The sequence below is a fragment of the Pseudomonas sp. CFBP13508 genome, assembly GCF_005233515.1.
In the GTDB taxonomy this organism is placed as follows: Bacteria; Pseudomonadota; Gammaproteobacteria; order Pseudomonadales; family Pseudomonadaceae; genus Aquipseudomonas; species Aquipseudomonas mercuritolerans.
Genome location: NZ_QFZZ01000008.1, coordinates 1 through 56,437 on the forward strand (window position 1 = coordinate 1; position 56,437 = coordinate 56,437).

52 protein-coding genes and 4 tRNA genes (1 of these 56 cut by a window edge) are annotated in these 56,437 nt (G+C 60.3%); 29 read left to right on the forward strand and 27 right to left on the reverse strand.

The genetic code is table 11. The features are described from left to right. Positions 1-69: 69 nt before the first annotated feature. The 6 genes from msrQ to PspCFBP13508_RS20870 form a co-directional block, all read right to left on the reverse strand. Positions 70-693 (reverse strand): protein-methionine-sulfoxide reductase heme-binding subunit MsrQ, encoded by a 624-nt coding sequence (gene msrQ, locus PspCFBP13508_RS20845; protein ID WP_137215579.1) that lies wholly within the window; start codon positions 691-693, stop codon positions 70-72. Continuing rightward, positions 693-1,706: a protein-methionine-sulfoxide reductase catalytic subunit MsrP gene (gene msrP / locus PspCFBP13508_RS20850; RefSeq protein WP_137215580.1), complete on the reverse strand. Its 1,014-nt coding sequence runs from the start codon at positions 1,704-1,706 to the stop codon at positions 693-695. The genes msrQ and msrP overlap by 1 nt, the downstream gene beginning before the upstream one ends. 63 nt (positions 1,707-1,769) lie before the next feature. After that, positions 1,770-2,627 carry a CDP-diacylglycerol--serine O-phosphatidyltransferase gene (gene pssA, locus PspCFBP13508_RS20855; RefSeq protein WP_016773182.1) on the reverse strand — a complete coding sequence of 286 codons (858 nt, stop codon included), beginning with the start codon at positions 2,625-2,627 and terminating at the stop codon, positions 1,770-1,772. A 148-nt stretch (positions 2,628-2,775) separates the two neighbouring features. Continuing rightward, positions 2,776-3,792, reverse strand: a complete 1,017-nt coding sequence (gene ilvC / locus PspCFBP13508_RS20860) for a ketol-acid reductoisomerase (RefSeq protein ID WP_003228216.1) — start codon at positions 3,790-3,792, stop codon at positions 2,776-2,778. Positions 3,793-3,838: 46 nt separating this feature from the next. Next, positions 3,839-4,330 carry an acetolactate synthase small subunit gene (gene ilvN / locus PspCFBP13508_RS20865; RefSeq protein ID WP_003176102.1) on the reverse strand — a complete coding sequence of 164 codons (492 nt, stop codon included), beginning with the start codon at positions 4,328-4,330 and terminating at the stop codon, positions 3,839-3,841. A gap of 2 nt (positions 4,331-4,332) precedes the next feature. Further along, complete coding sequence (locus PspCFBP13508_RS20870) at positions 4,333-6,057, reverse strand: acetolactate synthase 3 large subunit (RefSeq protein ID WP_065616944.1); 1,725 nt, start codon at positions 6,055-6,057, stop codon at positions 4,333-4,335. A gap of 399 nt (positions 6,058-6,456) precedes the next feature. Between PspCFBP13508_RS20870 and PspCFBP13508_RS20875 the strand changes: the two genes are divergently transcribed. Then, the gene (locus PspCFBP13508_RS20875; protein WP_137215581.1) at positions 6,457-6,873 is read left to right on the forward strand and encodes a DUF4124 domain-containing protein; all 417 of its coding nucleotides are present in this window, start codon (positions 6,457-6,459) and stop codon (positions 6,871-6,873) included. Between the two features lie 129 nt (positions 6,874-7,002). Here PspCFBP13508_RS20875 and PspCFBP13508_RS20880 read toward each other — a convergent pair whose 3' ends face one another. From PspCFBP13508_RS20880 to mrcB, 3 genes are read right to left on the reverse strand one after another with little or no spacing between them, the layout of a single operon-like run. Then, positions 7,003-7,338, reverse strand: coding sequence for a YqcC family protein (locus PspCFBP13508_RS20880; protein WP_016773180.1), 336 nt, complete (start codon positions 7,336-7,338; stop codon positions 7,003-7,005). Further along, complete coding sequence (locus PspCFBP13508_RS20885) at positions 7,338-8,087, reverse strand: hypothetical protein (protein WP_137215582.1); 750 nt, start codon at positions 8,085-8,087, stop codon at positions 7,338-7,340. Before PspCFBP13508_RS20885 ends, PspCFBP13508_RS20880 begins: the two co-directional genes overlap by 1 nt. A 16-nt stretch (positions 8,088-8,103) precedes the next feature. Next, positions 8,104-10,428: a penicillin-binding protein 1B gene (mrcB, locus tag PspCFBP13508_RS20890; protein WP_137215583.1), complete on the reverse strand. Its 2,325-nt coding sequence runs from the start codon at positions 10,426-10,428 to the stop codon at positions 8,104-8,106. Positions 10,429-10,544: 116 nt separating this feature from the next. Here mrcB and PspCFBP13508_RS20895 point away from each other — a divergent pair, with 116 nt between their 5' ends. The 4 genes from PspCFBP13508_RS20895 to PspCFBP13508_RS20910 all read left to right on the forward strand — a co-directional run bounded on the left by PspCFBP13508_RS20895 (position 10,545) and on the right by PspCFBP13508_RS20910 (position 13,908). Next, positions 10,545-12,101, forward strand: a complete 1,557-nt coding sequence (locus tag PspCFBP13508_RS20895; protein WP_137215584.1) for a bifunctional aminoglycoside phosphotransferase/ATP-binding protein — start codon at positions 10,545-10,547, stop codon at positions 12,099-12,101. A gap of 91 nt (positions 12,102-12,192) precedes the next feature. Then, entirely contained in the window at positions 12,193-12,537 is a 345-nt protein-coding gene (locus PspCFBP13508_RS20900) for a pentapeptide repeat-containing protein (protein ID WP_137215585.1), read from the forward strand. Between the two features lie 288 nt (positions 12,538-12,825). Beyond that, positions 12,826-13,098, forward strand: a complete 273-nt coding sequence (locus PspCFBP13508_RS20905) for a TfoX/Sxy family protein (protein WP_016773175.1) — start codon at positions 12,826-12,828, stop codon at positions 13,096-13,098. Between the two features lie 15 nt (positions 13,099-13,113). Then, complete coding sequence (locus PspCFBP13508_RS20910; protein ID WP_137215586.1) at positions 13,114-13,908, forward strand: Crp/Fnr family transcriptional regulator; 795 nt, start codon at positions 13,114-13,116, stop codon at positions 13,906-13,908. A 234-nt stretch (positions 13,909-14,142) separates the two neighbouring features. Here PspCFBP13508_RS20910 and PspCFBP13508_RS20915 read toward each other — a convergent pair whose 3' ends face one another. The 4 genes from PspCFBP13508_RS20915 to PspCFBP13508_RS20930 are packed head-to-tail and all read right to left on the reverse strand — an operon-like array spanning position 14,143 to position 17,684. After that, positions 14,143-14,991: a ChaN family lipoprotein gene (locus tag PspCFBP13508_RS20915; RefSeq protein ID WP_137215587.1), complete on the reverse strand. Its 849-nt coding sequence runs from the start codon at positions 14,989-14,991 to the stop codon at positions 14,143-14,145. Between the two features lie 19 nt (positions 14,992-15,010). Beyond that, positions 15,011-15,778, reverse strand: coding sequence for a heme ABC transporter ATP-binding protein (locus tag PspCFBP13508_RS20920; protein ID WP_137215588.1), 768 nt, complete (start codon positions 15,776-15,778; stop codon positions 15,011-15,013). Next, entirely contained in the window at positions 15,778-16,761 is a 984-nt protein-coding gene (locus PspCFBP13508_RS20925) for an iron ABC transporter permease (protein ID WP_178084504.1), read from the reverse strand. Before PspCFBP13508_RS20925 ends, PspCFBP13508_RS20920 begins: the two co-directional genes overlap by 1 nt. Before the next feature lie 50 nt (positions 16,762-16,811). Further along, positions 16,812-17,684, reverse strand: a complete 873-nt coding sequence (locus PspCFBP13508_RS20930; protein WP_137215590.1) for an ABC transporter substrate-binding protein — start codon at positions 17,682-17,684, stop codon at positions 16,812-16,814. A 164-nt stretch (positions 17,685-17,848) separates the two neighbouring features. Between PspCFBP13508_RS20930 and PspCFBP13508_RS20935 the strand changes: the two genes are divergently transcribed. Further along, entirely contained in the window at positions 17,849-18,166 is a 318-nt protein-coding gene (locus PspCFBP13508_RS20935) for a Rieske (2Fe-2S) protein (RefSeq protein WP_122506697.1), read from the forward strand. Here PspCFBP13508_RS20935 and sfsA read toward each other — a convergent pair. Both sfsA and PspCFBP13508_RS20945 read right to left on the reverse strand, forming a co-directional pair. Further along, complete coding sequence (gene sfsA, locus PspCFBP13508_RS20940) at positions 18,163-18,876, reverse strand: DNA/RNA nuclease SfsA (protein WP_122706084.1); 714 nt, start codon at positions 18,874-18,876, stop codon at positions 18,163-18,165. The genes PspCFBP13508_RS20935 and sfsA overlap by 4 nt on opposite strands. After that, positions 18,876-20,045, reverse strand: coding sequence for a pyridoxal phosphate-dependent aminotransferase (locus PspCFBP13508_RS20945; RefSeq protein WP_137215591.1), 1,170 nt, complete (start codon positions 20,043-20,045; stop codon positions 18,876-18,878). Before PspCFBP13508_RS20945 ends, sfsA begins: the two co-directional genes overlap by 1 nt. A 332-nt stretch (positions 20,046-20,377) precedes the next feature. Here PspCFBP13508_RS20945 and dksA point away from each other — a divergent pair, with 332 nt between their 5' ends. From dksA to PspCFBP13508_RS21015, 14 genes are all read left to right on the forward strand, one after another. Further along, positions 20,378-20,821: an RNA polymerase-binding protein DksA gene (gene dksA, locus PspCFBP13508_RS20950; protein ID WP_101157646.1), complete on the forward strand. Its 444-nt coding sequence runs from the start codon at positions 20,378-20,380 to the stop codon at positions 20,819-20,821. Positions 20,822-21,032: 211 nt separating this feature from the next. Next, on the forward strand, positions 21,033-21,926 hold the full coding sequence (gene gluQRS / locus PspCFBP13508_RS20955) for a tRNA glutamyl-Q(34) synthetase GluQRS (RefSeq protein WP_137215592.1): 894 nt from the start codon (positions 21,033-21,035) through the stop codon (positions 21,924-21,926). A 77-nt stretch (positions 21,927-22,003) separates the two neighbouring features. Next, positions 22,004-22,180 (forward strand): hypothetical protein, encoded by a 177-nt coding sequence (locus PspCFBP13508_RS20960; RefSeq protein ID WP_003176118.1) that lies wholly within the window; start codon positions 22,004-22,006, stop codon positions 22,178-22,180. Next, positions 22,164-25,118, forward strand: coding sequence for a sensor histidine kinase (locus PspCFBP13508_RS20965; protein WP_161984088.1), 2,955 nt, complete (start codon positions 22,164-22,166; stop codon positions 25,116-25,118). Before PspCFBP13508_RS20960 ends, PspCFBP13508_RS20965 begins: the two co-directional genes overlap by 17 nt. A gap of 22 nt (positions 25,119-25,140) precedes the next feature. After that, positions 25,141-26,577 carry a sigma-54 dependent transcriptional regulator gene (locus PspCFBP13508_RS20970; protein ID WP_039761623.1) on the forward strand — a complete coding sequence of 479 codons (1,437 nt, stop codon included), beginning with the start codon at positions 25,141-25,143 and terminating at the stop codon, positions 26,575-26,577. A 736-nt stretch (positions 26,578-27,313) separates the two neighbouring features. Next, positions 27,314-28,714 (forward strand): polynucleotide adenylyltransferase PcnB, encoded by a 1,401-nt coding sequence (locus PspCFBP13508_RS20975; protein WP_016773164.1) that lies wholly within the window; start codon positions 27,314-27,316, stop codon positions 28,712-28,714. A gap of 3 nt (positions 28,715-28,717) precedes the next feature. Beyond that, the gene (folK, locus tag PspCFBP13508_RS20980; RefSeq protein ID WP_137215594.1) at positions 28,718-29,203 is read left to right on the forward strand and encodes a 2-amino-4-hydroxy-6-hydroxymethyldihydropteridine diphosphokinase; all 486 of its coding nucleotides are present in this window, start codon (positions 28,718-28,720) and stop codon (positions 29,201-29,203) included. Between the two features lie 399 nt (positions 29,204-29,602). Then, a complete protein-coding gene (gene panB / locus PspCFBP13508_RS20985) occupies positions 29,603-30,403 on the forward strand; it encodes a 3-methyl-2-oxobutanoate hydroxymethyltransferase (RefSeq protein ID WP_122698553.1) in 801 nt (266 codons plus the stop codon). Further along, complete coding sequence (gene panC, locus PspCFBP13508_RS20990; protein WP_130909974.1) at positions 30,400-31,260, forward strand: pantoate--beta-alanine ligase; 861 nt, start codon at positions 30,400-30,402, stop codon at positions 31,258-31,260. The genes panB and panC overlap by 4 nt, the downstream gene beginning before the upstream one ends. A gap of 358 nt (positions 31,261-31,618) precedes the next feature. Continuing rightward, positions 31,619-33,283 (forward strand): glucose-6-phosphate isomerase, encoded by a 1,665-nt coding sequence (gene pgi / locus PspCFBP13508_RS20995; RefSeq protein WP_130909975.1) that lies wholly within the window; start codon positions 31,619-31,621, stop codon positions 33,281-33,283. A gap of 200 nt (positions 33,284-33,483) precedes the next feature. Next, positions 33,484-35,421 (forward strand): acetate--CoA ligase, encoded by a 1,938-nt coding sequence (gene acs / locus PspCFBP13508_RS21000; RefSeq protein ID WP_137215595.1) that lies wholly within the window; start codon positions 33,484-33,486, stop codon positions 35,419-35,421. Positions 35,422-35,556: 135 nt separating this feature from the next. After that, positions 35,557-36,573 (forward strand): class I SAM-dependent methyltransferase, encoded by a 1,017-nt coding sequence (locus PspCFBP13508_RS21005; protein WP_137215596.1) that lies wholly within the window; start codon positions 35,557-35,559, stop codon positions 36,571-36,573. Positions 36,574-36,795: 222 nt separating this feature from the next. Then, positions 36,796-39,747 carry a DUF748 domain-containing protein gene (locus tag PspCFBP13508_RS21010; protein ID WP_137215597.1) on the forward strand — a complete coding sequence of 984 codons (2,952 nt, stop codon included), beginning with the start codon at positions 36,796-36,798 and terminating at the stop codon, positions 39,745-39,747. Continuing rightward, positions 39,744-40,043, forward strand: coding sequence for a DUF2845 domain-containing protein (locus PspCFBP13508_RS21015; protein WP_039761633.1), 300 nt, complete (start codon positions 39,744-39,746; stop codon positions 40,041-40,043). The genes PspCFBP13508_RS21010 and PspCFBP13508_RS21015 overlap by 4 nt, the downstream gene beginning before the upstream one ends. Before the next feature lie 271 nt (positions 40,044-40,314). Here the strand turns inward: PspCFBP13508_RS21015 and PspCFBP13508_RS21020 are convergent, their stop codons facing one another. Further along, positions 40,315-40,668: a BON domain-containing protein gene (locus PspCFBP13508_RS21020; RefSeq protein WP_016773155.1), complete on the reverse strand. Its 354-nt coding sequence runs from the start codon at positions 40,666-40,668 to the stop codon at positions 40,315-40,317. 295 nt (positions 40,669-40,963) lie between these two features. Then, a complete protein-coding gene (locus PspCFBP13508_RS21025; protein WP_137215598.1) occupies positions 40,964-41,386 on the reverse strand; it encodes a pilin in 423 nt (140 codons plus the stop codon). 226 nt (positions 41,387-41,612) lie between these two features. On the opposite strand from PspCFBP13508_RS21025, the gene pilB reads away from it, so the two are divergent. From pilB to yacG, 5 genes are read left to right on the forward strand one after another with little or no spacing between them, the layout of a single operon-like run. Then, positions 41,613-43,313, forward strand: a complete 1,701-nt coding sequence (gene pilB, locus PspCFBP13508_RS21030) for a type IV-A pilus assembly ATPase PilB (protein ID WP_137215599.1) — start codon at positions 41,613-41,615, stop codon at positions 43,311-43,313. A 2-nt stretch (positions 43,314-43,315) separates the two neighbouring features. Then, positions 43,316-44,533, forward strand: coding sequence for a type II secretion system F family protein (locus PspCFBP13508_RS21035; RefSeq protein ID WP_137215600.1), 1,218 nt, complete (start codon positions 43,316-43,318; stop codon positions 44,531-44,533). A gap of 1 nt (position 44,534) precedes the next feature. Beyond that, positions 44,535-45,407 carry an A24 family peptidase gene (locus tag PspCFBP13508_RS21040; protein ID WP_137215601.1) on the forward strand — a complete coding sequence of 291 codons (873 nt, stop codon included), beginning with the start codon at positions 44,535-44,537 and terminating at the stop codon, positions 45,405-45,407. Next, positions 45,404-46,027 carry a dephospho-CoA kinase gene (gene coaE / locus PspCFBP13508_RS21045; protein ID WP_130887103.1) on the forward strand — a complete coding sequence of 208 codons (624 nt, stop codon included), beginning with the start codon at positions 45,404-45,406 and terminating at the stop codon, positions 46,025-46,027. The genes PspCFBP13508_RS21040 and coaE overlap by 4 nt, the downstream gene beginning before the upstream one ends. Beyond that, entirely contained in the window at positions 46,024-46,224 is a 201-nt protein-coding gene (gene yacG / locus PspCFBP13508_RS21050) for a DNA gyrase inhibitor YacG (RefSeq protein ID WP_016773149.1), read from the forward strand. Before coaE ends, yacG begins: the two co-directional genes overlap by 4 nt. Before the next feature lie 7 nt (positions 46,225-46,231). On the opposite strand, the gene PspCFBP13508_RS21055 is transcribed toward yacG, so the two are convergent. Both PspCFBP13508_RS21055 and PspCFBP13508_RS21060 read right to left on the reverse strand, forming a co-directional pair. Then, on the reverse strand, positions 46,232-46,447 hold the full coding sequence (locus tag PspCFBP13508_RS21055; protein WP_016773148.1) for a hypothetical protein: 216 nt from the start codon (positions 46,445-46,447) through the stop codon (positions 46,232-46,234). Positions 46,448-46,512: 65 nt separating this feature from the next. Further along, entirely contained in the window at positions 46,513-47,202 is a 690-nt protein-coding gene (locus PspCFBP13508_RS21060) for an energy-coupling factor ABC transporter permease (RefSeq protein ID WP_130911375.1), read from the reverse strand. Positions 47,203-47,392: 190 nt separating this feature from the next. Between PspCFBP13508_RS21060 and PspCFBP13508_RS21065 the strand changes: the two genes are divergently transcribed. The 4 genes from PspCFBP13508_RS21065 (at position 47,393) to PspCFBP13508_RS21080 (ending at position 50,130) form a co-directional block, all read left to right on the forward strand. Next, positions 47,393-48,019 carry a DUF1780 domain-containing protein gene (locus PspCFBP13508_RS21065; RefSeq protein ID WP_137215602.1) on the forward strand — a complete coding sequence of 209 codons (627 nt, stop codon included), beginning with the start codon at positions 47,393-47,395 and terminating at the stop codon, positions 48,017-48,019. Further along, complete coding sequence (locus PspCFBP13508_RS21070; RefSeq protein WP_137215603.1) at positions 48,016-48,543, forward strand: MOSC domain-containing protein; 528 nt, start codon at positions 48,016-48,018, stop codon at positions 48,541-48,543. Before PspCFBP13508_RS21065 ends, PspCFBP13508_RS21070 begins: the two co-directional genes overlap by 4 nt. A 51-nt stretch (positions 48,544-48,594) precedes the next feature. Continuing rightward, on the forward strand, positions 48,595-48,768 hold the full coding sequence (locus tag PspCFBP13508_RS21075; protein WP_007909875.1) for a DUF3094 domain-containing protein: 174 nt from the start codon (positions 48,595-48,597) through the stop codon (positions 48,766-48,768). 63 nt (positions 48,769-48,831) lie between these two features. Next, positions 48,832-50,130, forward strand: a complete 1,299-nt coding sequence (locus PspCFBP13508_RS21080) for an NAD(P)/FAD-dependent oxidoreductase (protein WP_016773144.1) — start codon at positions 48,832-48,834, stop codon at positions 50,128-50,130. Between the two features lie 156 nt (positions 50,131-50,286). Here the strand turns inward: PspCFBP13508_RS21080 and PspCFBP13508_RS21090 are convergent, their stop codons facing one another. The 8 genes from PspCFBP13508_RS21090 to rluD form a co-directional block, all read right to left on the reverse strand. After that, positions 50,287-51,912, reverse strand: a complete 1,626-nt coding sequence (locus PspCFBP13508_RS21090; protein ID WP_137215604.1) for a methyl-accepting chemotaxis protein — start codon at positions 51,910-51,912, stop codon at positions 50,287-50,289. Between the two features lie 162 nt (positions 51,913-52,074). After that, positions 52,075-52,151 (reverse strand) — tRNA-Pro (locus PspCFBP13508_RS21095). Positions 52,152-52,248: 97 nt separating this feature from the next. After that, a tRNA-Lys gene (locus tag PspCFBP13508_RS21100) sits at positions 52,249-52,324 on the reverse strand. Positions 52,325-52,329: 5 nt separating this feature from the next. Further along, positions 52,330-52,406 (reverse strand) — tRNA-Pro (locus PspCFBP13508_RS21105). A 9-nt stretch (positions 52,407-52,415) separates the two neighbouring features. Continuing rightward, positions 52,416-52,491, reverse strand: a tRNA-Asn gene (locus tag PspCFBP13508_RS21110). Between the two features lie 297 nt (positions 52,492-52,788). Further along, entirely contained in the window at positions 52,789-55,353 is a 2,565-nt protein-coding gene (gene clpB / locus PspCFBP13508_RS21115; protein ID WP_137215605.1) for an ATP-dependent chaperone ClpB, read from the reverse strand. A gap of 131 nt (positions 55,354-55,484) precedes the next feature. Beyond that, on the reverse strand, positions 55,485-56,207 hold the full coding sequence (pgeF, locus tag PspCFBP13508_RS21120) for a peptidoglycan editing factor PgeF (RefSeq protein WP_137215606.1): 723 nt from the start codon (positions 56,205-56,207) through the stop codon (positions 55,485-55,487). Then, positions 56,204-56,437: the 3' portion of a 23S rRNA pseudouridine(1911/1915/1917) synthase RluD gene (gene rluD / locus PspCFBP13508_RS21125; protein ID WP_016773140.1), read on the reverse strand. The gene runs 729 nt beyond the window's last position; the window shows 234 of its 963 coding nt (coding positions 730-963); its start codon lies beyond the right edge, outside the window; its stop codon occupies positions 56,204-56,206. The genes pgeF and rluD overlap by 4 nt, the downstream gene beginning before the upstream one ends.

Consider the following 56,437-nt stretch of genomic DNA (forward strand, 5'->3'; position numbering starts at 1 on the left):
AGGAGTTTTCCGTTTCGACTGCGCCGGAAGTGGGGCGAATTATAGACCTCTGGAATCTGCCGTCAACCGTTAATTTCGCTTTTCTTGCAGATTCTGCTTTTTACCCAGCAAACGCGGGATTCGCCTCGTCACCGGCGGTAGACGAAGCAACAAAAGCACGCCACCTATAAAGGCATAAATCGTCCACTCCTCCAGATCGGCTCGCACAATCCACAGCATATGCAGCAACCCCAGTCCCAGGATCACGTACACCAGCCGATGCAGCTTCTTCCAGCGAGTACCCAAACGACGCTGACTATAACGATTGGACGTTAACGCCAATATCAGCAATCCGAGGAAGCCCAGCGCACCGACAATAATGTACGGCCGCTTGCGCAGCTCAACGCCCAACTGTGACCAGTCGAACCCGAGGATAAACGCCATATAGCTGAACAGATGCAGCGTCACATAAGCAAAACACCAAAGCCCTAACTGTCGGCGCACTGCAATCCACCCCGCCCAGCCGCTCAGCTTTTGCAACGGCGTCATGCTCAGCGTAATCAACAGCAACACCAGCGTGCCAAGCCCGAGACGATCAACCAGCACCTTGCCCGGATCAGGCCCGAGCAGATCGGCGAACGCTTGATAGAACCACAGCAATGGCCACACCGCCGCAGCAATGAAAACGCCCACTCGCCAGAACGGATAGCGCATCAGTAGTTCTTCCGCAGATCGAGCCCTGTATATAAAGAAGCGACTTCATCCGAGTAGCCGTTGAACATCTGCGTATCGCGCACATTCGGCTTGAACAGACTGTTTGGCAGGCGCCGCTCGCGCGCCTGGGTCCAGCGCGGATGATCGACGGTAGGATTCACATTCGCATAGAAGCCATACTCGTCGGCAGCAATGCTTTGCCAGGTAGTCTTCGGCTGCTCGCTGACCAGACTGATGCGCACAATGGACTTCACGCTTTTAAAGCCGTACTTCCACGGCACCACCAGACGCAAAGGTGCGCCGTTCTGGTTCGGCAGTTCGCGGCCATACATGCCCACCGCCAAGATCGCCAAAGGATTCATCGCCTCATCGAGACGCAAGCCTTCGACATACGGCCAGTCGATCAAGGCAAAACCGGAACGCTGGCCGGACATGCTCTTGGGATCTTGCAGGGTTTCGAAGCGGATGTACTTGGCCTTGGAAGTCGGCTCGACCTGCTTGAGCAAGGCCGAGATGGGAAAGCCGATCCAGGGAATGACCATCGACCACGCCTCGACGCAACGCAGACGATAGATACGTTCCTCCAATTGATACGGTTTCATGAAGTCTTCCAGCGCATAACGCCCCGGCTTACCCACCTCCCCGTCAATCACCACGCTCCAGGGTTCGGTTTTCAGGTCGCCAGCGTTCCTCGCCGGATCGCCCTTGCCGGTACCGAACTCATAAAAGTTGTTGTAGTTCGTCGCGTCTTTATAAGGCGTGATCGCCTCGTCCTTGACGTTGACCGCCCCCCATTGAGTAAAAGGAAGCTTTTCGGCAAACCAGGCCGGAGCCTTGCCGGATTCGACATCAGAGTAGCGAGGGGCATCAGTTGCACTGGCCCAGCGCGGCAGGCTGCTCACGGCAATACCGGCAGCAGTGGCGCCGAGCAATTGGCGGCGGGAGAGATAAATGGCTTCAGGCGTGACATCCGACTCATGGCAGTCGGATGCTTTGGGGATCTTGATCAACATGACAACTCCGCAGCTTTGGAGGACAGGTGCACCCATAGACTGCGGAGTATGCGGGAAATTACATCACTCGGCGTTTTTGTGACGACGAAGACGCAACAGATATTGCACCGGACCGGACGCCGCATAGGCGAGGAATACCAGCAGCAGAATGCGCGGCGGATCACTGAACACGACAGCGAATACCAACACCACCGCAAGGATCGCCACGAACGGCACGCGCCCTTTCAGATCCAGCTCCTTGAAGCTGTTGTACTTGATGTTGCTGACCATCAGCATGCCGGCCGCCGCCACCATCAGCGCCACGAGGAACGACATTTTCGAACCCTGAATGCCGTAATCACTGAACGCCCAGACAATGCCGGCCACTACACCTGCCGCCGCCGGGCTGGCCAGACCAATGAAGTAGCGTTTGTCCGCCGTGCCGACCTGGGTGTTGAAACGCGCCAGACGCAATGCCGCACCCGCGACATAAATGAAGGCGACCATCCAGCCGACCTTGCCCATGTCGCCCAATGCCCAACCGAAGGCCAACAACGCCGGCGCGACACCGAACGCGACCATGTCCGACAGCGAGTCGTACTCGGCGCCGAAGGCACTTTGCGTATTGGTCATGCGCGCCACGCGACCATCGAGGCCGTCGAGCACCATCGCGACGAAGATCGCGATCGCGGCGAAGGCGAAGTACTTGCTCGCATTCACCGAGTCGCCGGCGCTCAATGCGGCCTGGGCGCTCATCGAGTTGATGATGGAATAAAAGCCTGCGAACAGGTTGGCAGTGGTGAACAGGTTCGGCAGCAGATAGATACCACGATGCCGGACTTTACGACCTTCAGCGTCGTGCCCTTCTTCGATATGTTCATCGATGGGCAGCAGGCTTTCGGCGTCGGAAGCCTTGTTCGGCTCTTCGGGACGTTCGCTCATGGACATTACCTTGCAACGGTTTGGAAAAAATTCGACAGAAGCTTGAGGACGACAGTTCGGCCACAAACGATGCAGCTTTATACCAGAAGCACCGGCCCAAACGAAAAAACGCGGCCGAGGCCGCGTTTTTCGTACAAGGGACGACGACTCAGTTCTTGGCTTTGTCGACGATCTTGTTGGCACCGATCCACGGCATCATGGAGCGCAGTTGCTCGCCGATGATTTCGATACCGTGAGCGGCGTTGTTACGACGCTTGGCGGTCATCGAAGGGTAGCCGGTTGCGCCTTCGCTGATGAACATTTTGGCGTATTCGCCGTCCTGAATACGTTTCAGGGCGTTGCGCATGGCCTGACGGGATTCGGCGTTGATCACTTCCGGGCCAGTCACGTACTCGCCGTACTCGGCGTTGTTGGAGATCGAGTAGTTCATGTTGGCGATACCGCCTTCGTACATGAGGTCAACGATCAGCTTCAGTTCGTGCAGGCACTCGAAGTAGGCCATTTCCGGCGCGTAGCCAGCTTCAACCAGAGTTTCGAAACCGGCTTTTACCAGTTCAACGGTACCGCCGCACAGAACGGCTTGTTCGCCGAACAGGTCGGTTTCGGTCTCGTCCTTGAAGGTGGTTTCGATGATGCCGGTACGACCGCCACCGACGCCAGCGGCGTAGGACAGCGCAACGTTCTTGGCGTTGCCCGAGGCGTCCTGGTAGATCGCGATCAGGTCAGGGATACCGCCGCCTTTGACGAACTCGGAACGCACGGTGTGGCCCGGGGCTTTCGGCGCGATCATGATCACGTCGAGGTCGGCACGCGGAACAACCTGGTTGTAGTGAATCGCAAAGCCGTGGGAGAAGGCCAGGGTGGCGCCTTTCTTGATGTTCGGCTCGATTTCGTTCTTGTACAGCGAGGACTGGAACTCGTCCGGGGTCAGGATCATGACCAGGTCGGCAGCGGCAACAGCGGAAGCAACGTCGGTCACTTTCAGGCCGTGAGCTTCGGCTTTGGCAACGGTGGCCGAACCTTTACGCAGACCGACGGTAACGTCGACACCGGAGTCTTTCAGGTTGCACGCTTGAGCGTGGCCCTGGGAGCCGTAACCGATGATGGCAACTTTCTTGCCCTGGATGATCGACAGGTCGCAGTCTTTATCGTAGAAAACTTTCATGAATTTCCCCTTATATCCGGCCGTTCAGGCCATGCGCTAATTTGGTTTAGATGCTGAGTACTTTGTCGCCGCGAGCAATACCGGTCACGCCGCTGCGGACGGTTTCCAGAATCGATGCGGTGCCGATGGACTGAATGAAGCTGTCGAGCTTGTCGCTGGTACCGGTCAACTGAACGGTATACACGCTGGCGCTGACATCCACGATCTGTCCACGGTAGATATCGGTGGTGCGTTTGATCTCGGCGCGCTGGGCGCCAGTGGCCTTGACCTTGACCAGCATCAGTTCACGCTCGATGTGAGCGCTTTCCGACAGGTCCACCAGCTTGACCACTTCGATCAGCTTGTTCAGGTTTTTGGTGATCTGCTCGATCACTTCGTCGTGGCCCACGGTGGTCAGCGTCAGACGCGACAGGGTCGGGTCTTCGGTCGGGGCCACGGTCAGGCTTTCGATGTTGTAGTTGCGCTGCGAGAACAGGCCGACTACGCGAGACAGAGCGCCGGGTTCGTTTTCCAGAAGCAGGGAAATAATGTGCCGCATGATTAAGTACGCTCCGTCTTGCTCAGCCACATATCGCGCATGGAGCCGTCTTTGATCTGCATCGGGTAGACGTGCTCGCTGGTGTCGACCGCAACATCGATGATCACCAGGCGATCCTTCATGGCAAACGCTTCGGCCATCTTCGACTTCAAATCTTTCGATTCGGTGATGCGTACGCCAACGTGGCCGTAGGCTTCAGCCAGCTTGATGAAGTCGGGCAGCGATTCCATGTAGGAGTGCGAGTGACGGCTGCCGTAGCTCATGTCCTGCCACTGTCGAACCATGCCCAGCACACCGTTGTTGAGGATGACGATCTTCACCGGCAAGCCGTATTGCAGGCAGGTCGACAGCTCCTGGATGTTCATCTGGATACTGCCTTCGCCGGTGACGCAGGCAACGTCGTCGTCCGGGAAGCTCAGTTTGATGCCCATCGCGGCTGGCAGACCGAAGCCCATCGTGCCCAGGCCACCGGAGTTGATCCAGCGGTTCGGCTTGTTGAACGTGTAGTACTGCGCGGCAAACATCTGGTGCTGACCCACGTCGGAGGTCACAAAGGCGTCGCCCTTGGTCACTTCGCAGAGGGTTTCGATCACGGTCTGCGGCTTGATCTGGCTGCCGTCGCCCTTTTCATAAGGGAACAGGCCGCGATCACCGCGCCATTCATCCACCTGCTTCCACCAGCTGGCTACGGACTCCTTGTTCGGGGTCTCGCCGATTTCCTTGAGAATCGCGACCATTTCGGTCAGGACGCTCTCGACCGGACCCACGATCGGCACGTCGGCCTTGATGGTCTTGGAAATCGACGCCGGGTCGATGTCGATATGGATGATCTTGGCGTTCGGGCAGAATTTCGCCGGGCCGTTGATCACGCGATCGTCGAAGCGTGCGCCCACTGCGAGGATCACGTCGGCATGGTGCATCGCCAGGTTGGCGGTGTAGCTGCCGTGCATACCCAGCATGCCGATGAACTGACGGTCAGTGCCTGGGAAAGCGCCCAGACCCATCAACGTGTTGGTCACCGGCAGGTTGAGCATTTTCGCCAGTTCGGTCAGTTGCGCGGAGCCATTGCCGAGAATCACGCCGCCGCCGGAGTACAGCACCGGGCGCTTGGCCGCCAACAACATTTCGGCTGCTTTGCGGATCTGCCCGGAGTGACCGCGAACGGCCGGGCTGTAGGAGCGCAGCTTGGCTTTTTTCGGAAAAACGTATTCGAACTTTTCGGCCGGGTTGGTCATGTCTTTCGGGATGTCGACAACGACCGGGCCCGGACGACCGGATTGCGCCAGGTAGAAGGCCTTCTTCATGACTTCCGGGATTTCCGAAGCGTGCTTGATCATGAAGCTGTGCTTCACGATCGGCCGGGAGATACCGATCATGTCGGTTTCCTGGAACGCGTCGGTGCCGACCATGGTGCTTGGCACCTGACCGGAAATGATCACCATCGGAATCGAGTCCATATAGGCGGTGGCGATACCGGTGATGGCGTTTGTGGCGCCTGGACCGGAAGTCACCAATACCACGCCGGCTTTACCGGTGGCACGGGCGTAGCCGTCAGCCATATGGGTCGCCGCTTGTTCGTGACGAACCAGGATGTGGGTCACTTCCGGTTCTTTGAACAGGGCATCGTAAACATGCAGGAGAGCACCACCCGGGTACCCGTAGATATATTTGACGCCTTCGTCACGCAAAAAGCGGACGAGCATCTCACCGCCAGATAAAAGCTCCACGTTGTTCACCTCTAAAACGCCAGAATACCGTCCACAAAAAAGGGGCGGGTCTTAATAGGTTTACTTCTCGGCAGAGCATGAGCGACGGTGGTCGCCGACTACGTCAGCACTGACTGAGCAAGTATTGGGATCGTCCCAAGTGTTGCGGGCCTTTCCCACCCAGCGCGAGGTAACGCGTTGCGGGTGTAACAGGTCGGCGCGGATGTGCGCCTCATGATCTACCGAGTGGGTCTGCTTCTGGCAGTCCCTCTACAGCGGACTTTGGATTCTTCTGTTTCGCCCTCTGCAAGTCAAGTCGTCTGTGTGGTTAATTGTGGGTAAGCACATGAGAACGCAAGAAAAAACCTGAAAAGCGCTACTCTGTTAGCGTCAATTGCGCATTTTTGCCAAGGAATCAGCATGCGAACGCTCCTCCTCACTCTACTGATTGGCCTCAGCCCATGGTGCTCGGCCGCTCAAATCTACAAATGGGTCGATGCCCAAGGTGTCACGCATTTCGATGCACAGCCGCCGCAGGGCCAACCGTCCACGACCCTGCAGAGGCCCTCCTCGCCCACTCCGAAAGCGGCGCCGATGCCGGGCGGCGGCGTACTTGGCGATCAGAAAGCCATTGATGCCAAGGTGAAGAAACAGGTCGCCGAGCAGCAGGCGCAGCTCAAGGCGTTTTGCGAGCAGGCGCGCACAAACCTGGCGCAACTGCAGAACAATCCGCGTTTGCGTGAGGAGGTCGAGGGGGATGTGCGCAGGCTCGACGATACACAGCGTCAGGAACGCATCGTCGAAGCGCAGAAGCAGATTGCCGAGAACTGCTCGTAGGCACGCTGCCGGATCTGTGTGAGAGCTGTTTAGGAGCTGACGAGTGCAACGAGGCTGCGACTTTTGATCTTGCTCTTCAACAGCAAAATCAAAAGATCGCAGCCTTCGGCAGCTCCTACACAACCGCGCTCAGCGGGATGCAGTGATCAGCAGGTCGAACTCTTTGAGCAGTACCTGCAACTGACGATCCTTGCCGCCAAGGTTGCGCTGGGCGAAGACCATTTCCGCCATTTCCTGAATACCCGAGGCGTTCGGCAAGGGCAGATCCTGTTCGAGGATCATCTTCATGCGCGGCAGGAAGATCCATTGCAGCCATTGCTCGAAGTCCAGCGTGTCGACCGAAAACGGCTCGACACTGCTTAGCGCTTCGGCGGACGGCTCAACCTCATCCCACCAGCCCTGTGTGCGCAGCTCGCGTTCGATCAACAACAGCTGATCGGCGATTTTCGGGAAACGCACGTCCATCACAGGGAAACCTTGGCCTTCTGACGGGCCAGCGCAGCACCGGCGGAATCGCCTTGTTTCTCACGGGACTGAGCGATGATTTCCCACAGGCTGGCTTGCAGGTCCGGACGACCGTTGGCCATGGTCAGCGCACGACGGGCAAATTGCTCGGCTTGCGGCGCATCGCCCTGGGCCATGCGCACCTGCGCCAGACGGTAAAGCACTTGTGGCTCACGGGGGGCGACACGTTGCGCCCGCTCCAGGCTGGAAGAGGCACCGTTGAGGTCGCCGCCGGCCTGCTGCTGTTGCGCAGTGGTCAGCAAGGCGAGTACCGGGCCGTCCAGTTGCTCATCCGCCGAAAGACCGCCGCCACTGCTGGCCGAAGGAATGCCACTCGGCGTCGATGGCATGCTGTAGCTGCCGGAGTTGATCGGTGCCGACTCAACCGACGATGGGTTGTAAGGCCCCGACGTGATGCCGCCGGATGCCGGGCCCGGGACGATTGGCGAAGAGCTGATCGGTGTCGACACCGCCGCACCGCCGCCCGGCACCATCACCACTACGCCGGTATCGCCTTGCGGAATCGCCTGAGTCTGGCCCTGCGCCGGGCGCTTGACCGTGGTCTGGCGGAAACCGCCATTGGCGCCGATGCGTTCGCTGTTGGACACGGCCGTGCCCGAATCCACCACGGGAATCGAACCACGCTGTACGGTGGAGCAGCCGCTGAGCAAAGCCACGGCGGTCACCGCTGGAATCAACCACTTGTTCACTTGAAACCCTCTTTGCTTAATTCATCCAGCCCTTGACCCAGTCCATCACCGATTCCGGCGAGGCAGGTGTTTCGCTTGCACACGCGGCGCCGGGTGGCGGTTCGCTGCCGCGAATATACGGCATCTGTACCGCGCCGGGGCAGTTGGCATCCGAACCCTGGCCGGTGCGCGAATCGACCCAGGCCTGCACGACGTTGTCCGGCTGCGGCATGTCCAGCGGCAGCGGATCGGCCTTGCGCATGAAACTGGTCCAGACCTGCAACGCACCGGTGGCGCCGGTGAACGGCGTCTTGCCGTTGTCGTCGCGGCCGAGCCAGACCACCGCCAGCAGATCCTGACTGAAACCGGCAAACCAGCTGTCGCGCGAATCGTTACTGGTACCGGTCTTGCCCGCCAGTGTCAGGGTCTTGGGCAGCACGTTATAAACCGAACTGCCGGTACCTTCACGCATCACCCGCTGCATGGCGTTCTGGATCAGGTAGATCGAGGCCGGGTCGAAACGCTGTTCGATCTGGAACGGATAGCGCTTGAGCGGCTCGCCCTCGGCGGTCAATACGCTGCGAATGCCGCGCATCGGCGTATTGAAGCCGCCGTTGGCCAGCGTCTGGTACATGGTCGCCACTTCGATCGGCGTCATGCCGCCAGCGCCCAGCAGCATCGACGGGAACGCCGGGAATTCGCGGGTAACGCCCAGGCGCCCCACGGTCTTGAGCACATTCGGCACACCGACTTCCAGGCCCAGACGCGAGGTCGACAGGTTGTAGGAATGCGCCAGGCCCTGGTAGAGGAAAACCGTACCGTGGGAGCGACGATCGTAGTTCTGCGGCTTCCACACCTGACCGTTGGCGCCCTTGACCGACAGCGGATCGTCCGACAGCCAACTGGTCAGCGTGTACTGGCTCGGCTTCTCGAGCGCGGTCAGGTACACCGCCGGTTTGATCAAAGAACCAATCGGGCGCACCGCATCCAGGGCACGGTTGAACCCGGCGTAGCTGGCCTGACGACTGCCAATCATCGCCTGGACTTCGCCGGTTTCCGGGTTGGTCACGACCATCGCCGCTTCGACGTCATCCGCGCCCTTGCGCCCGGCCAGACGCTTGAACGTGTCGTTGACCGAGGCTTCGGCTTTCATCTGCAGAATCGGGTCGAAACTGGTGAAGATGCGCAGGCCTTCTTCGGTCAAGTCTTCGTCGCGGTAATCTTCGCGCAACTGACGTTTGACCAGGTCGATAAAGCCCGGGAACGAGCTGTCGGCGAGCTTGCCGCGAGTCGTCACACCGAGCGGCATTTTCTTCGCTGCTTCGACCTGTTCGGCGGTGGCCACGCCTTGCTGCTCAAGCACATCGAGCACCAGGTTGCGCCGCTCCAGCGCGCGCTCGGGGTTGCGGCGCGGGTTGTAGTAGGACGGCCCCTTGACCATGCCGACCAGCATCGCCACCTGATGCAGTTTCAGCTCGGACAATGGCTGGCCGAAGAAGAACTGGCTGGCCAGACCGAAACCGTGCACCGCACGCTGACCGTCCTGGCCGACAAAGACTTCGTTGAGGTAGGCCTCAAGGATTTCCTTCTTGTCGTAGTGCAGCTCGAGCAGCAACGCCATCATCGCTTCGGTGAGCTTGCGGGTCAGGCTGCGTTCGCTGGTCAGGTAGAAGTTCTTCACCAACTGCTGGGTCAGCGTACTGCCGCCCTGGGTCATCTTGCCGCCGGAGGTGTTGATCCACACGGCGCGGGCGATCGATTTCGGCGACACGCCCCAGTGGCTGTAGAAGTCGCGGTCTTCCACAGCGATCAGGGTTTCGAGCAGGTAAGGCGGCACCTGATCAAGTTTGATCAGGATGCGGTCTTCAAGATTTTTCGGGTAAATGCCGCCGATCATCAGCGGCTCGAGGCGCACCACCGACAGCTTCGAGCCGTTGGTCGCGGAGAGTTCGGCGACGTAATCGCCGGAGAAGCGCACGCGCACTGGCTGCGGCTTTTCCAGACCTTCATAGAACTGGAAGCCACGGGTGTTCAGGTCAACCGTATTGCCGCTGACGGCTGCGGCGCCGGGGCCGTTGCTCACGGCTTCGCGGCGATAGCCGAGGGCATCGAGTTCGGTGAGGAAATCGTCCTTGCTGAGCTTCTGTCCGACGAACAGCTCGAGCGGGCGCGCGTACACCTTGGCCGGGATGGTCCAGCGCTTGCCGGAGAACTTCTCCTGCACCACGGCATCGAGGTAAACGGCGAAGCCGGCCAGCACTACAAGGCCGACCAGGCTGAGTTTAATGGCCCAGCTCAACCATGGGCTGAGGCCCTTGGCTGGTGGTTTTTTCTTGGTACGGGGGGATCGGGATCGAGTCATGGCGGCGGATTATACGCACTTTATCGATCGTCAACAGGCACGCGCGGAGGTTTGCGTCAGGCGGGCAAGCAGCCATAATGGCCGCCTCGAATTCCCCCGTCTCTGAAGGATCGCCCGTGAGCCAGTCCCTGATCGCTGCCCTGCAAAACCCGGCCCTCTACCCGCATCCCGTCGAAGGGTTTCAGGTCATCGAAACCCACATTTCGTGGGTGATTCTCACCGGCCCCTTTGCCTATAAAGTGAAGAAGCCGGTGAATTTCGGCTTCCTCGACTTCACCAGCCTCGACGCACGTGCGCATTTCTGCGCTGAAGAGCTGCGTCTGAACCAGCGTCTGACCGCTGATTTGTATCTGGACGTGTTGCCAATCACCGGCAGCATCGAGGCACCGCAATTGGGCGGCGACGGCCCGGCTATCGAATACGTGCTGAAAATGCGCCAGTTCCCGCAGAGCGGCTTGCTCAGCACGCTGCAAGCCAATGGCGAGCTGACCACTCAGCACATCGATGCGCTGGCCGAGCAGATCGCGCATTTCCATATCAATGCACCGAAAGTCCCGGCCGAACACGACGCTGGCACTCCGGACAGCGTGATGGCGCCAGTTTCGCAAAACTTCGAGCAGATTCTGCCATTCCTCAGCGACAAGAACGATTTGCTGCAACTCGAGGCACTCAAAGCCTGGGCCGAGAGCAGCTTCGAACGCCTCAAGCCGTTGTTCGCCGCGCGCAAGGCCCAAGGCTTCACCCGCGAGTGCCACGGCGACATCCATCTGGGCAACGCCACGGTCATCGACGGCAATGTGGTGATCTTCGACTGCATCGAGTTCAACGAGCCGTTCCGTTTCACTGACGTCTGGGCCGACACCGGTTTCCTCGCCATGGACCTGGAAGACCGTGGCCTGAAATCGCTCGCGCGTCGCCTCATCAGCCAGTACTTGGAACTGACCGGCGACTATCAGGGCCTGGAAGTGCTGAACTTCTATAAAGCCTACCGCGCGCTGGTGCGGGCCAAAGTTGCGCTGTTCAGCATGCCGGCAGATGCGACTGCAGTGCAGCGCGCCACCACCCTGCGCCAGTACCGCAACTACGCCAACCTGGCGGAAAGCTACAGCACCATTCCTTCGCGCTTCATGGCCATTACCCACGGTGTTTCCGCCGTCGGCAAGAGTCATGTGGCCATGCGCCTGGTCGAAGCGCTGGGCGCGATTCGCCTGCGTTCCGATGTCGAGCGCAAGCGCCTGTTCGGTGAGCAGACCGTTGCCAACGATGTGCAGGCCGGCATTTACAGCGCCGATGCCAACACCGCGACCTACGCGCGCCTGCATGAAATCGCCGAGGTGATCCTGCACGCCGGCTTCCCGGTGGTGATCGACGCGACTTACCTCAAACGCGAGCAGCGCGACAACGCGGCGAAGATTGCCGAAGCCACCGGCACGCCGTTCCTGATCCTCGACTGCAACGCCCCGCAAGCCGTGATCGAGAGCTGGCTGGCGATACGTCAGGCCGATCAGAAGGATCCTTCCGATGCCACCCTCGCCGTGATCGAAGCGCAGCAGGCGAATCGCGAAGCGCTGACGCCGGAAGAAATCCTCCGTAGCAAACGCGTGCAGACCAATGAATCCGGCACGCTGGACACCGTGGTCGCGCAGATCCGTCAGCGCCTGCCGGGTCTGTAAAAAACTATTTCGGCCGTGAAGCCCTCGCTCGCTTCACGGCCGGCAAATAGTGGCACTATACTGGCGTCATAAAACCAACAGGTGATCTGACATGAGCCAGCCAAAACTGCTCGACACTCCGCTTTACGCCCTGCTGCACAAAGATGACATCGCAGGCTTCAACAAGGAACGCCCACAGGATGGCCCGATCGACATGGTCGGCGGCGATTTCCGTGGTCTCGATCTGCGTGAACTGAATGCCGATAACGTGGATTTCCGCGATGCGTACTTCCGCTCCGCCGATCTGCGCGGCATCGACTTCCGCAAGGCATCGCTCGAAGGCGCCAGCCTGGCCCATGCGCAGATTTCCGGGGCGTACTTTCCGCCGGAGCTGAGTGCTGACGAGATTCTGATGTCGATGAATTTCGGCACGCGGCTGCGCTATCGCACCCGCTGAAACCTGGAGATCTTCCTGACACCACGCCTTTCCCCTGTGGGAGCGAGCCTGCTCGCGAAGGCGTAGTGTCAGTGGGTATCGATTGTGTCTGATACGCCCTCTTCGCGAGCAGGCTCGCTCCCACATTGTTAACCGCCTAACTCGCTTCCTTCTGCGTTCGCAGGCCTTTTCCCCCCTTTCTTAGAAGCTTTTGCGTCGAATCCGACCAAACAATCACGCTTTTCCTACTGATGGCTACACTGCTGAGAAGCTCGCCCACGCACCATTCGGCCGTCGCAAGGAGGCTTGATGAATGATGAACTGCAACACCTGAAAAATCTTGGCAAGACATCGGCGCAATGGCTGCATGCCGTGGGCATCCACAGCGCCTCGGACTTGCGTCGCCTCGGTGCAGTGGACGCCTACCGGGCCGTGCGTACTCGGGGGTTTCGCGCATCGAAGGTGTTGTTGTATGCGATCGAGGGCGCGTTGATGGACGTGCACTGGAACGATATCCCCGCCGAGCGCAAGGACGCCTTGAACAAACAGCTCGAGGCCATTTCCGCGCGTCACAAGAACTGAACAGGCGCTGACGCCATGTATTTACTGGGGGAACAATCGGCCCACGCCGACGCATTGATCAATCGCTTGCAGAATCTTCCCGGGCAATGGCTGCAGGATTTGTCGCCATGCGCGTCGGTCATCGAGCTGGAGGCAACGGACGATCTGTTTGCACAGGTGCCGAGCGATCAGTTGTTTCTGCTGAGCGAGGGCGTGGTACATGGCTGCATCGCGGGCCGTGCGCTGTTCTACTGGCAGGAAGGTGATCTGCTCGGCCTGCAACGTGGCGAGCAATGGAGCGACTGCCGCATTTGCAGCGACAGCGCTGTGCGCCTGGTGCCCTATGGGCGCGCTGAGGTTTTGCAGCATTTGTATGCCGATCCTGATCGATCGGAGCAGTTGCTGAGCTATCTGCTCGGGCAAATGGCGCTGCTCGCCCATGCCGTGGCCGAGTTGAAACCCCGGGAGTTTCGCAGCACCAACGGCTTCAAACGCGTTGAGGCGGGCGCCGTGCTGATTCAACAGGGCGATGCAGCGGATCATGTCTTCGTGATTATCGATGGGCATGCCGAGGCTTTTGTTGATGGGCACAAGGTCGGCGACGTGCCGAGGGACGAGATTTTCGGCGCCCTGGCGTTGTTCACCGGCGAGCCGCGCAACGCCACGGTAGTCACGTCAGAGCCGAGCACGGTGATGTTGATTCCCGGTGATCAGTTTTTGAGCATGACCCGCAGCAATCCGAAGATCGCCCACAGCCTGATTGAGGGCATGGCTCGACGCATCGGCCAGTTGAATCGGCAGATTACGCATTTGACGACGCATCGTATCTAGCGCAAACCCCTTAGTTTGCGTGGCCTCGAGATCATTCGAAAAACTAAATTACAGATTTGCAAAATCAGCGGTTGACGCGGTAATGAGAATCGCTATGATTATCACAACTGGTCGCGAGATCAGTCGATATTCTGAAAAGCCCTTGGTTCGGACTCTCAGATTATCTCCTCATCAGGCTAATCACGGTTATTTGACCCGGTTTTTTACCGGGTCTTTTTTTTGCCTGTGGAAAAGTCATTTGGCGAACTGTTGTCGCATCTGTTCGCAGTAATCCGGCTTCGGCGTGGCAGGCGTGTACCAGACGTAATCGGCCATCGCCGCCGTTACCACATCGCCCTGCTCGGCCAGCATCAATACGGTCGGCGCCCTGGTTGCGCCCAGATCGAGCAGATGCAGCGGCACGCCGACATCCTTTCGCGCATGCCAGGCACCGGCCAGCAGAATCGAAGGCATCGGCGCCGCCAGCATGCGTTCGGCCATTCGCCGATCACGCTGTTGCTGAATCGCCAGCATTGCCGGCATCTGTGATTCGGGCAGCAGGCCGCAGTGGGATTCACTGACTTGCCCAAGCAAAGTTTTTTTAACCGAAAGCGCATTGCTGCGCGCACCGTTCAGAGCCGGTGGATTGCGGTAAAACGCGCGGATTTCGCTGTCATCGAGATTGGCCGCCAGCAACGGATACGGTTGCGTCAGGGCGAAGCGCACGATCGGCCCGTAAAGATTCCAGTCCCAGCCCTCTTGCCAGGCCAATGCCGCGGGCAGGTCTGCCGGAACGGATTTCGACTGGCGCGCCGCATCGACTTTCGCTTGTTGATCCGGCGTGAGCATTTCCAGCAGCAGACTGCCTTGAGCCCGTTGCTCGCCGAGCGCCTGCAACAGCCACAACTGTGCGGCATGGTGATCGGCATTGTCGTGCTGCTCACCGATGATCAAACGCTCAGGCTCAGCCAGACGCGTCAGCAATTGCTGCGCCGTAAGTACCTCGCCGCTGCGCAGATCGCGGATATCAGCGCCCACCGGCGGAACCGCCACGTGCTGACACCCCGCGAGCAACACCAGCGCCAACAACCACAATCCACGCATGCGACACCTCGATGATTGATCAGCGGGCGATGATCAGCGGATGCCCACGCTCCGGGTGCGGCTGCACCAATACCTCCAGGCCGAACACTGCTTTGAGCGTATCCGGGCGCAGCACCTGCTGCGGAGTATCCAGCGCAACCGGGCGCCCCTCCTCCAGCAACAGCACGCGATCGCAATAACGCGCCGCCAGATTCAGATCATGCAGGATCACCAGTACCGCCGCGCCGCGATCGGCGAACTCGCGCACCGCCTGCAAGGTGGTGTGCTGATGCAGCGGATCGAGCATCGATGTCGGTTCGTCGAGCAACAAGGTTTGCCCGGCCTGACCCGGCCAGAGTTGCGCCAGCACCCGCGCCAGATGCACGCGCTGACGCTCGCCACCTGACAACGCCAGATAGCTGCGCCCACTCAGGTGCCCGGCATCGGCGGCGACCAGCGCTGCCGCGACGATTTCGTCATCACGTACGCGCCCGGTCTGGTACGGCAAACGGCCCATGCCGACGACCTCTTCCACGGCGAAGGCAAAGTCCAGCGTCGAAACCTGCGGCAACACCGCCAGTCGTTGTGCCCGCTGCGTTCCGCTCCAGTGGCTCAACGCCTGACCTTCGAGCGAGACATTGCCGTCACTGGCGGGCAACTCACCACACAATGCGCCAAGCAAAGTGCTTTTGCCGGCGCCGTTCGGTCCCAGCACGCCAAGCACTTGACCGGGTTCGAGCCTGAGCGTGACTCCACTAAGCACAGCTTTGCGGCCACGGCGGACATGCAGATCGCGCGCAGACAGCATCAGGCACGCCCTCGCAGCAGCAGATAAAGAAAGAACGGCGCGCCGATAAACGCAGTAACAATGCCGATCGGCAACTCCGCCGGCACCAGCGCCAGACGCGCCACCAGATCGGCGAGCAATAACAGGCTCGCACCGGCCAGCACCGAGGCTGGCAACAGAACTTTGTGATCCGGGCCGGCCAGCAGGCGCACCAGATGCGGCACCACCAGCCCGACAAAACCGATCATGCCCGCCGCCGCAACCGCCGCGCCAACGCCCAGCGCGGTGCAGAACACCAGTTCGCGCTTGAGCCGTTCGACATCGATGCCCAGATGACCGGCCTCGGATTCACCGAGCAACAAGGCATTCAATGCCTTGGCCCGACGCGGCAGCCACAGCGCCACGCCGATGGTGATGATCAGCAGTGGCCAAAGCCGCGCGTAACTGGCGCCGTTGAGGCTGCCCAGGTTCCAGAAGGTCAGGGTGCGCAGCGTGGCGTCATCGGCCAGGTAAGTGAACAGACCGACCGCCGAACTGGCCAGCGCCGTCAGCGCGATACCGGCCAGCAACATGGTCGCCACATGCGTCTGACCGTTGCGCCGGCCCAGCCGGTAGACCAACGCCGTCACCCCGAGCCCGCCAAGAAACGCACACACCGACAACAGATACGGCCCGAACCACTCCGGCAGGCCGCCGAATAACGAACCGCCGACAATCGCAATCGCCGCGCCAAGCGCCGCGCCACTGGACACCCCGACCAGCCCCGGATCGGCCAGCGGATTACGAAACAAGCCCTGCATTGCCACCCCCGACAGCGCCAGCACGCCGCCGACCGCCAAGCCGAGCAAGGTTCGCGGCAGGCGGATCTGGCCGAGAATCAGCTCGGCCTGCTCCAATCCTTGCGGCGCCAGCGGCACGCCGATCAGACGCAGCGCCGCGCGCAGGGTATCGAACAACGGCAGGCTCACCGGCCCCAATGCCAGCGACAGCCAGATCGCCAGCAGACACAGCAATGTCAGGCCGATAAACAAGCCGCGGGGTTTGACCAGTGTGGTCATTGGCCGCCCTTGGCCGGGTAGAAGCCGTCCGTCAGGGTTTGCAAAGCAGCCGGCAACCGTGGCCCGAGGCCGCCAACCAGCAGCGTCGGATCCAGCTCCATCACCCGCCCGCTCTTGGCCGCGCGGCTGGAATTGAGGATCGGATTTTCCTTGAACAACGCGGCTTTTGCCGCCTCGCCCGTCAACGCTCGGTCAGCGAACACCAGCACTTCGGGATCGAGGCTGGCGAGGGATTCGACAGAAAACGGTTTGTAGCCGGTATGCGTCGCAAGGTTGTGCCCGCCGGCTTGTTGCAGCAACCAATCGGCGGCGGTGTCCTTGCCGGCGATCAACGGCTTGCCGCCGGCATGCCCGAGCAACAGCAACACGCCGGGGGCTTTCTGCGTGGTCTGCACTTGGGCAACGCGCACTGTCTGAGCCTGGAGTTGCTGTTGATAACTCTGCAGTAGCTGCGCCGCCTGGTTTTGTGCGCCGAGCAAATGGCCCAGATGGGTGACATTCTTTTCCAGCGTCGGCAGATCCGGCTGCGCCGAGAACAACTCGACCTTGACCTTGGCCGCTTTGACTTGCGCCAGAACCGGCGGCGGTCCCATTTCTTCAGTACCTATCAGAATGTCCGGGCGCAGGCTCAAGATGCCTTCGGCCGACAGGCTGCGCTGATAACCGATACTCGGCAGCGCCTGCAACGATTCGGGATGTTGGCTGGTGGTGTCGACCCCGACCAGCTTCGACTCGCCGCCCAACGCGCTGACCCATTCCGACAGCGCACCGCCGGCGCTGACCCAGCGTTGCGGTAAATCCGCCGCGATCGTCTGATGGCTGAGAAAAAGACCGACGCACAGCACGACAACGCGGGTTTTCAGACGCATACAAAGCTTCCTTGAACAAGGTTTCCCGGGCATCGGCGCAGCGAGCCAAGTATCCTCGGCAACGGCCAGACTCCCAGTGGGAGAAGGTCGCCATTTGATAATTGTTTGCATTTGAACGTCAAGCTCGGACATATCCCGACACGAGCGGACATTAGAGGATAGCCATGAAGTTTCTCTGCGCCGGCAGCGATCTGGCCGAAGCCGGCAGTCGCGGTTTCGAAATCGAAGGCAAAAAGCTGTTTGCCGTGCGTCGAGGTGGCCAAGTCTTTGTCTATTTCAATCGCTGCCCGCACCGGGGTGTCGGGCTGGAATGGCAGCCCGACCAGTTTCTCGACCCGAGCAACAGCCTGATCCAGTGCGCCACCCATGGCGCACTGTTTCTGATCGAGAACGGCGAATGCGTCGCCGGCCCCTGCGCCGGGCAGTCGCTCACGGCAATTGAATGCCGGGAAGATACACAAGGCGTTTGGATCGACGTTTAACCGTTTAGCCGCACATCGAGTCGGCGATCAATGACCATTTCTTCGTGGTCCAGGCGCACTCCGTAGGCCAACACCTCAACACCACAGGCGACCGCTTCACGCAGCGCCTCGGCGTAAGCCCAATCGATTTCCTCGGCCGGGCGCACGGCATCGATGCCGGTAAGGTTCACGCAGTACAACTGCACCGCCCGAATGCCGTCGCGCGCCAGATGCGCAAGCTCACGCAGGTGTTTGGCGCCACGCTGGGTCACCGCATCGGGAAACGCCGCCACCGCCGTGCCGTCGAAGCCCAAGGTGACGCTTTTGACTTCGACATACGCCGGGCCGCTGGGGTATTCGAGGCGGAAGTCGATGCGGCTTTTTTCCTGTCCGTAGGCAACCTCACGCTTCAACGCGGTAAAGCCGTTCAACTCGGTGATCACGCCGGCCTGCAAGGCTTCTTCGACCAATCCGTTGGCGCGTGCGGTGTTGACGCAAAATAGCCGGCCCTGCGGGGTTTCGCCAATTTCCCAAGTGCCGGGCAATTTGCGTTTCGGGTCATTTGAGCGACTGAACCAGACCTGCCCGCCCTCGACCTGGCAATTGAGCATCGAACCGGTGTTAGGGCAGTGAATGGTCAGCAACTCCCCGCTAACGGTCTCGATATCGGCGAGAAAACGCTTATATCGGCGAATCAGCCGCGCTTCTTCCAGAGCAGGATAAAAGCGCATCAGCCTTGCCAGCTCTTCAAGCCGCGCGCAATGCGTTCCACGGCTTCCCGTAATCGTGCGAGGTTTTGTGTGTAAGCGAAGCGCACGTGATGGCTGGCCTGATAACGACCGAAATCCAGTCCCGGCGTAAAGGCAACGTGCTCGGTTTCGAGGAAATGTCGGCAGAATGCGAAGGCATCACCGCCGAAACGGCTGATATCGGCGTACAGATAAAACGCGCCTTCCGGCTCGACGGCGATGTTGAAACCGAGTTCACGCAGCGCCGGCAGGAGGAAGTCGCGACGGCGCGCAAACTCGGCGCGGCGCTCTTCAAGAATCGCTATGGTGGCCGGCTCGAAACAGGCCAGCGCCGCGTATTGCGCCATGCTCGGCGCACTGATGTAGAGGTTCTGCGCGAGTTTTTCCAGTTCGCTGACCGCCGCTTCTGGCGCCACCAACCAGCCCAGGCGCCAACCGGTCATGCCGAAATACTTGGAAAAACTGTTGAGGACAAAAGCGCTGTCATCGACTTCCAGCACACTGGCGGCATCGGTGCCGTAAGTCAGGCCGTGGTAGATCTCGTCCACCACCAGATGCCCGTGCCTGGCCGTGATCGCTGTGGATAACCCGGCCAGTTCATCGCGGGTCAGCAAAGTGCCCGTCGGGTTGGCCGGCGAAGCGACGAGAGCGCCGACACTGTCGTGGTCCCAGTGCCGATCAATGAGATCCGGGGTCAGTTGATAACGCACATCCGGCCCCACCGGCACCAGTTGCGCCGCGCCTTCGACCAGCCGCAGAAAGTGCCGGTTGCACGGGTAGCCCGGGTCGGCGAGCAGCCAGTGTTTACCCGGATCGACCAACAGGGCACTGGCCAGCAACAGCGCGCCGGAGCCGCCCGGTGTGATCAGAATCCGCCGTGGGTCGATGTTCAGGCCGTATCGCGACTGGTAGAACCCGGCGATCGCCTCGCGCAGTTCGGGAATGCCGCGGGCGGCGGTGTAACGGGTCTTGCCGGCAGTCAACGCGGCCTGGCCGGCGCGAATGATCGGCTCGGCAGTGGTGAAGTCCGGCTCGCCGATTTCCAGATGGATCACGTCGTGGCCCTCGGCCTGCAATTCATTGGCCCGCGCCAGCAGCGCCATCACATGGAACGGTTCGATCGCACGACTGCGCGCACTGTAGGGGCCCATTGGAATGCCTTCGACGGAAAAAAGAGACGATTCTACCTGTCTGCCGGAACGAGCGAGAACCCGTGAAGGTCACAGCCTCAAGAACGCTGGACTGTAACGATCTGAACGTACGCTCCAGGATTGACTAAAATCAGTGATTGAACAGGTCTCCCTTCCCACAGACACGGCTTGTCAGACATCTGCAAGCGCCACCCGCCGGGGGCTCGACATCCGGGAGTAGCGCAGGCTGATTTGATCTGGTAAGTTCGCCCGCTTGCAGCCGCAGGGCCGGCAGGTGTCGGTGATGGAGCAATCCTGCGCAATGGATTACAAGAGTAGAGGCGGTCTATTTCATGTCCACCCAAGCAAAGCAACAGCAGCAAGCGACGATCAGCGGCTTCGAACCTTATGTTCCGAAGGCGGGTGAAGAGTACATGGGCGCTCCGATGCGCGCGCACTTCACCAAGATCCTGAACAAGTGGAAACTGGACTTGATGCAGGAAGTCGACCGTACGGTTGATCACATGAAAGACGAAGCGGCCAACTTCCCTGACCCGGCCGACCGTGCCAGCCAGGAAGAAGAGTTCGCCCTCGAACTGCGCGCCCGCGACCGCGAGCGCAAGCTGATCAAGAAAATCGACAAGACCCTGCAACTGATCGAAGACGAAGAGTACGGCTGGTGCGAGTCCTGCGGCATCGAGATCGGCGTCAAGCGCCTCGAAGCCCGTCCGACGGCGGATCTGTGCATCGACTGCAAGACCCTGGCGGAAATCAAGGAAAAGCAGGTCGGCAAGTAATCTCGACCTGAACGAAAGACGGAGCGTGCGAACGCTCCGTTTTTGTTTCTGTGTTTTGCCCGCGGAACCTGCTTCTGCCTCTGTGGGACCGAGCCTGCTCGCGAAAGCGTCCCTTCAGACAGCTCATTATTGACTGACACAGCGCTTTCGCGAGCAGGCTCGCTCCCACAGAGGTAACCTGCTCAAATTCTGAATAGCCTTTATCGCCTCCATGACTGCCAAATCCCCCGCCTACATCGGCCGCTTCGCCCCCACCCCCAGTGGCCACCTGCACTTCGGTTCGCTGGTCGCTGCGTTGGCGTCTTACCTCGACGCCCGCGCCGTCGGTGGGCGCTGGCTGGTGCGCATGGAAGATCTCGATCCGCCGCGCGAAGAGCCCGGTGCGCAAGCGGCGATTCTCAAGGCGCTGGAAAGTTACGGCTTCGAATGGGATGGCGAGATGGTGCGTCAGAGCGATCGACACGCGGCTTATGCCGAAGTGCTCGATAGCCTGTTCAAACATGGCCTGGCCTACGCCTGCACCTGCTCGCGCAAACAACTGGAGCCCTATCACGGGATTTATCCGGGGTTTTGCCGCAATGCCGGGCATGAACAGCACGACGCCGCGATCCGCCTGCGCGTGCCGGAGCTGGAATACCACTTCATTGATCGCGTGCAGGGCGAATACCGCCAGCACCTGGGCCGCGACGTCGGCGACTTTGTCATCCGTCGGCGCGATGGTCTTTATGCTTATCAACTCGCGGTGGTACTCGATGACGCCTGGCAAGGCATTACCGATATTGTGCGCGGCGCCGACCTGCTAGATTCGACGCCGCGTCAGCTATACCTGCAAGAACTGCTCGGCCTGAAACAGCCGCGCTATCTGCACCTGCCGTTGATCACCCAGCCGGACGGCAACAAACTCGGCAAGTCCTACCGCTCGCCGCCGCTTGAAGCCGATCAAGCCACGCCGTTGCTGCTGCGGGCGTTGCGCGCGCTCGGGCAGAATCCCGGCGCTGAATTGGCGCACGCCTCGCCGCGCGAACTGCTGGCCTGGGGCAGCGCGCACTGGGATGCCGAAAAGATCCCGCGCACACTGACCCTGCCCGAAGCGCAACTGCAATGACGACACTTGCAGTCGCGCGCCCATCCGTTACCATCGCCGCACGTTTTCGGGCACGCGCATAAAAAAGAGAGGCCGGGATGTACATCTATCGCTTGGTCCTGCTTCTGGTCGTCGGGATCTACCTGTTCTCCCCCGCCATCATGGATTGGTGGATCGACGCGACGGGCGCCTGGTATCGCCCTTATCTGCTCTGGCTGATCCTGATTGTCGTGACCTTCATCCTGCAGAGCCAAAAAGATGCCGATGAGCTTTAGCCTGACCCAGATGATCCTGGTCAGCGCCGCCTACCTGGCGGCGCTGTTCGGCGTGGCTTGGGTCAGCGAACGGGGCATGATCCCGCGCGCGATCATTCGCCACCCGTTGACCTACACCTTGTCGCTGGGGGTTTACGCCAGTGCCTGGGCGTTCTACGGCACGGTGGGCCTGGCCTATCAATATGGTTACGGCTTTCTGTCCAGTTATCTCGGCGTGTCCGGTGCGTTTCTGCTGGCGCCGGTGCTGCTTTATCCGATCCTGAAAATCACCCGCACCTATCAACTGTCGTCGCTGGCCGACCTGTTTGCCTTCCGCTTTCGCAGCACCTGGGCCGGTGCGCTGACCACGATTTTCATGCTGATTGGCGTCTTGCCATTGCTTGCCTTGCAGATTCAGGCCGTGGCCGATTCGATCGGCATCCTCACCGGCGAGCGCGTGCAGAGTCGCGTGGCGCTGGCGTTCTGTGCGCTGATCATTCTGTTCACGATCTTCTTCGGTTCCCGGCATATCGCCACCCGTGAGAAACACGAAGGGCTGGTGTTCGCGATTGCCTTTGAGTCGATCATCAAACTGGTCGCCCTCGGCGGCGTTGGCCTGTATGCACTGTATGGGGTGTTCGACGGGCCGCAACAGCTCGAGCTGTGGCTGCTGCAAAACCAGACCGCCCTCGCCGCCCTGCATACGCCGTTGCAGGAAGGCCCGTGGCGCACGCTGTTGCTGGTGTTCTTCGCCTCGGCGATCGTCATGCCGCACATGTATCACATGACCTTTACGGAAAACCTCAACCCGCGCTCGCTGGTCAGCGCCAGTTGGGGCCTGCCGTTGTTTCTGCTGTTGATGAGTCTCGCCGTACCGCTGATTCTCTGGGCCGGCCTGAAACTCGGCGCCACCACCGACCCGGAATATTTCACCCTCGGCATCGGCATTGCCGCCAACAGCAAACCGCTGGCCTTGCTCGCCTACGTCGGTGGCCTGTCCGCCGCCAGTGGCCTGATCATCGTCACCACCCTGGCCTTGTCGGGCATGGCGCTGAACCACCTGGTGCTGCCGCTCTATCAACCGCCGGCCGAAGGCAACATCTACCGCTGGCTGAAATGGACCCGTCGGGCGCTGATCGTGGCGATCATCATGGCCGGTTTCGGTTTCTACCTGATGCTCGGCGTCGAGCAGGATCTGGCCAATCTCGGCATCGTCGCGTTCGTGGCGACCCTGCAATTTCTGCCCGGGGTGTTGTCGGTGCTGTACTGGCCGACCGCCAACCGCCGCGGCTTCATTGCCGGTCTGCTGGCGGGGATCACGGTCTGGGTGGTGACCATGTTGCTGCCGCTGGTCGGCAATCTGCAGGGTTTCTATATCCCGCTGCTGAACATGATCTACGTGCTCGACGACACCAGTTGGCACATGGCGGCCATCGCCTCGCTGGCCGCCAACGTGTTGATGTTCACCCTGATCTCGCTGTTCACCAATGCCAGCCCGGAAGAAGCCAGCGCCGCCGAGGCCTGCGCGGTGGATAACGTGCGCCGCCCGCAACGCCGTGAACTGCACGCAGCCTCGCCACAGGAATTCGCCACGCAACTGGCCAAACCGCTGGGCGCCAAGGCAGCGCAAAAAGAAGTCGAGCAAGCGCTGCGCGACTTGTATCTGCCCTTCGATGAACGCCGGCCTTACGCCTTGCGCCGTTTGCGCGACCGCATCGAGGCCAACCTGTCCGGCCTGATGGGGCCGAGCGTCGCGCAGGACATGGTGGAAACCTTTCTGCCTTACAAGGCGGGCGGCGAAAACTATGTCACCGAAGACATCCACTTCATTGAAAGCCGTCTCGAGGATTATCACTCGCGCCTCACAGGGCTTGCCGCCGAGCTCGACGCCCTGCGCCGCTACCACCGCCAGACCTTGCAGGAACTGCCGATGGGCGTTTGCTCGCTGGCCAAGGATCAAGAGATCCTGATGTGGAACAAGGCCATGGAAGAGCTGACCGGCATCGCCGCGCAGCGAGTGGTCGGTTCGCGCCTGAGCACCATTGCCAACCCGTGGAAAGAATTGCTGCAAGGTTTCATCAACCTGCCCGACGAGCATTTGCACAAACAGCACCTGGCCCTCGATGGTCAGACCCGCTGGCTGAACCTGCACAAAGCGGCAATCGACGAGCCGTTGGCACCGGGTAACAGTGGTCTGGTGTTACTCGTCGAAGATTTGACCGAAACGCAGATGCTCGAAGATAAACTGGTGCATTCCGAACGGCTGGCCAGCATCGGTCGACTCGCAGCGGGGGTAGCCCACGAAATCGGCAACCCGATCACCGGCATCGCCTGCCTGGCGCAGAACCTGCGCGAAGAGCGTGAAGATGACGGCGAGCTGACGGAAATCAGCGGGCAGATTCTCGAGCAGACCAAACGCGTCTCGCGCATCGTCCAGTCGCTGATGAGCTTCGCCCATGCCGGCAGTCATCAGCACAACGACGAACCGGTGTGTCTGGCCGAAGTCGCGCAGGACGCCATTGGCCTGCTGGCGCTGAACCGGCGCAATTTCGAAGTGCAGTTCTACAACCTGTGCGATCCCGATCATTGGGTCGAAGGCGACCCGCAACGGCTTGCCCAGGTGCTGATCAATCTGCTCTCCAACGCCCGCGACGCCTCGCCGCCGCACAGTGCGGTACGGGTCAAGAGCGAAGCCGGCGAACACACGGTCGATCTGATCGTCGAAGACGAAGGCAGCGGTATTCCGTCGAGCATCATGGACCGATTGTTCGAACCTTTCTTCACCACCAAGGATCCGGGTGAAGGCACCGGTCTGGGCCTTGCACTGGTCTATTCCATCGTTGAAGAGCATTATGGACAAATCACCATCGACAGCCCGGCTGATGTACAAAGCCAACGCGGCACCCGTATCCGGGTGACCTTACCGCGTCATGTCGAAGCGACGTCCGCTGTGAACTGAGACCGTCGAGAGTATCGAATCAATGCCGCACATTTTGATCGTCGAAGACGAAACAATCATCCGCTCCGCCTTGCGCCGCCTGCTGGAACGCAACCAGTACCAGGTCAGCGAAGCCGGATCAGTGCAGGAAGCACAAGAACGCTTCACCATTCCTACGTTCGATCTGATCGTCAGCGACCTGCGCCTGCCGGGTGCTCCGGGCACCGAGCTGATCAAGCTCGGCCAGGGCACGCCGGTGCTGATCATGACCAGTTACGCCAGCCTGCGCTCGGCGGTCGACTCGATGAAAATGGGCGCGGTCGATTACATCGCCAAGCCGTTCGACCACGATGAAATGCTCCAGGCGGTTGCGCGGATCCTGCGCGATCGCCAGTCGGCGCCGGCTGCCGGCGAAGCCACCGCGAGCAAGCCTGCCGCTGGCAATGGCAAAGCCGCTGTGGATAACAGCAATGGTGAAATTGGCATCATCGGCTCCTGCCCACCGATGCAGGACCTGTACAGCAAGATCCGCAAAGTCGCGCCAACCGATTCCAACGTGTTGATTCAGGGTGAGTCCGGTACCGGTAAAGAACTGGTGGCCCGCGCTCTGCACAATCTGTCGAAACGCGCCAAGGCGCCGATGATTTCGGTGAACTGCGCGGCGATTCCGGAAAGCCTGATCGAATCCGAACTGTTCGGCCACGAGAAAGGCGCGTTCACCGGGGCCAGTGCCGGTCGCGCCGGTCTGGTCGAAGCGGCGGACGGCGGCACCTTGTTTCTCGATGAGATCGGCGAACTGCCCCTCGAAGCCCAGGCTCGCTTGCTGCGGGTTCTGCAGGAGGGCGAAATTCGCCGCGTAGGTTCGGTGCAGTCACAGAAAGTCGATGTGCGCCTGATCGCTGCAACTCACCGCGATCTGAAGAGCCTGGCGAAAATCGGTCAGTTCCGTGAAGACCTTTATTACCGTCTGCACGTGATTGCCCTGAAGCTGCCGCCGCTGCGCGAGCGCGGCGCCGACGTCAACGAAATCGCCAATGCCTTCCTCGCTCGCCAGAGCGCGCGGATCAATCGCACCGACCTGAAATTCGCTGCCGATGCCGAACAGGCGATCCGGCACTATTCCTGGCCGGGTAACGTCCGTGAGCTGGAAAACGCTGTCGAGCGCGCGGTGATTCTCAGCGAAAGCCCGGAGATTTCGGCCGACCTGCTGGGCATCGACATCGAGCTGAGCGATCTGGAGGACGATGAGTTCATCGGTCTGCCGCCGCAAACCGGCGGTAACGCCAGCAACAGCAGCCATGAGCCGACCGAGGATCTGTCGCTGGAAGACTATTTCCAGCACTTCGTCCTCGAGCATCAGGACCACATGACCGAGACCGAACTGGCACGCAAACTGGGCGTCAGCCGCAAATGCCTGTGGGAACGCCGCCAGCGTCTGGGCATTCCACGGCGCAAGACCGGGGTTGCCAGCGAGAGCTGAGCGTTACCCACCGCGTGCGCGGGTAACGCATGACAATGTGAAAAAACTGTTACCGCAGTCGATTCACGTAACAGAAGCCGGGGTTATCGGTAACGAAACCCCGGCTTTTTTTCGCCCCTGCAAAACGGTTATATCGACCTAACCCCTTGTTTTACTGGGCTTGGCAAAAGTTGGCACGCACCCTGCTATATGTTTGGTACAAGAACAATAACAAGCAATGCACAAGACAATAAAAATAAGACGAATCGACTCACGCACAATAAAAACAAGACGGCGAGAGGCGCAGCTAACTGATTCTTTTGGAGAGGCGTTGTATTTGGGGCTTGCCCCACGACCAGGCCGAGAACAACAAAAACTGTCCTAAGACAGAGCCTGTACTGGTTGGATCGAGAGATCACTGCAATTCAGCGACCAAAGCAATCCGTTTGCTCTTGGCTCCCGATTGGGAGGGTCACGAGGGAAACACTTCGTGGCGAGGGCACTCAACAAAAACAAGAAGCCCGAATCAATAATAAAAAGAGCACGCAACTACTTCTTGGGGAGCTTCGGCTCCCCTTGTAGTTTCTCCCTTCTGCAAAAAATCCTCCGCTCTACCCCCGCTTCACCCTTGTAGCTTGCGGCTTTCAGCTCGAATCTGCTGTCTCCTACACCATCCCCCGACTAAATGCTAGAATCTGCGCCCATCATGCGGTCATTCTTTTGGTATGGCCGAACATTCCTTCAAACAGTGCATCCCATGCTGAAGAAGCTGTTCCAGTCATTCCGAACTCCCGTGCGTCGTACGCAACACATCCGCAGCACCCCTGAAGTGCTCAACAGCGGCCAACATTCGCTGCAGAAAACGCAGTTCAGCCGCTATGCGGTGAATATCGTCGAACGCCTGCAAGGTGCCGGTTACCAGGCTTATCTGGTCGGTGGTTGCGTGCGTGACATGCTGCTGGGCATCACGCCCAAGGACTTCGACGTCGCCACCAGTGCCACCCCCGAGCAGGTGCGCGCCGAATTCCGCAATGCGCGGATCATCGGTCGCCGGTTCAAGCTGGTGCACATCCATTTCGGTCGCGAAATCATTGAAGTCGCGACCTTCCGCGCCAACCACCCGGTCAACGAAGACGACGAAGACAGCAACCAGTCTTCGCGCAACGAGAGCGGGCGGATTCTGCGCGACAACGTCTACGGCACCCTGGAAGAAGACGCGCAACGTCGCGACTTCACCATTAACGCCCTGTATTACGATCCGGTCAGCGAGCGCATCCTCGACTACGCCAACGGCGTGCACGACATCCGCAATCACCTGATCCGTCTGATCGGCGACCCCAAGCAGCGTTATCAGGAAGATCCGGTGCGCATGCTGCGCGCGGTGCGTTTTGCCGCCAAGCTCAACTTCGGCATCGAGAAGCACACCGTGCAGCCGATCCGTGAACTGGCGCCGATGCTGCGCGAGATTCCGTCGGCGCGGCTGTTCGAAGAAGTGCTCAAGCTGTTCCTCTCCGGCCACGGCGCGATCACCTTTGAAATGCTGGTCGACCTGCAACTGTTCGCACCGCTGTTCCCGGCCAGTGCCGAGGCGCTGGAATACAACCCGGAATACACCCATACGCTGATCAGCGAAGCGCTGACCAACACCGATCTGCGCATCAAGCAGAACAAACCGGTGACCCCGGCGTTCCTCTTTGCCGCCTTGCTCTGGCCGGCGCTGCCGGCGCGAGTGCTGCGTCTGCAGGAACGTGGCATGCCGCCGATTCCGGCGATGCAGGAAGCGGCTCATGAGCTGATCGCCGAACAGTGCCAGCGCATCGCGATTCCGAAGCGCTTCACCATGCCGATCCGCGAAATCTGGGACATGCAGGAACGCCTGCCACGGCGCAGCGGCAAACGCGCCGACCTGTTGCTGGACAACCCGCGCTTCCGTGCCGGTTACGATTTCCTGCTGCTGCGTGAAAGCGCCGGCGAGGAGACCGATGGCCTCGGCGAGTGGTGGACCGATTATCAGGACGCCAACGACAGCGAGCGTCGCGACATGATCCGCGACCTCAGCGGCAAGGGCGACGATGCCAGCGGCGCGCCACGCAAACGTCGCCGCAGCGGCGGTTCCAAGCGCAAGCGCGCCGGTGCTTCGAGCGCGACGGGCGAGTAAGCGATGGAACGCATCTACATCGGCCTGGGCAGCAACCTCGCTGACCCGGCCGACCAGTTGCGCAGCGCCATCGCGGCGCTGGGGCAATTGCCGCAGACGAGCCTTGCCGGCGTCTCAGCCTTTTATCAAAGCGATTCGCTGTTGCCGGGCCAGCCTCGTTACACCAATGCCGTCGCAGCCCTCGACAGTTCGCTCGCACCGATCGAGCTGCTCGACGCCTTGCAAGCGATCGAAAACGCTCAGGGCCGCGAGCGTCTTGAGCGCTGGGGGCCACGCACGCTGGATCTGGATATTCTGCTGTTCGGCGATCGCCTGATCGATGAGCCACGGCTGAAGGTCCCGCATTACCAGATTCAGGAGCGGGCGTTCGTTCTCTATCCCCTCGCTGAACTGGCACCGCAGGATCTGCGCCTTGCCGATGGCCGCACACTGACAGAGCTGCTGGCCGCCTGCGCGTTTGTCGGCCTTGAGCGCATATCCCACGCCTGACACGAATCCGTCGTGTAGGAGCTGCGGAACGCTGCGATCTTTTGGTCTTGATGCTAAAAATCAAAAGATCGCAGCCTCGTTTCACTCGACAGCTCCTACAGTTGATCGGGTGAGATTCACTATTATTGTCAGACAAAAATCCCCCGAATCAGGCCCGCCGCGCCGCTGAATCGCATCAGTAACGCCGGTAACACCGCCCGCGTAACAATGCGGTAACACACGCAATTGACTTCCTGTTGGCTCATCACGACTATAGGCGTCCCGCTGCCGCCAACCCGGCATGAACGGGCGCAATCCAGGCCTTTCAAAGCACGACACAAGACCGTGCGCCTGAGTAGATGAAGAATCACGCGCGTGACTCGCAGCAGTTTGCAGAGCGCCTGAACGAGGATTTTTTACATGCCAGCCATCACCCTGACCACGCTCCAGAGCCTCAAGCAGAAAGGTGAAAAAATCACCATGCTGACCTGCTATGACGCGACCTTCGCCCATGCCTGCAACGAGGCCGGTGTCGAAGTGCTGCTGGTCGGCGACTCCCTCGGCATGGTCCTGCAGGGGCACGACAGCACCCTGCCGGTGACCACGGCGGAAATGGCCTACCACGTCGCCAGCGTCAAGCGTGGCAATGGCGATGCGCTGATCCTCGCCGACCTGCCGTTCATGGCCAACGCCACCCTCGAACAGACCATGAACAACAGCGCCATGCTGATGCAGGCCGGTGCGCACATGGTCAAGGTTGAAGGTCAACTGTGGCTGGCGGAGTCGATCCGCCTGCTTGCCGAGCGCGGTGTGCCGGTGTGTGCGCACATGGGCCTGACCCCGCAAGCAGTGAACATCCTCGGTGGCTATAAAGTGCAGGGCCGCAACGAGAATCAGGCGCGGCAGATGCGTGCCGATGCGATCGCGCTGGAGCAGGCCGGTGCGGCCATGCTGTTGCTCGAGTGCGTGCCGAGCGAACTGGCAGCAGAAATCAGCCAGGCCGTGGGCATTCCGGTGATCGGTATCGGTGCCGGCAACGCCACCGACGGCCAGGTGCTGGTATTGCACGACATGCTCGGCCTGTCGATCACCGGCCGCGTGCCCAAATTCGTCAAGAACTTCATGCAAGGTCAGGACAGCATCCAGTCCGCGCTGAAGGCTTACGTCAGCGAAGTCAAAGCCACCACGTTCCCCGGCATCGAACACGGATTCTCTGCATGAACACCGTCAAAACCGTACGCGAACTGCGTGCCGCCGTCGCCCGCGCGCGCAGTGAAGGCAAGCGCATCGGCTTCGTGCCGACCATGGGCAACCTGCACAGCGGCCACGTAGCACTGATCACCAAAGCTACCCAGCGAGTGGATTTCGTCGTCGCGAGTATTTTCGTCAACCCGTTGCAGTTCGGCGCCGGCGAAGACCTCGACAAATACCCGCGCACCCTCGCCGCCGATCAGGAAAAGCTCCTCGAAGCCGGTTGCGACCTGCTGTTTGCGCCGACGGTTGAAGAGATGTACCCGGACGGCATGGCCGGACAAACCCGGGTCAGTGTGCCGCAATTGTCCGAAGGCCTGTGTGGCGCCAGCCGTCCAGGGCACTTCGAAGGTGTGGCGACCGTAGTCAGCAAGCTGTTCAACATGGTCCAGCCGGATCTGGCGATTTTCGGCCAGAAGGATTACCAGCAACTGGCGGTGATCCGCGCACTGGTGCATGACCTGAACATGCCGATCCAGATCATCGGCGAGCCGACCGTGCGTGCAGCGGACGGTCTGGCGCTGTCGTCGCGCAACGGCTTCCTCAGTGAAGATCAACGCGCGGTGGCACCTGTGGTGTATCGCGTGCTGAGCAGCATTGCCGAAGCGATCAAGCAAGGTGAGCGTGATTACCCGGCGCTGATCGCTGCGCAGTCGCAGGTGCTGGAAGCGGCGGGGCTGCGTCCGGACTATCTGGAAATACGCCATGGCCTGACGTTGCGTCCGGCGACGGTGGAAGATCGCGATCTGGTGATTCTCGCGGCGGCGTTCCTCGGCACTACGCGGCTGATCGACAACCTGCACCTGAACCTCGATAGCCCGATTTAAGCAGCAACGAATTTCCTGTGGGAGCGAGCCTGCTCGCGAAGGCGGTGTATCAGCGACTTATAAGTTGCCTGACACCACGCCTTCGCGAGCAGGCTCGCTCCCACAGGTGTTTTCGGTGCATGCCGGTTGGGCGAAAATCTTTCGGGCACCTCCGTTTGTCGGCCAGATTCCTCTGCGGATGTTAAAAAAGTACAGGGATCTGGTCAGACAAAGTCAAGACAGAACGCAGCGCGAGGTTTACTGTATTCGCCCTGTGTCCAGATCTCGTGTCGACGCAGTTGATCCCATGCGCTAAAAACCCGTGGTTGATCTGTACCGTGTTCAAAAGGCCGTTCAAGTAAAAAGGAAAACCGCAGCGATGGCGTACTACCGCACTCCTCACGACGTTACCGCTCTGCCCGCCTGGCAAGCGTTGAAAGATCACCGCCAAGCCATGCAGGATTTCAGCATGCGCGAGGCCTTCAACGCCGATCCGCAGCGTTTCAATCAGTTCACCCTCAGCAGCTGCGGTCTGTTTCTCGATTATTCGAAGAATTTGATCAACGCCGAGACCCGCGACCTGCTCGTGGGCCTGGCCAATGAAGTCGATCTGAAGGGCGCGATCAAAGCGCTGTTCGACGGCGAAATCGTCAACGCCTCCGAAGGCCGCCCGGCACTGCACACCGCCCTGCGCCGCCCGGTCGGCGACAAGTTGTCGGTCAACGGCGTCAACGTGATGCCGGAAGTGCACAAGGTGCTGAACCAGATCACTGATCTGGTCGGCCGTATTCACGACGGCCTGTGGCGCGGTTACACCGAGAAGCCGATCACTGACGTGGTCAATATCGGTATCGGTGGTTCGTTCCTCGGTCCCGAGCTGGTGTCCGAAGCGCTGCTGTCCTACGCGCAGAAAGGCGTACGTTGCCACTATCTGGCAAACATCGACGGCAGCGAATTCCACGAGCTGACGCAGAAACTGCGTGCCGAGACCACCCTGTTCATCGTTTCGTCGAAGTCGTTCAACACCCTCGAAACCCTGAAGAACGCCCAGGCCGCACGCGCCTGGTACCTGGCGCAGGGCGGCTCGGAAGCCGAGCTGTATCGTCACTTCATCGCGGTGTCGAGCAACAACGCCGCAGCGGTGGCCTTCGGTATCCGCGAAGAAAACATCTTCCCGATGTGGGACTGGGTCGGCGGGCGTTATTCGCTGTGGTCGGCGATCGGTTTGCCGATCGCGCTGGCCATCGGCATGTCCAACTTCAAGGAACTGCTGTCCGGTGCCTACACCATGGACCAGCATTTCCAGACCGCGCCGTTCGAACAGAACATGCCGGTGCTGCTGGCTCTGCTCGGCGTGTGGTACGGCAATTTCTGGGGCGCGCAAAGCCACGCGATCCTGCCGTACGACCACTACCTGCGCAACATCACCAAGCACTTGCAACAGCTGGACATGGAATCCAACGGCAAGAGCGTGCGTCAGGACGGCACCTCGGTGTCGACCGATACCGGCCCGGTGATCTGGGGCGGCGTCGGCTGCAACGGTCAGCATGCTTACCACCAGTTGCTGCACCAGGGCACCCAACTGATCCCGGCCGACTTCATCGTGCCGATCGTCAGCTTCAACCCGGTTTCCGACCATCATCAGTGGCTGTACGCCAACTGCCTGTCGCAGAGCCAGGCGCTGATGCTCGGCAAGACCCTGCCGGAAGCCGAAGCTGAACTGCGCGACAAAGGCATGGGCGAAGACGACGTGCGCAAACTCGCGCCGCACAAGGTGATCCCGGGCAATCGTCCGAGCAACACCCTGGTGGTCGAACGCATCAGCCCGCGTCGCCTCGGCGCCCTGGTTGCGATGTATGAGCACAAAGTGTTCGTGCAAAGCGTGGTCTGGGGCATCAACGCCTTCGACCAGTGGGGTGTGGAACTGGGCAAGGAATTGGGCAAAGGCGTCTACAACCGCCTGGTCGGCAGCGACGAGACCGTGGCTGACGATGCCTCGACTCAAGGCCTGATCAACTACTTCCGCGGGCGTCATCGCGGCTGATAAAAGCCTTCGGGCCCAACGCTGTTCCCCTGTGGGAGCGAGCCTGCTCGCGAAATCGGTGCGTCATTCAACACTGTGTTGACTGATCCGCCGCCTTCGCGAGCAGGCTCGCTCCCACAGTTGTTTTGGCGCATGACTTGAACCTGTGCAGCGCTCGGCGCATCTTTATTCGTGTCGCACCACAAGAATAAGGAACCGTCATGTTCGATATCAGCACGTTCCCCAAAGCCGATGCCGTGCGCCAGGCCGCTCAGTTGAGCCAGGACGAGTATCGGCGCCTGTACCGCGAATCGATTGAACACCCCAGTGCCTTCTGGGCCGAGCAGGCCACGCGCTTCCTCGACTGGAGCACGCCATGGCAGACCGTGCAGCGCTATGACCTGAAAACCGGTGAAGCGGCCTGGTTTGCCGGCGGCAAGCTCAACGTCAGTTACAACTGCATCGACCGTCACCTCAAGCAACGCGGCGAGCAGACCGCCCTGCTCTGGGAAGGCGACGACCCGGCCGAATCGGCGCAAATCACCTACAACAAACTCCATCATCACGTCTGCCGACTGGCCAACGTGTTGAAAAACCGTGGCGTGAAGAAAGGCGACCGGGTGTGCATCTACATGCCGATGATCCCCGAAGCCGCCTACGCCATGCTCGCCTGCGCGCGGATCGGTGCGATTCACTCGGTGGTGTTCGGCGGATTCTCTCCGGATTCCCTGCGCGACCGGATTCTCGATGCCGACTGCCGTACCGTGATCACGGCCGATGAAGGCGTGCGCGGCGGCCGCTTCGTGCCGCTGAAAAACAACGTCGACAAAGCCCTGCAAAGTTGCCCGAACGTCAGCACCGTGGTGGTGGTCGAGCGCACGCAGGGCCAAGTCGATTGGGTCGAGGGCCGTGACCTCTGGTACCACCAGGCCGTGCGCGAGGTCAGCGACGACTGCCCGCCGGAACCGATGGACGCTGAAGACCCGCTGTTCATCCTCTACACCTCCGGCAGCACCGGCAAACCCAAAGGCGTGCTGCACACCACCGGCGGCTACCTGCTGCAAGCGGCAATGACCTTCAAGTACGTACTCGACTACCGCGACGGCGAAGTGTTCTGGTGCACCGCCGACGTCGGCTGGGTCACCGGCCACAGTTACATCGTCTACGGGCCGCTGGCCAACGGTGCGACCACACTGATGTTTGAAGGCGTGCCGAGCTACCCGAGCAGTTCGCGCTTCTGGCAGGTCATCGACAAGCACAAGGTGAACATTTTCTACACAGCACCCACCGCCCTGCGCGCGCTGATGCGCGAAGGCACCGGACCATTGAAGGAAACGTCACGCGCCAGCCTCAGATTGCTCGGCAGCGTCGGTGAGCCGATCAACCCGGAAGCGTGGGAATGGTATTTCAATGCTGTCGGTGAACAGCGCTGCCCGATCGTCGACACTTGGTGGCAGACCGAAACCGGCGGCATCATGCTCAGCCCGCTGGTCAGCGCGCAACGGATCAAACCGGGCTGCGCGACGCAACCGATGTTCGGCGTGCAACCCGTACTGCTCGACGAAGTCGGCAAGGAAATCCACGGCGCCGGCAGTGGCGTGCTTGCGATCAAATCGAGCTGGCCGGCGCAGATTCGCAGCGTCTACGGCGATCCTCAGCGGATGATCGACACCTACTTCAAGCCCTACCCCGGCTATTACTTCACCGGCGACGGCGCCCGCCGCGACGAGGACGGCGATTACTGGATCACCGGACGCATCGACGACGTGATCAACGTCTCCGGCCACCGCATTGGCACCGCCGAAGTGGAAAGCGCCCTGGTGCTGCACGACAGCATCGCCGAGGCCGCCGTGGTCGGTTATCCCCACGACGTCAAAGGCCAGGGCATCTACGCGTTCGTCACGCCAATGAACGGCACCGAGGCCAACGAAGAGCTGAAGAAAGACCTGCTGGCGCATGTCAGCAAGGAGATCGGCAGCTTCGCCAAACCGGACCTGATCCAGTGGGCGCCGGCGCTGCCAAAGACCCGTTCGGGCAAGATCATGCGGCGGATTCTGCGCAAGATTGCCTGCAATGAGCTCGACAGTCTGGGCGATACTTCGACGCTGGCTGATCCGAGTGTGGTGCAGGACCTCGTCGACAAGCGGCTCAATACTTGAGAGCTGCAAGTTTCTAGCTACAAGCTGCAAGCTAAAGCGGTCCGCGCAGCTTTTCGCTTTTAGCTTGCAGCTAGAAACTTGCCGCTTGTAGCTCCCCGACTGCTAAGCTTCGCGTTTTTTCAGCAAGGCGCCCGCATGTCTTCCTTGAATCAGGCGCTGCGCGCCGCCCTCGATCAACGCCAGGACCTGCTCGCTGCGCTGCACAGCCAGGGCACCGATTGCTATCGGCTGTTCCATGGCAGCCAGGAAGGTGCCGGCGGCCTGACCATCGACCGCTACGGCCCGCAACTGCTGGTGCAGAGTTTTCACCAGACGCTCGAACGTGACGACCTGCTGCAACTGCACGCCATGGTCAACCAGACCCTGGGCTTCGACAGCCTGCTGGTCTACAACGACCGCTCCCGTGGCAACTCGCGGATCGATCGCGAGGACAGCGTCTATAAAGCCGATGACGCCGCGCTGGCCGATCTGGTCGGGCATGAATGGGGTCTGAACTACCGCGTGCGCGGGCGTCATGCCGGGCAGGATCCGCTGCTGTTCCTCGACCTGCGCAACACCCGTGGCTGGGTCAAGGATCATGCGCAAGGCAAAAGCATGCTCAACCTGTTCGCCTACACCTGTGGTGTTGGCCTCAGTGCAGCGGCCGGCGGTGCACGTGAGGTGTGCAACCTCGATTTTGCCGAGGGCAATCTGGCGGTCGGTCGCGAGAATGGTTTGCTCAACCCGCAGTTGCCGCCGATGCAATTCATTCAGTCCGATTACTTCCCGGCGATCCGTCAGCTTGCTGGCCTGCCGATCAGCGTGCGGCGCGGGCAGAAGTTGCCGAGCTATCAGCGCCTCGAACAGCGCCAATACGATCTGGTCCTGCTCGATCCGCCGGCGTGGGCCAAAAGTGCGTTCGGCACCGTCGATCTGCTACGCGATTATCAGAGCCTGCTCAAACCGGCGCTGCTGACCACCGCCGACAACGGCGTGCTGATCTGCTGCAACAACTTGGCGAAAGTCAGCATGGACGACTGGCGCGAACAAGTGCTGCGCTGCGCCGAAAAGGCCGGCCGCCCGGTGCGCGAATGGAGCGTGATGACCCCGGGCGCCGATTTCCCCTCGCTGGACCAGCAGCCGCCGTTGAAGACGCTGATCTTGCAGTTGTGATCCCTCCGGCATGAGCGATTACATTTCCCTGTGGGAGCGAGCCTGCTCGCGAAAGCGCAGTGTCAGTCGACTTGTTTTTCACTGAACCAGCGCATTCGCGAGCAGGCTCGCTCCCACAAGGGAGATCTATTCCTGCAGAAATTTCTGAACAATCCTGTCCCACATCAAGCACTTCGGAACCAGAATCGCGTGCCATACTCCAAGGCACTCCGATTCAGACAGATGAAGCCGCACATGCCCAAAGGATTGATTCGCGCGATTGGCGCACTGCTGACAGCCCTGGCCCTCTACAGCCTGCTGGGGTTTCTGATCCTGCCGGGCATTGCCTTGCGCGTGGCCAACCAGCAACTGGCCAACTACGCGACGGTGCCCGCGCATCTGCAGCGCATCGAACTCAACCCGTTCAGCCTGGAAGTTTCCCTGTGGGGCCTGGTCATCGGCGAGCCGGGCAAGGAGCAGGTCGGCTTCGATCGCCTCTATGCCAACCTGCAAATCGACAGCCTGTGGACCAAGGCCCTGCACCTGTCCGACATCGAACTGGACAAACCCAAAAGCGAAATCCTCTTCGCCAAGGACGGCAAGCTCAACCTGCTCGGCCTGTTCAACCTGCCGCCGAGCGAGCCGACACCCGCCGATCCCGACGCCAAGCCGTTCCCGCTGCGTATCGACAACATCAAACTGGCCGGCGGCGTGGTGCATTTCGAGGATATGCGGCCCAGCGAACCGATCGAATTTCTTTACGACGACCTCAGTTTCGAGCTGAAAAACCTCAGCACCCTGCCCGAGGACAGCGCCGACATGACCCTCGTCGCCATCGGCCCCGCTGGCGGGCGGATCGACTGGACCGGCAATTTCAGCCTGATCCCGTTCACCTCCGAAGGCACCCTGAAAGTCACCGATGGCCAGATGAAATCCTTCTGGCCCTACGTGCGTGACGCCGTGCCGCTGGTACTGGAAAACGGCGTGGTCAGCCTCAGCACTGAGTACAAACTCAACCTGTCGAAACAGACCGAACTGCTGCTGAACAACGTCGCGGTGAGCATTGCGCCGTTTGCCATCAAGGCTCCGGACGGACGTCCGCTGGCCAGGCTCGAACGCCTCGACGTCAGCGACACCTCGCTGGACCTGGCCAAGCAGCAAGTGGTGGTCGGCAAGATCCGCAGCAACAAACTGGAAACCTGGGCGGCGCTGGAAGCCGACGGCCAACTGGACTGGCAGAAGCTGTTCGCCAGCCAACCGTCGAAACCGGCGGCCAAAGCCGCTGCCGAACCTACGGATACACCGGCCGCCGCCGACTCGCCAAAACCTGAGCCAAGCGCCCCTAGCAAGCCATGGCAGGTGCTGGTCAAGGATGTGCAACTGCGCAACTACACGGTCCATCTCGCTGACCGCTCGGCGCAACCGGCGGTGGCGCTGGACATCACTCCGCTGAACGTCGACCTGCAGGACTTCGACAGCCTCAACGGCTCGCCTTTCAAGCTCAAGCTCGACAGCGGTCTGGGCAAGCAAGGCAAGATCAGCGCAGACGGCACGGTCAATCTGGCCCCCGTCAACGCACAGCTCAACGTGAAAACCGAGGACGTCGACTTGCGTGTCGCGCAGTCCTACATCAACCCGTTCATTCGCCTGGAACTGCGCAGCGGCATGCTCGGCAGTGACCTCAAGGTCAACCTGAAGAGCACCGAGCCACTGACCCTCAGCGTCACCGGTCGCGCGCAGATTGATCAACTGCACACCCTCGATACGCTGAAGACCCGCGACTTCCTCAAATGGCAGCAAGTCGTGGTCGACGGCATCAACTATCAGCACGGCGACAGCCTGTCGATCGACAAGGTCAACCTGTTGCAGCCGTATGTGCGCTTCATGATCAACGACGATCGCACCACCAACGTCGACGACCTGCTGATCCCGCAACCGGCCGACAGCGGCGCCAAACCTGCCGGAGCCAAACCGCCCAGCAAGGACAAACCACTGGGCATTCACATCGGTGCGATTGCGATCAACGACGGCTCGGCCAACTTCGCCGACTTCAGCCTGACACCGAATTTCGCCACCGCCGTGCAACAGCTCAACGGCCAGATCGGCACCATCGACAGCCGTCAGGCAAAACCGGCCAGCGTCGACATCAAAGGCAAGGTCGACCGCTATGCGCCGGTGACCATCAAGGGTGCGGTCAATCCGTTCGACCCGATGGCCAGCCTCGACATCGCCACCAGTTTCAAGCGCGTCGAACTGACGACCCTGACGCCCTACTCCGGCAAATTCGCCGGCTACCGCATCCGCAAGGGCCGGCTCAACCTTGATCTGCACTATCTGATCACCAAAGGCCAACTGAAAGCCGAGAACAAAGTCGTCGTCGAGCAGTTGCAGCTGGGCGAGAAGGTCGACAGCCCTGATGCAGTGAGTCTGCCGCTGAAACTGGCGATCGCCCTGCTCAAGGACGTCGACGGCAAGATCTCCATCGAATTGCCGGTGACCGGCGACCTGAATAATCCACAGTTCAGCGTCATGCCGATCGTCTGGCAGACCCTGCGCAATTTGATCGTCAAAGCTGCCGCCGCGCCGTTCAAGATGATCGGCGGACTGGTCAGTGGCGGCGGCTCCGAAGACCTCGGCACGGTGTCCTTCGCGCCGGGCTCCAGCGATCTGAGCAAAGACGCCGAAGCGGCGCTGGTGAAACTGTCGCAAGCGCTCAAGGAACGTCCGGCGCTGCGCCTGGAAATCGAAGGCACTGCCGCGAAGAGCAGTGATGGGCCACTGCTGGCCGAGCAACGTCTGGAACGCGAATACCAATACAACTACTACAAGATGCTCCAGCGCCGTGGCGACAAAGTCCCGGCCCAGGCCTCGCTGCTGCAAGTGCCCGAAGGCGAGAAAGGCGCATTGCTCGAAGGCATCTACCGCACCCGCCTGAAAACCCAGCCACCGGTTGAATGGAAAGATCTCGGCAAAGAAGAACGCACGGCGAAAATGCGCCAGGGCGTGATCGCGTTCTGGAGCGGCAGCGAGGTGCTGTTGCGACAGTTGGGCCAGGATCGCGCCAGCACCATCAAGGATTACCTGGTCGACAAGGGCAAGCTCGAGGATGACCGCGTGTATTTCATCGACGCCAACCTCGGCGAGGCCGAAAGCGATGGCCGCGTGGTCACGCAAATGCACCTGGATGCAGAATGACCGTGCGTAACTGGCTGGCTGTGCTCGCTTTGACGTGCGCTGCCGGTCACGCGTCGGCTTCGGATACATTGCGCTGCGGCAGCCAGTTGATCAGCCTCGGCGACCGCGCCAGCGAAGTGCTGCAAAAATGCGGCGAGCCGGTCAGTCGCGACGTGCTCGGCTACAAGCGCAGTGCCAATCGCCGCGAAGAGTTTCAGGTCGAGGAATGGACCTACGGCCCGAACAACGGCATGTATCAATACCTGCGCTTCGAAGGCAATCGCTTGCGGCAGATCAACAGCAAACGCGGCAATTAAGCCGAACGAAATTTACCCTGTGGGAGCGAGCCTGCTCGCGAATACGGTCTGTCTACTGACGAACTTGTCGGCTGACACTACGCATTCGCGAGCAGGCTCGCTCCCACATTGGTTTTCGATGGATGCCCAAATAGAACAGGCCCCGACACAAGTGCCGGGGCCTGTAATGGTCACATCCGTGTAACCGTTCGCATGAACTCTAAAGTTGCGGCAGACGTATTGCTCGGCCCGTCTGTTGCGTCTTCTCCCGGTTCAGGCGAGAAGTCTTGCCTTACTCGGCTTTCAGGCCGTCAGCGGAGACCGCTTTAACGCCTTTGATTTTCTTGGCGATGCCTACGGCGACTTCTTTCTGCGACTCGGTTACCGCAGTGGTCGACGACAGGGAAACTACACCCTTGTTGGTTTCGACTTTGATGTCGGTGCCTGGAATGCCTTTTTCGGTAACCAGGTCAGCTTTGACCTTGGTGGTGATCCAGGTGTCGCTGGTATCTTGTTTCATTTCGGTAACTTCACCGGCAGCCAGAACCATTGGCGCTTGGGTAGCCTGAGCGGACTGGGCGAAAGCACCACCAGCCATGGTCAGGGTCAGAGCGGTAGCAGCGGCAGTGATAGCGAACTTCTTCATACGAGTAACTCCTGTTTTTTCTGGAAGTCTGCTGTAACGCTTGTCAGCAGGGTTACCGGAGATATTGCGAACGCTGTGCCAACTTTTTCGGTCGTATAAAATCGTTTAAAAACAAACAGTTATGAAAAACGCTCATTTTCATTTTCATGCAAAATGCATGACTCAACGCAATTTCGCATGCAAGTTGCGGTTTTTAAGAAAGTTCATAAGCTGCTGAAATTATTAGAGCTTTTGTGAAGCGGTCGCGATACGAGAATGCCCCGCGGTGCGGGGCATTCTGAAGATTACATATCGATCAAGTACCAGTAGCGTTACAGCCTTTTGGCGAATAGTCAGGAGCGACCGTAGTGCCACAAGTCCAACCACCCGCCGCTGTACGTGTCAGCGTGATGGTTTTGCCTAATACAGGCGCTGGCGCATTGGCCAGCGTACATACAATCGTTCCAGCTCCATCAGCAGCAGTGCCTGACGCGGTGAGAGCGCAATTGGAGGTCGTGGTTACGTTATCGCCCTTTACCGCCGCCAGCGTCGGGTTTGTCCCCTGATTAATCAGGTCTTCAAAGGGCACTTTCATCGCGCTAATCTCCGCCAGCCCCGCCGTAACCTTCGACCGCGCCTGATATTTCGAATACTGAGGCAGGGCGATAGTCGCCAGAATGCCGATGATCGCCACAACGATCAGCAGCTCGATCAATGTGAAACCTTGTTGTTTTTTCATAGACACGCTCCATGCATGAGTCGAAATCTCATGATCTGAACAAGGCTCAGCACAGGCCATGCCAACGCCTTTCAGGCCCCGCCTGCTGGGCGCGCGCAATTTCCTGCGCCGTTTCCTACAACCCGCAACCGCACTATCTGACACTTTTTGTCACCTGCACCGGCCGTGTTTGGCGCTGTCACTTGACTAGGCTATAAGTCATGAACGGCAAGCGTGCGGAATCCCCATGAATGACATCGCTCTGAGCGGTCTGGCCAAGCAATTGGTCCAGGCCGAACTGCTCACGGAAACAAGTGCCCGGCAATCCTGGGCGCAGGCCCAGCGCAATCGCGTCTCGCTGGTCAATTACCTGGTACACAACAAACTGGTCAACAGCCGGCAGATCGCCGAGATCGCTTCCGAACATTTCGGCATGGCCCTGCTCGATCTGCATTGCGTCGACAAAGAGAGTCAGCCCAAGGGATTGGTCAGTGAGAAACTGGTTCGCCAGCACTGCGCACTGCCCCTCTGGCGGCGCGGCAACAAACTGTTCGTAGGCCTTTCCGACCCGAGCAATCAGCAGGCGATCAGCGACATCCAGTTCAGCACCGGCCTGAGCACCGAAGCGATTCTGGTCGAGGACGACAAGCTCAGCGACGCCATCGACAAGTTCTTCGAGAGCCATGCCTCGGGCCTCGAGGAAATGGCCGATGTCGATCTCGACGGCCTCGACGTCGAGGCCATCGATGACAACAAACAGGACGTAATCGGCGGCCTCGATGCTGACGACGCCCCGGTCGTGCGCTTCGTGCACAAGATGCTGCTCGATGCGATCAAGAGCGGCTCGTCCGACCTGCATTTCGAACCCTACGAAAAAAACTATCGCGTACGCATGCGCACCGACGGCATGCTGCGCGAGGTGGCCAAGCCACCGATCCAGTTGGCCGGGCGTATCGCCGCTCGCCTGAAGGTAATGGCCAGTCTGGATATTTCCGAACGGCGCAAACCCCAGGACGGGCGGATCAAGATGCGCCTGTCGAAAAGCAAATCCATCGATTTTCGCGTCAACACCCTGCCGACCCTATGGGGCGAAAAAGTGGTGATCCGGATCCTCGACCCGTCCAGTGCGCAAATGGGCATCGACGCGCTGGGTTACGAGGCCGAGCAAAAGGCCTTGTACCTCGCCGCGCTGAAACAGCCACAAGGAATGATTCTGGTCACCGGCCCCACCGGCTCCGGTAAAACCGTGTCGCTGTATACCGGGCTGAACATCCTCAACACCGTCGACATCAACATTTCCACCGCCGAAGACCCGGTGGAAATCAACATGGCAGGCATCAATCAGGTCAACGTCAATCCTCGCCAAGGGCTGGACTTCGCCCAGGCGCTGCGCTCGTTTCTGCGTCAGGACCCGGACGTGATCATGGTCGGGGAGATCCGCGACCTGGAAACCGCCGAGATCGCGATCAAGGCCGCGCAAACCGGCCACCTGGTGCTGTCGACCCTGCACACCAACAGCGCAGCGGAAACCCTCACGCGCCTGCACAACATGGGCATTCCCGGTTTCAACATCGCCACCTCGGTCAGCCTGATCATCGCCCAGCGTCTGGCGCGCAAGTTGTGCGCGCACTGCAAGCGGCCGCTGGAAATCCCGCACGAAACCTTGCTCAAGGAAGGCTTCCCCGAGGAACGCATCGGCCATTTCACGATCTACGAGCCGGTCGGTTGCGATCACTGCAACGGCGGTTACAAAGGACGCGTGGGGATTTATGAAGTGGTAAAGAACACACCGGACCTGCAACGGTTGATCATGGCCGAAGGCAATTCGCTGGAAATCGACATCCAGATGCGCCGCGACGGCTTCGCCGATCTGCGCACTTCCGGGCTGCACAAGGCGATGCAAGGCATCACCAGCCTTGAGGAAATCAACCGGGTCACCAAGGATTGAACATGGCGGTCAAGGCAGCGAAAGTCAGCGTTTACGCCTGGGAAGGCACCGACCGCAAAGGCAGCAAGGTCACTGGCGAACTGAGCGGGCAGAACCCCGCGCTGATCAAGGCGCAGCTGCGCAAACAGGGGATCAACCCGGGCAAGGTGCGCAAGAAATCCGCGTCCCTGCTGAGCTTGGGCAAACGCATCAAGCCGCAGGACATCGCCCTGTTCACCCGGCAGATGGCAACCATGATGAAGGCCGGCGTGCCGCTGTTGCAGTCCTTCGACATTATCGGTGAAGGCTTCGAAAATCCGGCCATGCGCAAACTGGTCGACGAGGTCAAACAGGAGGTCGCGGCCGGTAACAGTTTCGCCACAGCCCTGCGCAAGAAGCCGCAATACTTCGACGAGTTGTACTGCAACCTGGTCGACGCCGGCGAACAGTCCGGTGCCCTCGACACCTTGCTCGAACGGGTGGCCACCTATAAGGAGAAAAGCGAAGCGCTCAAGGCCAAGATCAAGAAAGCCATGACCTACCCCACCGCCGTGGTGCTGGTGGCGGCTGTGGTGACCGGCATTCTGCTGGTCAAAGTGGTGCCGCAGTTCCAGTCGGTGTTTTCCGGATTCGGCGCCGAACTGCCGGGCTTCACCCTGATGATCATCAGCCTGTCGGAGTTCATGCAGCAGTGGTGGTGGGCGATTCTTGTTGCGCTGGTGGCAGCGTTTTTCGGCACTCGCCGGGCGTTGAAGACATCGCAGGCCTTGCGCGACCGCCGCGATGCCTGGTTGCTCAAACTGCCGCTGGTAGGCACTTTGATGTACAAGTCCGCCGTTGCCCGCTTTGCCCGCACCCTGTCGACCACTTTCGCGGCGGGTGTGCCGTTGGTGGAAGCGCTGGATTCGGTCGCCGGCGCCACCGGCAATGTGGTATTCAAGCGCGCGGTGCTCCGAGTTCGGCAAGACGTTTCGACAGGCATGCAGCTGAACTTCTCCATGCGCAGCACCGGTGTGTTTCCCAATATGGCGGTGCAGATGACCGCCATTGGCGAGGAGTCCGGGGCACTGGATGACATGCTCGACAAGGTCGCCGGTTTTTATGAAGCCGAAGTCGATAACATGGTCGACAACCTCACCAGCCTGATGGAGCCCTTCATCATGGTGGTGCTGGGGGTCATCGTCGGTGGACTGGTGGTGGCCATGTACCTGCCGATCTTCCAACTCGGCTCAGCGATCTGATATGCCTATCGACGAACTGTTTGCCATGTATCCGCTGGCCTTTGTGGTCAGCGCGCTGCTGCTCGGGATGGTGGTCGGCAGCTTCCTCAATGTTGTGGTCTGGCGCCTGCCGAAAATGCTCGAGCGCGACTGGCGGCAGCAAGCCCATGATGTGCTCGGCCTGCCCACTGAAACGCCCGTGCCGACCTACAACCTGATGCTGCCGCACTCCGCGTGCACGCATTGCGGACACCGGATCCGTCCGTGGGAAAACATTCCGCTGCTCAGTTATCTGTTGCTGCGCGGGCGCTGCTCGGCCTGCGCGGCGCCGATCAGCAAACGTTACCCGCTGACTGAACTCGCCTGCGGCCTGCTTTCTGCATTCATCGCCTGGCATCTGGGCTTTGGCTGGCCGGCAGCTTTGCTGATTTTGCTGACGTGGGGCTTGCTGGCGATGAGTCTGATCGACTGCGAGCATCAGCTGCTGCCCGACGTGCTGGTGTTGCCGCTGCTGTGGCTGGGGCTGATCGTCAACAGCTTCGGCGTGTTCGTGGCGTTGCCCGATGCGTTGTGGGGCGCGGTCGCGGGTTATCTGGCGCTGTGGTCGGTGTTCTGGCTGTTCAAACTGCTCACCGGCAAGGACGGCATCGGTCATGGCGATTTCAAGCTATTGGCCTTGCTTGGCGCTTGGGGTGGCTGGCAGATTCTGCCGCTGACGATTCTGTTGTCATCCTTGGTGGGGGCGATTTTGGGCGTCGTCATGCTGCGCCTGCGCGCCCAGGAAACCTCGACGCCGATCCCCTTCGGACCCTTTCTGGCAATTGCCGGCTGGATTGCCTTGCTCTGGGGTGGTCAAATAACCGACTTCTATTGGCAGTCTGTCGGTTTGAAATGAATACCCCTGTGGAAAAACCCTGGATTCTCGGCCTGACCGGCGGCATCGGCAGCGGCAAAAGCGCGGCGGCGCAGCACTTCATCGACCTGGGCGTGCATGTGGTGGATGCCGATCATGCGGCGCGCTGGGTGGTCGAACCGGGGCGTCCGGCGCTGGCGAAAATCGCCGAGCATTTCGGTTCCGGCGTGTTGCAGGCCGACGGCACACTGGACCGTGCCGCCCTGCGCAAACTGATTTTTGAAGACCCCGAACAGCGACGTTGGCTCGAAGCGCTGTTGCATCCGTTGATCGGCGAAGAAATCGCTCATCATCTGGCGCAGGCAAAATCGCCTTACGCGATTCTGGTGTCACCTTTGCTGATCGAGTCCGGGCAATACGCGATGACCCAGCGCATTCTGGTCATCGATGCGCCGCAACAACTGCAGATCGAACGCACCTTGCAGCGTGACCAGACCAGCGAACAACAAGTGCAGGCGATCCTCAAGGCGCAATCGAGCCGTGAAGACCGCGTGAGCCGTGCCGACGACGTGATCGTCAACGACCGCGACCTCGCCTGGCTGCACAGCGAGGTCGAGCGTCTGCATCACTTTTATCTGACTTTATCCGGAGGCCAAGCATGAGCCAGATTCCAACCGTTGAATGCCCAACCTGCGGCGCCCCCGTCGAATTCACCCCGGCGAACAAATTCCGTCCGTTCTGCTCCGACCGCTGCAAATTGATCGACCTCGGCGCCTGGGCCTCGGAAGAACACAAGATTCCGGTCGCACCGGATGCCGAGGACGAGTTGTTCTCCGGCGATTTCGATCCGCGTCACTGATCGCTGATCAGGGCCGCATAAAGCCGTAGTCCTGACTGTCGTCGAGGTTCTCAGCGAGAAAGCGCAACTCGTCGGCCAAGTCTTCGGCATTGCGCACTGCCTTGCTCTGCTGCACCACGGCGCTGAGCAGGGCGCGCAAACTCAGGCCCGGGTCAAAGCCCACTTCCTGCGCCAGCTCCAGACTCTGCCGGGTTTCCTGCCGCGCCCATTCGTAAACGCCCATGCCAATGCTCCTGAAGGGATTTGCGTGAGCATGAAATCTCAGCGGCATGGCCGGTTTGATGTGGATCAAGACTTCGGATCGTCGTCCTTCCACGGCGCTGAAAGGTAACGGGTGCGGTTGAAGGTCTCCAGCCACTCCGGGCAAAACACCACCAACGCACTGACAACCATGCCGTTGATAAAGGCCTCGGGGAACAGCAGCAACCACAGGTAGCCGACAAAATCCTCCAGCCACTCCGGCATGGCGAAGAGGCCGTCGTACCACAGCAGCGTCAGGCTCAGAATCAGGCACAACAGGCCTGACAACGCAGCGGCGAAGAAGCCGGAACAGAAGATGTAAACGAACGGATTTCGTGGCTGCGCGCGTTCGACCAGAATCGCCACGCACTCGGTGATCAGCACTGGCAGCAGAATCAGCAACGCGCCATTGACGCCCACCGCAGCCAGGTCCTGACGCCCCAAAAGCACCAGGCCAATCTGCGCCACCAGCCCGCCGACAATCGCCAGCGGCCAATCGAGCAGCAGCGTGACCGCGGTCATGCCGATGAAGTGATACGACACGCCGGTGTCGAAATCCCTGCGCACCAGCCACAGCAGAAACAGCGCGAACACCGTGCCGAACAGCAAGTGCTGCCGGCGACTGTCGCTGAACAGCTCAACCCATGGCGCACGCATGATCGCCCAGAGCAGCACCGGCAGATAAATCAGCCAGCCGAGCGTCAGGCTTGCCGTTGAAAGCAGTTCGGCACCGATCATGATTCCCTCACCTGCTACTGGACACGCTTTTTTGTAGGAGCTGCCGAAGGCTGCGATTTTTTGATCTTGTTTATAAAAGCAAAAGATCGCAGCCTTCGGCAGCTCCTACAAGGGCGCAATCGCGCGACGTTTATGTCTGAGCCGATGCAAAGCTATCTGCTTGTCGTATTTGGACGCTAAGCTTGGCCTTATGGATGATTCAGATTATTTACGCCTGCTGACCATCGCGGCCGAGCAGGCCAATGCGTTCCTGTCCAATGCCCGCAAATGGGAGCGTGAGCGTTGGGTCTGCCAGCGCCTGCTGCAAGGTCTGAACATCCCCTACCGCGCCGACGAATTCGCCCCGGCCGGTGAGCCGCCGGACGTGCTGTTTCGCGATGCCAATTTCGAAGTTTTTTTCGTCCTCGATGAAGGCCGACGCCTCAATGACGAATGGCGCGACGAATTGCAGCGTCGGCGCAGCGCGTTTTCCCTGAGCCAACTGGTGCGCCGCGAAGCCAAACCCAAGCGCATCCCGGCCAATGAATTTCTCCTGCGTCTGGCGCCGACCCTGCGCAAGAAGGCGCACAACTACAAGGAACGCGGCATGGATCTGGGTGAGCTGGACATCATCGCCTTCGCCAGCCTCAAGCGCGAAGTGCTGGATCTCAACAGTCATTTCCCGCCACCGACCGAATACCTGCGCCAGGGCTGGCGCTCGCTGTCGCTGGTCGGCCCGACATTCGCCCGCGTGCTGTTCGCCCACCCCGACGCACCGGACTTTCTGCGCAGTAACCTCGGCCGCAGCATTTTGTTCGACGTGGGTATCAGCCTGTGACGCCGCTGCAGCAGTTGATCGCCGAGGTTCCGCAAACCGGTCGTGTGCGCTGGATCGGCGTGCGTCCAGAATCCCGTGGGCCGATGCTTGAGCTCGACGCGGTCGAGGCGCGGCTGGAAGCCGGGCTCACCGGCGACCACGCCCGCCCGGGCATTCGCAACGCGCGACAGGTGACGCTGATTCAGTGGGAGCATCTGGCGGTGATCAACGCACTGATGGGCCGCCCCGATGACGAGCCGATCCGACCTGAAGATCTGCGGCGCAATCTCGTTATAAGCGGAATCAATTTGTTTAGCCTGAAGGGGCGGCGCTTTCGCATCGGGCAGGCGATACTCGAAACCACTGGCTGGTGTCAGCCCTGTGCACGTTTGCAGAACAATCTCGGCCCGGGCACTTTTCAAGCCGTGCGCGGGCATGGCGGGATCACCGCCCGGGTGTTGCAAAGCGGCATCATTCGCCTCGACGATAGCGTGTGCGTCGAACCGGTTCCGGACAGCGGTTACGCTGCGTTCAACCCGGGCTGAAAACCGTTGTAGCCTGTGCCCATTCAGTAACGTCTACCTGACGAGGCAAATATGACCAGCCGCCTGAACCCCGAAGACCAAAAGCATGTCGAAGAGTACCTGCAACTGTCCCAACACCGTGTCGAGCGCCGGCCTTTCCGGCCGTGGATGCTCCTGGTGCTGGTGCTGGCAGTGACCATTGGTCTGGGCCTGTTGAGCCGATTTATCAGTTACCTGACGTTATGAGCTGCCTTGCGCTCCCTCGGGTAACCGCACCGATTTCCTTTAAAAACCTTGCGAGTTATCCCTATGTCCCATCGTATTGTCATTGTCGGCGGCGGCGCCGGCGGTCTGGAGTTGGCTACCCGCCTGGGTAAGACTCTGGGCAAGCGCGGCACGGCCAGCGTGATGCTGGTCGACGCGAACCTGACCCACATCTGGAAGCCGCTGCTGCACGAAGTGGCCGCCGGTTCCCTGAACTCCTCCGAAGACGAACTCAACTATGTCGCCCAGGCGAAATGGAACCACTTCGAGTTCCAGCTCGGGCGCATGAGCGGGCTCGATCGCGCGCAGAAGAAAATCCAGCTGGCCGCAACTTATGACGAAAACGGCGTCGAGCTGGTGCCGGCGCGTGAAGTGGCTTATGACTCGCTGGTGATCAGCGTCGGCAGCACCACCAACGATTTCGGCACCCAGGGCGCGGCGCAGCATTGCCTGTTCCTCGATACACGCAAACAGGCCGAGCGCTTCCACCAGCAATTGCTCAACCATTATCTGCGCGCCCACGCCGGGCAGACCGACGTGGTCGAGCAGATCAGCGTGGCCATCGTCGGCGCTGGCGCCACCGGCGTCGAACTGGCGGCCGAGCTGCACAACGCCGCCCATGAATTGGCCGCGTATGGTCTGGACCGGATCAAACCGGAAAACATGCACATCACGCTGATCGAAGCCGGCCCACGGGTGCTGCCTGCCCTGCCGGAGCGCATCAGCGGGCCGGTGCACAAGACCCTGGAGAAGCTCGGGGTCAATGTGATGACCAACGCAGCAGTCAGCGAAGTGACTGCCGACAGCCTGATCACCGCCGATGGCAACGAGATCAAGGCCAGCCTGAAAGTCTGGGCTGCCGGCATCCGCGCACCGGGTTTCCTCAAGGACATCGACGGTCTGGAAACCAACCGCATCAATCAGCTGCAAGTGTTGCCGACTCTGCAAACCACGCGCGACGAAAACATCTTTGCCTTCGGTGACTGCGCGGCGTGCCCGCAACCGGGCACTGATCGCAACGTCCCACCACGGGCACAAGCGGCGCATCAACAGGCGTCGCTGCTGGCCAAGTCGCTGAAGCTGCGCATCGAAGGCAAGACCCTGCCGGAGTACAAGTACACCGACTACGGCTCGCTGATTTCACTGTCGCGTTTTTCTGCTGTGGGTAACTTGATGGGCAACCTGACCGGTAGCGTCATGCTCGAAGGCTGGCTGGCGCGGATGTTCTATGTGTCGCTGTACCGTATGCACCAGATGGCACTGTACGGGCCGTTTCGCACGGCGATGCTGATGCTGGGGAGCAAGATTGGTCGTGGCACCGAGCCGCGTCTGAAACTGCACTAAAACGCCAACCTGTGGGAGCGAGCCTGCTCGCGAAAGCGGTGGGTCTGTCAACACTGTCGTTGAATGATCCGGCCCCTTCGCGAGCAGGCTCGCTCCCACATTGTTTCGTGCTGTTCTCAAATCAGTGGGCGAAGGCCTGCAATGAATCGCTGTTCATCACAGCTGGAAGCGCCGCACCATGCCCTGCAGCGCATTGGCCAGTTGCGACAGTTCGTGGCTCGATGCGCTGGTCTGATCAGCCCCCGCAGCCGAACGCACCGACAGGTCGCGAATATTCACCAGATTGCGATCCACTTCCCGCGCCACCTGCGCCTGCTCCTCGGCCGCGCTGGCGATCACCAGGTTGCGCTCGTGGATCTCGTGCACCGACGCTGTGATCGTCACCAACGCCTCACCCGCCCGCTCTGCCAGAACCAACGTGCTCGCCGCACGAGATGCGCTGGCCTGCATGGACTCCAGCGCCAGGCTCGAACCGCTGCGCATGCCTTGCACCATCTGCTCGATTTCCTGCGTCGATTGCTGGGTACGATACGCCAGCGCGCGCACCTCATCAGCCACCACCGCAAAGCCGCGACCGCTTTCGCCCGCTCGTGCTGCCTCGATGGCAGCGTTGAGCGCCAGCAGATTGGTCTGCTCGGCGATGGCGCGAATCACGTCCAGAACCTTGCCGATGTCCTGCGACTGATTGGCCAGCGACTGCACCAGTTCACCGGTGTTCTGCACATCGCTGGCCAGCGCATTGATCGCGCTGGCGGTTTCGCTGACGCGCTCCTGGCCCAATTGCGCCGATTGACTGGACTGGCGCGTGGCATCGGACGTCGACACCGCGTTGCGCGCGACCTCCTCCACCGCAGCGGTCATCTCGTTAACCGCAGTGGCGGCCTGTTCGATTTCGTTGTTCTGCTCTTGCAGGCCCTGAGTGCTGTCGACGGTGACGGCGCTCAGTTCATCCGCGGCGGTGGCCAGTTGCGTAGCTGAGCCGCTGATACCTTGCAGGGTCTCGCGCAGGTTTTGTTGCATCGTCGCCAAGGCCTTGAGCAAGCGGCTGACTTCGTCATTGCCATGGGTTTCGATCGGTCGGGTTAGATCGCCCTTGGCGACACTTTCAGCGGCATCCACGGCGCTGCTCAGCGGGCGCACGATACTGCGCGTGAGCAACATCGCCAGCGCCACCGTGGCCAGCGCTGCCAAGGCAATGAAAAGAGTAACGATGGTGCGCGAGGTTTCATAATGCGCGGCGGACTTCTCGCTTTCGGCGGCGACCTGGCGGGCGAACAGATCGGCGAGATCGTTGAGTTGTTTGCCGGAGCCGTCGACCACGGTCTTCATGTCAACCAGCAGCAATTTGGTCAGCTCGTCACGCTTGCCTTGCTCGGCGAGGGTGAATGACTGCGCGATGCCGGTGCGATAGGCGGCAAAGGTTTTCTTGAACTGGTCATACAGCTGCTGGCCTTCGGCAGTGTCGACCAGTTTGTCGTAGGCAGCGATTTTTTCGCTCAGCTCCTTATCGCGGGTGTCCATCTGGCCGCGATAGGTGGCGATGTTGGCCGGATCCTGATCGAGCGCCATGCGCAGGGAGATGGTGCGGATGCGCAGCATCAATTCGCGAATCTCGTCGCCGCCACGAATGCTCGGCAACCAGCGGTTCTCCACCGCCACCTCGCTGTCGCGAATGCTCGACATCTGCCCCAGCGCAAACACGCCGAGCAAGGCCACCAACACCGCGATCAGGGCAAAACCCAGGGCAGCCCGGGGAGCAATATTCAACTGACGAAGCAACATGACGGACGCCCTTATTCTTGTAGTGGCCAGGTTCAAGGGGCGAAGCGTTGGCAGTCCCCTCGTGTTAGCGGGCTATCGGCAGGTTGTATGACGACTTGAAGGGATTCAGCTTTCAGCAGGCAAAAAAAATCCCCGTATCTTTCGATACGAGGATTTTCAATATGGTCGGGGTAAGGGGATTCGAACTCCTGACATCCTGCTCCCAAAGCAGGCGCGCTACCGGACTGCGCTATACCCCGGTAAAAAAAAGGCGACCTTTCAAAGATCGCCTTCTTCGATCAGCGCTTTTGGCCTCTGATCTTAAGATTCGATCCCAGCGCAAACTGGTTTCAAAAATGGTGGGTCGTGTGGGATTCGAACCTACGACCAATTGGTTAAAAGCCAACTGCTCTACCAACTGAGCTAACGACCCAAATATGGTCGGGGTAAGGGGATTCGAACTCCTGACATCCTGCTCCCAAAGCAGGCGCGCTACCGGACTGCGCTATACCCCGGTTTGAAATTGGCTCCGTGACCAGGACTCGAACCTGGGACCCAATGATTAACAGTCATTTGCTCTACCGACTGAGCTATCACGGAACTACATATTTCAATTTACAACGGTGAAGCTTTGTTGCATCTCGCCACCCGTTCGCATCGCTGCGTTCGTGTGTCTGAGGCGCGCTATTCTACAACCTAGAACACCTCTGTCAACCCCCTAAATTGCTTTCAAGTTAATGATTTGCAACTTATTTCAGATTCCAACCCGGTGGGTTGAAACGCTGCCGGTGACTGACTGCGGGGCGCACTTTACAAGCCTTTTCCTTTGAGTTCAACAGCCTGGCGAAAAAAAGGCCTCGCAATGCGAGGCCTTCCCGGTTTCATTGCCGCTGAGGCTTAGCCGAAAACGATTTCGTCGTTCTCGACCTTGCCGATGGCGGTGTCGCCAGGCATGAAATGACCCGACAGGATCAACTGCGCCAGCGGGTTTTCGATCCAACGCTGAATCGCCCGTTTCAAAGGACGTGCGCCATACACCGGGTCGTAGCCGACCGCGATCAGCTTGTCCATCGCCTCAGGGCTCAGTTCCAGCTTCAGCTCGCGCTCGGCCAGACGGCTGCGCAGACGGCCCAACTGGATCTCGGTAATCCCGGCGATCTGCTCCCGCGCCAGCGGCTCGAAGATCACCACTTCGTCAACGCGGTTGATGAACTCCGGACGGAAATGCGACGTCAGCGCGTCCATCACGGCGGCCCGCTGCGCTTCACGATCACCAACCAGTTCTTGGATCTGCATCGACCCGAGGTTGGACGTCATCACGATTACCGTGTTGCGGAAGTCCACCGTGCGCCCGTGACTGTCGGTCAGCCGGCCATCCTCAAGCACTTGCAGAAGGATGTTGAACACATCCGGATGCGCCTTCTCGACTTCGTCCATGAGGATCACCGAGTACGGCTTGCGACGCACCGCTTCGGTCAGATAACCGCCCTCTTCATAGCCGACGTAGCCCGGTGGCGCACCGATCAGACGAGCCACGGAATGTTTCTCCATGAACTCGGACATGTCGATCCGCACCATCGCCTCTTCGGTATCGAAGAGGAATTCGGCCAAGGCCTTGCACAGCTCGGTTTTACCGACACCGGTAGGGCCGAGGAACATGAACGAGCCGCTCGGCCGATTCGGGTCGGACAGCCCGGCGCGGGAACGCCGCACGGCGTTGGCCACAGCCACGACCGCTTCTTCCTGACCGATCACCCGTTTGTGCAACAGGCTCTCCATCTTCATCAGCTTGTCGCGCTCGCCTTCGAGCATTTTCGACACCGGGATGCCGGTCCACTTCGACACGACTTCGGCAATCTCTTCCTCAGTTACCTTGCTGCGCAGCAACTGGTTTTCGCTCTTGCCGTGCTGGTCGACCATTTGCAGGCTGCGCTCCAGATCGGGGATCACCCCGTACTGCAACTCCGCCATGCGATTCAGGTCGCCTTTGCGGCGTGCGGCTTCCAGTTCCTGGCGCGACTGTTCGATCTTCTGCTGGATCTGCGCAGAACCCTGCACCTCGGCTTTTTCCGAGTTCCAGATTTCTTCCAGATCCGAGTACTCACGTTCATGACGCTCGATTTCTTCCTGGAGTTTTTCCAGGCGTTTCTTCGCTGCGTCGTCGCTTTCTTTCTTCAGCGCCTGGGATTCCACTTTCAACTGAATCAGGCGCCGCTCCAGACGATCGAGTACTTCCGGTTTGGAGTCGATCTCCATACGGATACGGCTGGCGGCCTCATCGATCAAGTCGATGGCCTTGTCCGGCAACTGCCGATCCGTGATGTAGCGATGGCTGAGTTTCGCCGCGGCAATGATCGCGCCGTCGGTGATCGCCACCTTGTGGTGGACCTCGTAACGCTCCTTGAGGCCACGCAGAATGGCGATGGTGTCTTCTTCGCTCGGCTCGTCCACCAGGACTTTCTGGAAACGCCGCTCGAGCGCCGCGTCCTTCTCTATATATTGGCGGTACTCGTTGAGCGTGGTCGCGCCGACGCAGTGCAACTCGCCGCGAGCCAACGCAGGCTTGAGCATGTTGCCGGCGTCCATCGAGCCTTCGCCTTTACCGGCGCCGACCATGGTGTGCAGTTCGTCGATGAACAGAATGATCTGCCCTTCCTGCTTCGATAGTTCATTGAGCAAGCCTTTCAGGCGCTCTTCGAACTCGCCGCGATACTTGGCGCCGGCGATCAGCGCGCCCATGTCCAGCGACAGCAGGCGCTTGCCTTTAAGGCCGTCCGGCACTTCGCCGTTGATGATGCGCTGCGCCAGCCCTTCGGCGATCGCGGTTTTACCCACGCCAGGCTCACCGATCAGCACCGGGTTGTTCTTGGTGCGGCGTTGCAGAACCTGAATGGTGCGGCGGATCTCGTCGTCACGGCCGATCACCGGATCAAGCTTGCCGTCTTCGGCGCGCTTGGTCAGGTCGACGGTGTATTTGTCCAAGGCCTGCCGCGACTCTTCGTGGTTGGCGTCATTTACCGCTTCGCCACCACGCAGGTTGTTGATCGCGTTTTCCAGGGCTTTTTTGCTCACGCCTTGGCCGAGCAGCAACTTGCCGAGCTTGCTGTTCTCGTCCATCGCGGCGAGCAGCACCAGTTCGCTGGAGATGAACTGGTCGCCCTTCTGCTGAGCCAGACGGTCGGCCTGATTGAGCAGGCGCGCCAGATCCTGCGACATGTTGACGTCGCCGGTCGGGTTCTGGATTTTCGGTAGTTGATCAAGCTCTTTGGTCAGCTCTTTACGCAAGCTGTTGACGTCGAAGCCTACTTGCATCAGCAACGGCTTGATCGAACCGCCCTGCTGTTCAAGCATGGCCTGCATCAAGTGCGCCGGCTCGATGGCCGGATGATCGTGGCCAACCGCCAACGACTGGGCGTCGGACAGGGCCAACTGTAATTTGCTGGTTAAACGGTCAATACGCATGGGTCACCTTCCTTTTGAGCAGGCCGGACCTAAGAAACCATCCTGAATAAAGAAACCTGCCAGATACCGCTATAGATGCGGTCGATTCTGCAAGATTCAAGCGTCGGAGGGTTGATGCAGATCAGCCAAGTCTAGCGGGTGATCCAAACGAGAGAGGCGAAGCGCCCAGTGCGCGACGCACGGCGATAGGAGAAGAAGCGCGGATCGGTCACGGTGCAGAAACCGCCACCATAAACAGCGGTAACACCGCGTTCAGCCAGACGCAGGCGCGCCAGGTGATAGATGTCGGCCATGAACTTGCCGGGATTGTGGCTCGGCACGAAGGCTGTCGCCGCTTCCGGCAACTGGTTGACGAAGACTTCGCGTACTTCCGCGCCGACTTCAAATGCTTGCGGACCAATCGCCGGACCGAGCCAGACCAGCACGTCTTCAGGTGCAACATCGAGGCTGTCGAGAGTTGCCTCAAGCACGCCCGCCGCCAGACCACGCCAACCGGCATGAGCGGCCGCGACACGCGTGCCGGCACGATCGCAGAACAATGCCGGCAAACAGTCTGCCGTCATCGCCGCACAGGCAACACCCGGCGTTGCCGTCCAACTGGCATCTGCAGTCGCAACGATGCCCGGATCAGCATGGGCAACGGTGATCCCGTGCACTTGCTGCAACCAGGCAGGCTGTATGGAGAAGTGTTCGGTCAAGCGGCGACGATTTTCGGCCACCGCTTGCGGGCGATCATCGACGTGATCACCCAGATTCAGGCTGTCGAACGGCGCCTCGCTGACACCACCCTCGCGGGTGGTGACACAGGCCCTGACGCTGGCCGGCGCAGGCCAGTCCGGCGTCAGCCAGTTCATCCGACGAAGGCCTCGCGATCCTGCTTGAGCAGGGTCAGCAGCCAGACGAAATCTTCCGGCAGCGGCGATTCCCAGCTCATGCGCTCACCGCTCGTCGGATGATCGAGTTCCAGGAAGCGCGCGTGCAGCGCCTGACGCGGGAAGTGCTTGAGCGATTCCACCATGGTCGGGTTGGCCGCTGGCGGAATGCGGAAGCGCCCGCCGTACGCCGGATCGCCGACCAACGGGAA

Coding starts and splice junctions, on each gene's coding strand:
- msrQ (WP_137215579.1), bottom strand. CDS start 693: ATGCGCTATCCGTTCTGGCGAGTGGGCGTTTTCATTGCTGCGGCGGTG.
- msrP (WP_137215580.1), bottom strand. CDS start 1,706: ATGTTGATCAAGATCCCCAAAGCATCCGACTGCCATGAGTCGGATGTC.
- pssA (WP_016773182.1), bottom strand. CDS start 2,627: ATGAGCGAACGTCCCGAAGAGCCGAACAAGGCTTCCGACGCCGAAAGC.
- ilvC (WP_003228216.1), bottom strand. CDS start 3,792: ATGAAAGTTTTCTACGATAAAGACTGCGACCTGTCGATCATCCAGGGC.
- ilvN (WP_003176102.1), bottom strand. CDS start 4,330: ATGCGGCACATTATTTCCCTGCTTCTGGAAAACGAACCCGGCGCTCTG.
- PspCFBP13508_RS20875 (WP_137215581.1), top strand. CDS start 6,457: ATGCGAACGCTCCTCCTCACTCTACTGATTGGCCTCAGCCCATGGTGC.
- PspCFBP13508_RS20880 (WP_016773180.1), bottom strand. CDS start 7,338: ATGGACGTGCGTTTCCCGAAAATCGCCGATCAGCTGTTGTTGATCGAA.
- mrcB (WP_137215583.1), bottom strand. CDS start 10,428: ATGACTCGATCCCGATCCCCCCGTACCAAGAAAAAACCACCAGCCAAG.
- PspCFBP13508_RS20900 (WP_137215585.1), top strand. CDS start 12,193: ATGAGCCAGCCAAAACTGCTCGACACTCCGCTTTACGCCCTGCTGCAC.
- PspCFBP13508_RS20905 (WP_016773175.1), top strand. CDS start 12,826: ATGAATGATGAACTGCAACACCTGAAAAATCTTGGCAAGACATCGGCG.
- PspCFBP13508_RS20910 (WP_137215586.1), top strand. CDS start 13,114: ATGTATTTACTGGGGGAACAATCGGCCCACGCCGACGCATTGATCAAT.
- PspCFBP13508_RS20915 (WP_137215587.1), bottom strand. CDS start 14,991: ATGCGTGGATTGTGGTTGTTGGCGCTGGTGTTGCTCGCGGGGTGTCAG.
- PspCFBP13508_RS20920 (WP_137215588.1), bottom strand. CDS start 15,778: ATGCTGTCTGCGCGCGATCTGCATGTCCGCCGTGGCCGCAAAGCTGTG.
- PspCFBP13508_RS20930 (WP_137215590.1), bottom strand. CDS start 17,684: ATGCGTCTGAAAACCCGCGTTGTCGTGCTGTGCGTCGGTCTTTTTCTC.
- PspCFBP13508_RS20935 (WP_122506697.1), top strand. CDS start 17,849: ATGAAGTTTCTCTGCGCCGGCAGCGATCTGGCCGAAGCCGGCAGTCGC.
- sfsA (WP_122706084.1), bottom strand. CDS start 18,876: ATGCGCTTTTATCCTGCTCTGGAAGAAGCGCGGCTGATTCGCCGATAT.
- PspCFBP13508_RS20945 (WP_137215591.1), bottom strand. CDS start 20,045: ATGGGCCCCTACAGTGCGCGCAGTCGTGCGATCGAACCGTTCCATGTG.
- dksA (WP_101157646.1), top strand. CDS start 20,378: ATGTCCACCCAAGCAAAGCAACAGCAGCAAGCGACGATCAGCGGCTTC.
- gluQRS (WP_137215592.1), top strand. CDS start 21,033: ATGACTGCCAAATCCCCCGCCTACATCGGCCGCTTCGCCCCCACCCCC.
- PspCFBP13508_RS20960 (WP_003176118.1), top strand. CDS start 22,004: ATGTACATCTATCGCTTGGTCCTGCTTCTGGTCGTCGGGATCTACCTG.
- PspCFBP13508_RS20965 (WP_161984088.1), top strand. CDS start 22,164: ATGCCGATGAGCTTTAGCCTGACCCAGATGATCCTGGTCAGCGCCGCC.
- PspCFBP13508_RS20970 (WP_039761623.1), top strand. CDS start 25,141: ATGCCGCACATTTTGATCGTCGAAGACGAAACAATCATCCGCTCCGCC.
- PspCFBP13508_RS20975 (WP_016773164.1), top strand. CDS start 27,314: ATGCTGAAGAAGCTGTTCCAGTCATTCCGAACTCCCGTGCGTCGTACG.
- folK (WP_137215594.1), top strand. CDS start 28,718: ATGGAACGCATCTACATCGGCCTGGGCAGCAACCTCGCTGACCCGGCC.
- panB (WP_122698553.1), top strand. CDS start 29,603: ATGCCAGCCATCACCCTGACCACGCTCCAGAGCCTCAAGCAGAAAGGT.
- panC (WP_130909974.1), top strand. CDS start 30,400: ATGAACACCGTCAAAACCGTACGCGAACTGCGTGCCGCCGTCGCCCGC.
- pgi (WP_130909975.1), top strand. CDS start 31,619: ATGGCGTACTACCGCACTCCTCACGACGTTACCGCTCTGCCCGCCTGG.
- acs (WP_137215595.1), top strand. CDS start 33,484: ATGTTCGATATCAGCACGTTCCCCAAAGCCGATGCCGTGCGCCAGGCC.
- PspCFBP13508_RS21005 (WP_137215596.1), top strand. CDS start 35,557: ATGTCTTCCTTGAATCAGGCGCTGCGCGCCGCCCTCGATCAACGCCAG.
- PspCFBP13508_RS21010 (WP_137215597.1), top strand. CDS start 36,796: ATGAAGCCGCACATGCCCAAAGGATTGATTCGCGCGATTGGCGCACTG.
- PspCFBP13508_RS21015 (WP_039761633.1), top strand. CDS start 39,744: ATGACCGTGCGTAACTGGCTGGCTGTGCTCGCTTTGACGTGCGCTGCC.
- PspCFBP13508_RS21020 (WP_016773155.1), bottom strand. CDS start 40,668: ATGAAGAAGTTCGCTATCACTGCCGCTGCTACCGCTCTGACCCTGACC.
- PspCFBP13508_RS21025 (WP_137215598.1), bottom strand. CDS start 41,386: ATGAAAAAACAACAAGGTTTCACATTGATCGAGCTGCTGATCGTTGTG.
- pilB (WP_137215599.1), top strand. CDS start 41,613: ATGAATGACATCGCTCTGAGCGGTCTGGCCAAGCAATTGGTCCAGGCC.
- PspCFBP13508_RS21035 (WP_137215600.1), top strand. CDS start 43,316: ATGGCGGTCAAGGCAGCGAAAGTCAGCGTTTACGCCTGGGAAGGCACC.
- PspCFBP13508_RS21040 (WP_137215601.1), top strand. CDS start 44,535: ATGCCTATCGACGAACTGTTTGCCATGTATCCGCTGGCCTTTGTGGTC.
- coaE (WP_130887103.1), top strand. CDS start 45,404: ATGAATACCCCTGTGGAAAAACCCTGGATTCTCGGCCTGACCGGCGGC.
- yacG (WP_016773149.1), top strand. CDS start 46,024: ATGAGCCAGATTCCAACCGTTGAATGCCCAACCTGCGGCGCCCCCGTC.
- PspCFBP13508_RS21055 (WP_016773148.1), bottom strand. CDS start 46,447: ATGGGCGTTTACGAATGGGCGCGGCAGGAAACCCGGCAGAGTCTGGAG.
- PspCFBP13508_RS21060 (WP_130911375.1), bottom strand. CDS start 47,202: ATGATCGGTGCCGAACTGCTTTCAACGGCAAGCCTGACGCTCGGCTGG.
- PspCFBP13508_RS21065 (WP_137215602.1), top strand. CDS start 47,393: ATGGATGATTCAGATTATTTACGCCTGCTGACCATCGCGGCCGAGCAG.
- PspCFBP13508_RS21075 (WP_007909875.1), top strand. CDS start 48,595: ATGACCAGCCGCCTGAACCCCGAAGACCAAAAGCATGTCGAAGAGTAC.
- PspCFBP13508_RS21080 (WP_016773144.1), top strand. CDS start 48,832: ATGTCCCATCGTATTGTCATTGTCGGCGGCGGCGCCGGCGGTCTGGAG.
- PspCFBP13508_RS21090 (WP_137215604.1), bottom strand. CDS start 51,912: ATGTTGCTTCGTCAGTTGAATATTGCTCCCCGGGCTGCCCTGGGTTTT.
- clpB (WP_137215605.1), bottom strand. CDS start 55,353: ATGCGTATTGACCGTTTAACCAGCAAATTACAGTTGGCCCTGTCCGAC.
- pgeF (WP_137215606.1), bottom strand. CDS start 56,207: ATGAACTGGCTGACGCCGGACTGGCCTGCGCCGGCCAGCGTCAGGGCC.